Origin of the sequence: Caballeronia sp. dw_276 (assembly GCF_018449635.1) — a bacterium.
In the GTDB taxonomy this organism is placed as follows: Bacteria; Pseudomonadota; Gammaproteobacteria; order Burkholderiales; family Burkholderiaceae; genus Caballeronia.
Genome location: NZ_JAAVUV010000012.1, coordinates 1 through 57671 on the forward strand (window position 1 = coordinate 1; position 57671 = coordinate 57671).

Genomic DNA, 57671 nt, shown 5'->3' on the forward strand with positions numbered 1-57671 from the left:
GGTGCTAAAGAGAACAGCCAAGACGGAACGCGCGAAGACCTAGAAAGCAGCAACCCAGCATCACCCCCACCCCCCGACCGCCCCAGCGCCAGCACCCACTTTTGCTGCATAGCGCCTTGACTTTCATCGAATCGAATACGATCATTCGCTCACACAACGAGCAAATGATCGTGGCGATGCAAAACCGGCGGTAGCCATCCGCCCAACCCCGCCGCGGCATGAGACACAGCACAGCACCGCGCCCGCCACCACCCGCGGTGCATCCAGATCAGAGGAAGACACCATGACGTCCGGAAACCAAACAACCGCCGATGTGATCCTGCACATCGGCGCGGGTTCTTTTCATCGCGCGCATCAGGCGTGGTACCTGCACAAACTGATCGAATCCGGCGATACCCAATGGTCACTGACCGTCGGCAATATTCGCGGCGACATGAACGCGGTGCTCGAAGCGCTTGCCGCGCAAAACGGCGCCTACACACTCGAAACCGTCACGCCGCAGGGCGAACGCAAATACGAAACCATCCGTTCGATCAAAAAGGTCGTGCCGTGGGCCGCAGACCTGAACGCGCTGGTCGCTGCGGGCGCGGCGCCGGAGTGTAAGATCGTATCGTTCACGGTGACCGAAGGCGGTTATTACCTCGATGAACACCACAAACTCGATACCGCCAATCCCGATCTCGCCGCCGACCTGAAAGGCGCGCGCACGACCATCTACGGCGCGCTCGCCGCGATCCTCGATGCCCGCATGAAGCAGAACGCGGGCAAAGTGACGCTGCAAAACTGCGACAACCTGCGCAGCAACGGCGACCGGTTCAAGGCCGGCATGCTCGAATTCCTGCAGCTGCGCGGCGAAACCGCGCTGCGCGACTGGATGATCGCGAATACGTCGTGCCCCAACGCAATGGTCGATCGCATCACGCCACGTCCCACGCCCGACGTCCGCGAACGCGTGCTGGCCGCCACCGGTTTCGACGACAAAGCTCCGGTCATGGGCGAAGCGTTCATCCAATGGGTGATCGAGGACGAATTCATCGCCGGACGCCCCGCTTGGGAAAAGGTCGGCGCCGAATTGGTTGAATCGGTTCATCCCTACGAGGAAGCCAAAATCCGCATCCTGAATGCCACGCATAGCTGCATCGCGTGGGCGGGGACGCTGGTCGGTTACCAATACATTCACGAAGGGACGCAAGACAAGGAAATCCGCGCTCTCGCCGATGACTACGTCACGCAAGACGTGATTCCGTGCCTCACGCCGAGCCCCATCGATTTGGCGAAATACCGCGATGTCGTGCTCGATCGCTTCGTCAATCCGTATATCCAGGACACGAACCAGCGCGTCGCCGCCGATGGCTTCTCAAAGATCCCGGGGTTTATCGCGCCGACGTTGCGTGAATGCTTCGCACGCAAGGCCGATCCCGACGCGACCGCCATGCTGCCCGCACTGTTCTTCCGTTTCCTCGAACGCTGGCACGAAGGCAAGTTGCCGTACGCGTATCAGGACGGCGTGATGGACGCAGCGACCGCGCACGCGTTCTTCGAAGCGGCCGATCCGGTGAAGGCTTTCGTCGCGGATAAATTGCTTTGGGGCAGCCTCGCGCAAAGCGCCGATCTCGAGCGAGTGCTGCGCGCCGCGCTTGGCCGTGTCGATGCATGGCTCGCGAAGCGCGCCTGAGCCGGCCGCGGCTAGCCCCTCCCATTCCACAACCGTCGTCCGGTGTTATGCCAATGGCGTAACACCGGCAGCGGCGCTACATTAGCGCCTCCGGTTTTCTCCGCTTCAAGCCTTCATCAAGGGTTCGTCCATGTATTTAGGCATCGATCTCGGCACCTCCGAAGTAAAAGTCCTGCTGCTCGCCGGCGACGGCAGCGTCATCGGCACAGCGGGTACGCCGTTCACCGTATCGCGTCCGAAACCGCGCTGGTCGGAACAAAATCCACTCGACTGGTGGGACGGCACGCGCGCCGCCCTCTTCGCCTTGCGCGATAAATTCCCGGAAGAATTCGCGCAGATTCGCGGTATCGGATTGTCGGGACAGATGCACGGCGCCGTGCTGCTCGATTCCGAAGATCGCGTGCTGCGTCCGGCGATTCTGTGGAACGACATGCGCAGCGACAAGGAATGCGACGAGCTGACGCAAACCGCGACGGAGTTGCATCGCATCGCCGGTAACCTCGCGATGCCCGGTTTCACCGCGCCCAAACTGCTTTGGGTGAAGCACAACGAGCCGGATATTTTCAACCGGACGGCATGCGTGCTGTTGCCGAAGGATTATCTGCGCCTGCATCTGACGGGCACGAAAGTGTCCGATCCATCCGATGCAGCGGGTACGTTATGGCTCGATGTCGCCCGCCGTGACTGGTCCGACGAACTGCTCGCCGCGTGCAGCATGACGCGCGCGCAAATGCCGGCGCTCGCCGAAGGCAGCGAACCGTCCGGCACGTTGTTGCCGGAACTCGCACGCGAACTCGGTTTGCGCGATGGCGTGATCGTCGCGGCCGGTGGTGGCGACAACGCGGCGAGCGCGGTGGGTATCGGTGCAACGGAACCGGGCGATGGATTCCTGTCGCTCGGGACATCGGGCGTGTTGTGCGTGGTGGGCGATCGCTTCCGGCCGAATCCGGCATCGGCGGTCCACGCGTTTTGCCACGCGATTCCCGACAGATGGCATCAGATGAGCGTGGTGTTATCGGCGGCGAGTTGTTTGCGCTGGGTCTGCAAACTGACCTCCACCGACGAACCCACCCTGCTCGCCGAAATCGAAGCACTCGATCCCGCCGCGCTTGAAATCGCGCCGCTGTTCCTGCCGTATCTCAGCGGTGAACGCACGCCGCACAACGACCCGTACGCACAAGGCGTGTTCTTCGGCATGACGCACGCCACCGATCGCGCGTTGCTCGGTTATGCGGTGCTCGAAGGCGTGACGCTGGCGCTGACCGATGGCCTCGATGCATTGCAGGCGGCCGGCACGGAAGTGCACGCGTTGTCATTGTTGGGCGGCGGTGCGCGCAGCAAATACTGGGGCCAGTTATTGGCCGATGCCCTCAACACCCGCACACGCACGCACGGCGGCGGCGAGACCGGCGCGGCATTGGGCGCTGCACGTCTCGGCTGGCTTGCAGCAGGCGGCGATCCCGCTGTCGTTCTGGCGAAACCGCCGGTGAAGGACGAATTCATTCCAAACGCGGAACGTCACGCGATCCTGCGGCAACGGCTGAAGGGTTTCCGCGAGTTGTACCAGCACGTGAAGCCCTTGTTCGATCCGGCGCGTCCGCGGCTCGCCTGAAAATTCGGCGCGGAAGGTTTTCAACAAAACCCTCCGCACCGAGCGTGCACAATATCGATAAATCCGCGCGCCCTCCCCGGCGCGCGATCTACATTTGCATTCGATATAAACGACCTGACATCGAGCTCCCGTGCCCAAGTCCAACGAAAAACTCGATCTCGCCACCCGCGCCGCGTGGCTCTATTACGTCGCGGGAAACACCCAGAACGAAATCGCAGAGAAGCTGCAGATCTCGCGTCCCGTCGCGCAACGGCTTGTCGCTTTCGCCGTGGAAAAGAACCTGATTCGCGTGCGCGTGGATCATCGCGTGGCGGATTGTCTGTCGCTGGCGGCGCAGTTATCGAAGCGATACGGCTTGTCGATGTGCGAAGTCGTGCCCATCGACGGCGACTCGCCCGAGCAAGTGGATCGCAAGCTGGCGGTCGCGGGCGCGCAAGTCATGGAGCGTTATCTCACCGATGAAAAACCGCTGGTCATCTCGATCAGCAGCGGCCGCACGCTCAAGGCCGTAGTCGCGCAAATCGGGCAACTGGAGCGCCCGCAACACAGATTGGTCTCGATGGTCGGGGCAATCGCCCAGGACGGCTCCTCGAACCGATACGACGTCGCGCAGCATCTATCAGAAAAGACCGGCGGCAAGCACTTCATGCTGCCCGCGCCGTTGATGGCCGACAGCCGTGACGAGCGCGCGCAATGGGTAAATCACCGCTTGTACAGGATCGTTGATGCGTTGTCCGAGAATGCCGATGTGGCGTTTGTGGGGATCGGCAACATGGGGATCAACTGCCCGTTGCACGAGGACGGGTTCATCACGACAGCGGAAGTCGAAGAGATGATGGAAGGCGGCGCCGTGGCCGAACTGCTCGGTTTGCCTATCGATGCAGAAGGCGTCCGGGTTAAATCGACAACCGGCGAGCGCGTAACGAGCTTGCGGCTCGACGCGCCGCCGATGCGTCCGACCATCGGCTTTGCCGGTGGAGTGAGAAAACGCGCTGCGGTGATTGCGGCGTTGAAAGGGAAATGGCTGTCGGGGTTGGTGACGGATGAGTTGTGCGCGCAGGCTGCTTTAGAAGCCTGATTTACGCGCCGTGAACGAACAAACGCCCGGGCATGCCGGGCGTTCGTTTATGCGCGCTCAGACAATCAAGCCGCCGACAACACCTCGACGATCTTCCGTTGATACGCGATCCCTTCGGCATTGAACAGGTGGCAATGCTCGGGCATTGCACCGAGCTTCAGCACCTCGCCGCGCGAATGGCGTTCGAGCGGCGGAATCCGGGCGATGATCCCCTCCGGCGCCACCGATGACTCTGCGTACAAATACGCGGCATCGCCGAGCGATTCGACGGCCATCGTCTTCGCCGATACCCCATGCTCAACGGTCGCCGCCGTCCCCGCATGGAGATGCTCCGCACGAATCCCGACCGTCACCGAATCGCCGACCTTGACGTTGCCCGGCTCAACTGCGGCGCGTTGCGTCTCGCCCGTTTCATACTTCACCAGCACGCCATCGCTGAGAACTTGCGTGACTTCGCCATTGAAGAAATTCATCTTCGGCGAGCCGATAAAACCCGCCACGAACTTGTTCTGCGGCGCGTGATAAAGCTGGTTCGGCGTGCCGACCTGCTCAACATTCCCCGCCGACAACACCACGATCTTGTCCGCGAGCGTCATGGCTTCGACCTGATCGTGCGTCACGTAGATCATCGTGGTCTTCAGCTCGTCGTGCAGGCGCGCGAACTCGAGGCGCATCTTCACGCGCAACGCGGCGTCGAGGTTGGAAAGCGGTTCATCGAAGAGGAACACTTTCGGCTTGCGCGTGATCGCCCGGCCGATAGCAACACGCTGACGCTGACCGCCGGACAATTGCTTGGGCTTTCTATCGAGCAAATGATCGATGTGCAAAATCTTCGCGGCCTGCTTCACGGCTGCATCGATTTCCGGCTTCTTCGTGCCCGCGAGCTTCAGACCAAATGCCATGTTGTCGTACAGCGTCATGTGCGGGTACAGCGCGTACGACTGGAACACCATCGCAATGCCGCGCTTGGCGGGTGGCACATCGTTCACGCGCACGCCGTCGATGGTCAGGTCGCCGCCGCTGATGTCTTCCAGGCCGGCGATCATCCGCATCAGGGTGGACTTGCCGCAACCGCTCGGCCCCACGAACACGACGAACTCACCGTCGGCGATATCGAGGTTCACGCTGCGAATCACTTCGGTTTCTTCGTAGCGCTTGTTGATGTTGCGCAGATTCAGGCTTGCCATGATGGAGTCTCCGTCTTTAACTTCGCTTTGTTTTCTGCGAGCACGAGGCTCAGGGCAGTTCAAAGCTTGCGTTTTGCAGCCACTGTTCGACAAGCGCGGGGAGCTGCCCCATTTCGTCGAACACGACACTTGCGCCAGCACGTTTCAGCGCATCGATTTGTCCTTCACTTGCATGACCGCCGCCCACAAAACCCAGCACGGTCATGCCCGCCGCCGCGGCCGCCGTCACGCCGGTCACGCTGTCTTCCACCACCACGCAACGCGCCGGCGCGACCCGCAACGTGCGCGCCGCCGAGAGATACACGTCGGGCGCGGGTTTTGGATTTGCCACGGTATCGGCGCAAAAAAGACGTTCGCCGAAATAGCGCACGAGGCCCGTGCGGCTCAGCACCGCTTCTACATACGACGTAAAACTGTTGCTCGCGCAAGCCTTCCTCAACGCGATGCGGCCAAGCGCTGCATCGATACCATCGACCGCCGGCGCTTCCACCGCCGACGCTTCGACGACCGCACGGATTGCATCGATCTGCGCGGCATCGAGCGTTTTTCCGAGCGTTTCAGCCGAGCGCCTCAACACCGTTTCAATGCGCAGCCCGAGCAGCGGCGTGACGATGGGTTCAGCGTCCACGCCGGGCCAGAGCGCCTCGATCTGCTGCACGAGCATGCGGCCCGCAATGGCTTCGCTGTCGATCAGCACGCCATCGCAATCGCAGATCAACAGGTGATCGTCATGGGCAGCGGCTGCACTGGATGCATCCGCTGCGCCGGCTTGGGACAAGTTCAAGTTCACTGGATCGGCCTCTAAAGTGCTACGAGTGCTACTTCACTGCGCCGAAGGTCAGGCCGCGCACGAGTTGTTTCTGCGACAGCCAGCCGACGATCAGGATTGGCGCCACCGCCAGCAACGACGCCGCCGAGAGCTTGGCCCAGAACAAACCTTCAGGACTCGAATACGACGCAATAAAAACAGTCAGCGGCGCTGCGTTCGAGCTCGACAAGTTGATGCTCCAGAAGGCCTCGTTCCATGACAGGATCACGAGCAGCAGGCCCGTTGAAGCCAGTCCCGGCAAGGACATGGGCATGAGCAAGTAGACGATTTCCTGCCACGTCGCCGCGCCATCTATACGCCCTGCTTCCAGAATGTCGCGCGGGATTTCGTTGAAGTACGTGTACGACATCCACACGGCGATCGGCAGATTGATGAGCGTATAAACGATGATCAAACCCCACACCGTGTCGAGCATGCCGGTGTTCTTCCACAGCAAGTAGATCGGCACGAGCACGCCCACCGACGGCATCATCTTCGTCGACAGCATCCACAGCAAAACTTTCTGCGTTTTCTTGGTCGGGAAGAACGCCATTGCATAGGCGCACGGCACGGCAAGCAACAAGCAGATCACCGTGACGCCCACCGAGATCAGGATGGAATTCCACGCGAACGCAAAGTAATTACTGCGCGCGAAGACCTCGCGGAAGCTGTCGAGCGTCGGCGTGAAAAAGAGCGACGACGAATACGCCTGCTGTTCCGTCTTGAATGCCGTGATGGTCATCCAGAAGATCGGGAAAAACAGCAGCAGGGCGAACAGCCACGCAATCACGCCCAGCACGCTGCGCTTCAACGTATCGATAAATGGCGCCGATGTTGTTGCAGTCACGGGATGGCTCATGATTCGTACTCCCCTTTCAGGTTCTTCGAGAGCATCCGCACGAGGAAGAACGCCACGATGTTCGCCAGCACGACCGCCAGAATGCCGCCCGCCGATGCCAGGCCGACGTCGAATTGTTGCAAGCCGAGCGAGTAGATCAGGTACGACAGGTTGGTCGTCGCGGTGCCGGGACCGCCGCCGGTTGTCGTATAGATTTCCGCGAAGATCGACAGCAGGAAAATGGTTTCCATCATCACGACCACGGCAATCGCGCGCTTCAAGTGCGGCAGCGTGATGTAAAAGAACATCGAGAAAGCGCCTGCACCGTCAATCCGCGCCGCTTCCTTCTGCTCTTGATCCAGCGACTGGATCGCCGTGAAGAGAATCAGGAACGCGAACGGCAGCCATTGCCACGCGACAATCATGATCACGGCAAAGAGCGGATACTCGCCGAACCAGTCGATCGGCTGCATGCCCATCGATCGCATTGCTGAAGCGACCAGTCCGTACACCGGATGCAGGATCATGTTCTTCCAGATCAGCGCGCTGACCGTGGGCATGACGAAGAACGGCGCGATCACCAGCAAGCGCGCAATGCCCTGCCCAATGAACTTCCGGTCGAACAACACCGCGAGCAGCACGCCGCCGATCACGGTGATCGCTAGCACGGAGCCGATCAGCACCAGCGTATGAACGATCGATGGCCCAAACGCTGGATCGGTCGCAAGAAACTCGTAGTTATCGATACCCGCAAAACCCTTTACGTCCGGGTTCAGCAAGTTGTATTTCGAGAACGAATACCAGATGGTCATCGCAAGCGGGATGGCCATCCACAGGAACAATACGGCGGTCGATGGCGTGATCAGCCAGCGCACCGACTTCGCGCGTTTCTTGTCGCGCTCGGCCGCGGACTCCGCGTACGTATTCGATATGGGGGGATTAAGTTGACTCATGGTCGTGTCACCTCTCGATGAAGCGCAGGCCGCGCGCGTGGCCCTTCCAACGAAGAGCGGCGCGGCCTGCTGTACTACATTAGGCGCCAGGAGTGTGGGCCTCGACTGCTAGAGCGTGCTTGATTACTTCTGATAGCCGGCTTGCTTCACCGCACGGTCCGCGGCTGCGTTACCCGCTTTCAGCGCTGCGTCCACAGTCGTTTGTCCTGCAACCACGCCGGCAATCGACTGGCCAACTACCGTGCCGAACGACTGGAATTCCGGAATGCCGACGAACTGGACGCCGGTGTACGGGATCTTCTTCATCGAAGAATCATTCGGGTTAGCCGATTCAATTGCGTTCAACACGAAGTCGCCAAACGGCGCGGCCTTCTTGTAGTCGGCATTGGCGTACGTCGACTTGCGCGTGCCCGGAGGAACCGATGCCCAGCCTTCATCCTTCGCGGCCAGCTGGATGTATTCCTTCGATGTCGCCCACGTCGCGAACTTCTTCGCAGCGTCTTGCGACTTCGACGTCTTCGGAATCGCCAGCGACCACGACCACAACCAGTGCGAGCCCTTCGGCGTCACGGCAACCGGCGCTGCGGCAAAACCAATCTTGTCCGCGACTTGCGATTGCGACTTGTTGTAGAGCATGCCGGCTGCAACCGTTGCATCGATCCACATCGCGCACTTGCCCGATGACATCAGTGTCAGGTTTTCATTGAAGCCGTTCGAGCTGGCTCCCGGAGGGCCATCGTTTTTCAGCAGGTCGGAGTAGAACGTGATGGCCTTGTGCCATTCCGGCGTATCGAGTTGCGCCTTCCAGTTCTCGTCGAACCAGCGGCCGCCGTACGTGTTCACGAGCGTCGACACGAACGCCATGTTCTCGCCCCAACCCGCTTTACCGCGCAAGCAGATGCCGTACTGGCCTTTGGCTTTGTCGGTGAGCTTGTCGGCGAATTGCTTGATCTGGTCGTAAGTCGGTTGATCCGGCATCTTCAGGCCAGCGGCTTCGAACAAATCCTTGCGGTAATACGTCATCGAGCTTTCGACGTAGAACGGCAGCGCGTACAACTGGCCGTTATACGAGAGACCGTCGCGCGCGGTCTTCACCACGTCGTCGAGATCGTAGTCAGCCGGGAGATTCGTCATTGGCACGAGCCAGCCGCGCTTGCCCCATTGCGGCGCTTCATACGTGCCGATCGCCATCACGTCGAACTGACCGCTGTTCGTGGTGATGTCGGTGGTGGCGCGCTGACGAAGCACGTTCTCTTCCAGGATGACCCACTTGAGCTGGATATCCGGATTGGCTTTTTCAAACGCCGGCGACAGCTTCTTCAACTCGATCATGTCCGGGTTGTTGAGTGTCGCGATGGTCACGGTCGCGGCCTTCGAAGCAACCGGCACAAGCGCGGCCGCGGCAAATGCGGCGCACGCGAACGAGCGCATCGGCAGGTTTTTAAGAGTGAATGTGGCGCGTTTCATGTTGTTTCGTCTCCTTTATCGTTAGCACGGCGCTCGTGCTGCGGGCTTGCATGACGCGTCGATCATCGGCTGATCGGATTGATACGGGCTACTACATACTTTCTGGTACTCGTGAAACTTGAATTCGTAGCGGGCGGTTTCATGACCGCACCAAGCACTCAGCTCATCCAGTTGCCGCCATCGACATTCAGCGTCTGCGCGGTGATGTAATCCGAATCCGCCGATACCAGGAACAAGGCCGCGCCCGTCAGATCGTTCGGCAGGCCCATGCGTCCAAGCGGTACGGCTTCGCCAACCAGACGCTTCTTTTCGCCGAGCGGACGGTTTTCATACTTCGCGAAAAGCGCATCGACGGTTTCCCACATGGGGGTATCGACCACGCCCGGCGCGATGCTGTTCACGTTGATGCCATGTTGCGCAAGACCCAGCGCCGCCGATTGCGTGTAGCTGATCACGGCGGCCTTGGTTGCGCAATAGTGGGAAACTAGCGCCTCGCCGCGACGGCCGGCTTGCGACGACATATTGACGATCTTGCCGCCACGCCCTTGCTTGACCATTTGCTGCGCGACGAGCTGCATCAGGAAGAACATGCCCTTCACGTTCACCGCAAAGAGGCGATCGAAGATATCCCAGGATTCATCGAGGATCGGGCGCATGTCGAACAGCGCCGCGTTGTTGTACAGGATGTCGATGCCGCCGAATTTATCGACGGTGGACGAGACGATGCGCTCGAGATCTTCACGCTTGGTGACATCGGCTTTGACGGCGAGCACGTTGCCCGCGTAGTCCGAAAAACGTTGCGCCAGTTCGGCTTCGTCTTTCAGATCGACGACGACAACTTTTGCGCCTTCGTCCAGAAATCGTTTGGTGACCGCTTCGCCAATCCCGCTGGCCGCACCCGTCACGATAGCTACCTTGTCCTGCAATTTCACGGTTGTCTCCGGTTCGTCTTTGGCCGCTTTATCCACTTGGACAGTGAGCGAACGCTCTTTGCGTGATCAATTGCTCTCTGCGTGGTCGAATGATCGGCGACGAGTGAGGCGGTGTCAAGGCGCGTTGCCATGTTTCGATGCTGCGACGCGCAAAGCCCCTCAAAACTGCGGGAAAACCCCAACCGGCGCGGCTTTGCACGAAGCGTGCGCACGCCTGGAAGCGTCCAGGCCATCGCTTTGGAACACGTCCGCTGATGCAAAACACAGTGATACGTTATATCATCGCCGACGATTCGACTGACCCGCCTCTCCTCCAATCTTCCAGGAAATGCCATGAGCAAACTTGTCGCCGCCTTATTGACCTGCACCGCCCTTTTGTCCGCGAGCTTTGGCGGCACGGCCATGGCGCAAACAGCGTCCAGCGGTACGGTCGCGGTGGTCGCGGCCGAGAATTTCTATGGCGACGTCGTGCGGCAACTCGGCGGCGATCACGTCGCGGTGACGAGCATCCTGAGCAACCCGGACGAAGATCCGCATCTCTTCGAAGCCAGCCCGAAGACCGCGCGCGCGTTGCAGAACGCGGCGCTTGTCGTGTATAACGGCGCCGACTACGATCCGTGGATGGACAAGCTGCTGGCGGCATCGAAGGGAAAAGGGCGCACGACGATCGTCGCGGCCCAACTGATGGGCAAGAAATCCGGCGATAATCCTCACCTTTGGTACGACCCGGCCACCATGCCCACGGTCGCGAAAGCGGTCAGCGCGTATCTGGTCCAGGCGGACCCGGCGCACAAAGCCGACTACGATGCACGCCTGAGCACCTTTTTGGCATCGGTGAAACCCATCGATACGCGGGTCGCCGCGCTCAAAAGCCAGTTCAAGGGCGTGCCCGTGACGGCGACGGAACCGGTGTTCGGTTATATGTCGGACGCGATTGGCCTCGATATGCGCAATGCCCGCTTCCAGCTTGCCGCCATGAACGATACGGAACCGAGCGCGTCGGATATCGCCGCATTCGAAAAGGATTTGCGCGAGCGTCAGGTGCACGTGCTGATCTATAACAGTCAGGCAACGGAAGCACTGACCAAGCGCATGCTGAAAGTAGCGCACGATTCACACGTGCCGAGCATCAGCGTCACCGAGACGCTGCCCGCCGGCAAGACCTTCCAGACATGGATGACCTCGCAGCTCGACGCGTTGTCGGCTGCGTTGCAGGGAAAGACGAGATGAGTGTTTGGATGTTCGGGGATGCGTCTCGATGAACGCATCGATCAAAGCGGGCGCGCTGGACGTCGAGCACGTCACGCTTGAACTCGGCGGCCGGCCGATCCTGAAGGATGCGAGCTTCAATGTCGCGGCGGGTGAGTTTATCGGCGTGCTGGGGCCCAATGGCGCCGGCAAGACCACGCTCATGCGCGCAATGCTTGGGCTTCTGCCCTTGTCCAAAGGCACGATCCGCGTGAACGGCGTGGCGGTTGTACGCGGCAATGCGTCGATTGGTTATATGCCGCAGATTCGCAGCGGTCTTGCCGGCCGGCGCGTGCGTGGCCGCGATTTTGTCGCGATGGCCGCCGATGGTCATCGCTGGGGTTTGCCGCGCACGAGTGCTGCGGCAAAGGCGGATGTGGATCGGGTGCTCGATCTCGTCGATGGCCGCGCGCTCGCCGCACGGCCTTTGTCGGAGTTGTCGGGCGGCGAACGACAGCGTCTGCTGCTCGCGCAATGCCTGCTGGGCGACCCAAAACTCCTTCTCCTCGATGAACCCCTGATCAGCCTCGACCCGCGTCATCAAACCGGCGTTGTCGATCTCGTGCGGCGCGTGCAACGCGAGCTCGGCATTACCGTCTTGTTTTCGGCGCACGAGCTTAATCCGCTGCTCAACTCCATCGATCGGGTGCTGTACCTCGGCAATGGCCGGGCGGCGCTTGGCACTATCGATGAAGTCATTACAAAGCCGGTGCTCTCGCAGCTTTATGGTTCGCCCATCGACGTGATGCGCGTGAACGGCCGCATCTTTGTCATGGCCGGCGATGTGGAAGTCGACAAGCTCGATCACGCGCACGAAGACGGTCCGGACGGCCATTCGCATTCTCACGACCACGATCATGGACACGATCACGGTCATCACCATTCCGGAACGCATTCCCACGATGTTTGAATACGAATTCATGCGCAACGCCTTCGCGGCGTCGGGGATTGTCGCGGTGCTGGCGGGCATTGTCGGGTACTTTCTGGTGCTGCGCGGGCAGACGTTCGCAGGTCATGCGTTGTCCCACGTTGGCTTTACCGGCGCGACCGGCGCGGTGCTCGTCGGCGTATCGCCGCTCTGGGGCATGATCGGTTTTACGCTCGTTGCGGGCGTCGGCATGGGCGCGCTGGGCGAAAAGCTGACCGGACGAGATGTCGCCATCGGCGTGATCCTGTCTTTATCGCTGGGATTTGGGTTGTTGTTCCTGCACTTCTTTACCGCCTATGCAAGCCAGGCGACCGCGCTGCTTTTCGGCAACGTGCTGGGCGTGAGTCATGAGACTTTAGTTGTGCTGGTTGGGCTCGCCGTGGTCAGTCTCGGCGCGCTGGCCGTGATCATGCGGCCGTTGTTGTTTGCATCGCTACAGCCTGAGCTGGCCGAGGCCAAGGGGGTATCGCTGCGGCTCGTGTCCGTGCTCTTTCTCGCGATCACGGCGCTGGCGGTGGCGGCATCGACGCAAATTGTCGGCGTATTGCTCGTGTTCGCGCTGATGGTCGGACCGGCCGCGGCGGCGCAAAACGTGGCGACGCGCTTGTCGACCGGCGTATTGCTCGCGGCGGTTTTCGCGCTGGGGCAAGCGTGGGTGGGTTTGACGCTGGCGTATTACACCGATTGGCCAACAAGCTTCTGGATCACGATGCTGTCGGCAGGGGTTTATGGGGTGAGTTTGTTCGGGCGGAGATAGGCAGCAGTTTTTGGGAAGCGAGTTGCGCGCTTCCGCCTGAGGCCACCTCACCCGCACAACGTCCGCGCATGAAACGCCACGTGCTCGCCGATAAACGTCGAGATGAAGTAATACCCGTGGTCATATCCTTCATGCCGGCGCAGCGTCACTGCCTGCCCCGCCGCCTTCGCGGCCGCCTCGAAGATCTCCGGATGCAATTGCGTGGCGAGGAAGTTATCGGCGAGACCCTGGTCGATCAAAATCCCTGCATCGAACTTCGCCTTCGCGTGTTTCACCAGTTCGCTCGCGTCGTACTGCTTCCACGCTTCCCGGTCGTCACCCAGATAACCTGAAAACGCCTTCTCGCCCCAAGGGCATTGCGAAGGCGCGGCAATCGGCGCGAACGCCGACACCGACTTGTAAATATCCGGATTTTTCAGCGCCAGAACCAGCGCGCCGTGACCGCCCATCGAATGGCCGAAGATGCCCAGCCGGTCTTCACGCACTGGCAATTCTGCCAGCACCGTCGTGCGCAATTCCTGCGTCACGTACGAATACATCCGGTAGTTTTGCGCCCACGGGTCCTGCGTGGCATCGACGTAAAAACCCGCGCCCACGCCGAAGTCCCATGCCGCACTTTCATTCGGCACGCCGGCGCCGCGCGGACTCGTATCCGGCGCGATCAGCGCAATGCCGTGCTCCGTTGCATAACGCTGCGCGCCGGCCTTGATCGCGAACGTCTCCTCGGTACATGTAAGGCCCGCGAGATAAAACAACGCGGGCACCTTGCCGTGTGCGGATTGCGGCGGCAGGAACACCGAGAAGCGCATCGGCAGGCCGATGGTTTGCGAGTCGTGCTTGTAAGTGCGCTGCACGCCGCCAAAGCAGCGATGTTCTTCCACGAGTTCCAGCATCGTCGTCATCCTCAGTAAAGAACCACCGAGCGGATCGACTCGCCCTTTTTCATCAGATCGAAGCCTTCGTTGATGCGCTCGAGCGGCAACGTGTGCGTGATCAGGTCGTCGATATTGATCTTGCCTTCCATATACCAGTCGACAATCTTCGGCACATCCGTGCGTCCACGCGCGCCGCCGAACGCCGAGCCTTTCCACTCGCGGCCGGTCACGAGCTGGAACGGCCGCGTCGAGATTTCCTCGCCCGCCGCCGCCACGCCGATGATGAACGATTGTCCCCAACCCTTGTGCGTGCATTCGAGCGCCTGGCGCATCACCTTCGTGTTGCCGATACATTCGAACGAATAATCCGCGCCGCCATCGGTCAACTGCACGATGTGATCGACGACGTTGGGCACTTCGTTCGGGTTGATGAAGTGCGTCATGCCGAACTTCTTCGCGAGTTCCACGCGCCCCGGATTCAGATCGACGCCGATGATCTTGTCCGCGCCCACCATCTTCGCGCCCTGGATCACGTTCAAGCCGATACCGCCCAGCCCGAACACGACCACGTTCGCGCCCGCCTCGACTTTTGCCGAATACACGACAGCGCCCACGCCCGTCGTCACGCCGCAACCGATGTAGCAGATCTTGTCGAACGGCGCGTCTTCACGCACCTTCGCCACCGCGATTTCCGGCACGACGATGTAGTTCGAAAACGTCGATGTCCCCATGTAATGGAACAGCGGCTTTCCGTCGATGGAAAAACGCGACGTTGCGTCCGGCATCAGACCACGGCCTTGCGTGGAACGGATGGCCTGGCACAGGTTGGTCTTGCGCGAGAGGCAAAATTTGCACTGGCGGCATTCGGGCGTGTAGAGCGGAATGACGTGATCGCCTTTCCTCAATGTGCCGACGCCCGGACCGACATCGACGACGATTCCCGCGCCTTCATGCCCGAGAATCGCCGGAAAAATGCCTTCCGGGTCCGCGCCCGAGAGCGTGTAGTAATCGGTGTGGCAGATGCCCGTGGCTTTTACTTCAATCAACACTTCGCCGGCGCGCGGCCCTTCAAGATCCACTTCCTCGATGGTCAGCGGCTTTCCGGCTTCCCATGCAATGGCGGCTTTCGTCTTCATGTGTCCAACTCCTTTCGTTGATCGTAGATTCAGGGGTTTTTGAGGTCGCGCTCGATTACGTTCAGTACTTCGTAGCATGCGCCCATTGTGTGATAGTCGACCTTGCCGGCCGGGCTTTTCTCGTCGCTGTATTTGCTGTTGTCGCGCGCGAGAATTCTGTACCACGCGCCCCACTTATGGTCGACAAAGTGTTCCCAGCTATAGGCCCACAAGCGGTCGTAATCGTTCCAGTAGCGGGTCGCGGCGGCGGCGCCGTCACGCGCGGCGCGATCGGCGAGCAACGCGGCTGTTGCCAGCGATTCGGCCTGGACCCAGAAATACTTGTCTTCGTCGTAGAACTTGCCTTCGACGTCGAAGCCATAAACCATGCCGCCGTGCTCGTGGTCCCACGAGAGTTCCATGGCTTTATCGAAGAGTTCGCGGGCGCGCTTCACATGCCAAGCTTCCGGACGATGCCGGTCCAGGATCAGCAGCAGTTTCGCCCATTCCGTCTGATGGCCCGGCTGGAATCCCCACGGGCGGAAGATATTGGTCTTGTCGCCCTTGTTGTATTCCCAGTCCACCGACCAGTCCGGCTTGTAGTGTTCCCATACAAGCCCGCCAGCAAGCGCGGCCTGACGGTTCACCATGTTGTCGGCGAGGAGCGCGGCGCGATCGAGATAACGCACGTCCTTCGATGCCTCGAATGCGGCCAGCATCGCTTCGCAGGCGTGCATGTTGGCGTTCTGCCCGCGATAGTCCGACACCACCCAGTCCGCGCTTGCTTCGTCCTTGTATAAACCGTGCTCGGCGTCCCAGAAGCGCGTTTCCATCAGGTCCCACGTCTCTTCCAGATACGCACGCGCTTCTTCGAAACCGGCTTCGAGCGCCTTCGCGTACGCGAGTACGACAAACGCGAGGCCGTAGCAATGATTCGTGCCGTCGGTGACATCGCGGCCATCGAGCGTCCATGCATAACCGCCCGTTTCCGGATTCCGATGAAACTCGCGCAAATATTCGATGCCATGCCGCACGCCGCCACGATATTCATCGAGGCCGAAATGCTTGTACGCCATTGCATAGGTGAAAACGAAGCGCGTACTCGATACAAGGTGCCGCGTCCTGCGATCGTAGACCGTGCCGTTGTCCTTGTAGAAATGATAGAAACCGCCGGCCGGATCCATGCAATGCGGGTGATAGAACGTCATCGTGCGTAGCGCGTGATCCAGCAGAAACTCGCGCGAGCGGAAATCGGGAAAGGGAGTGTGGGGCTTCGAGGTATCGGGCATTTGTATGAGGTCTTCGTGCTGCTTGTAAGGTCGCGTGCGGCGTTAGTTTAAGCGCAGGTGCAAAGCGCGTTTCAAAAGCGCCAAAAAACATTCGAAAACCCGGTTGCGACGGGTTAACCCCGTGCCCTCTCCCAGTCTTCACAAAACGCACTATGCGTCGCGGCCGATAACCATCATAACCACGCCTCGCATATGAGAACCCGCGTTCGCACGACGTAAATCGTTCAACGCCCGCCAGTCAACGCTTCGCCGCGCCACACGCAATGTTAAGCCACTCGGGCCATATCAGCCCGGCTAAGGGGGCCATACGCCAACGTCGACTTGTTCTTGCTTTTTAAGCCACTTACCTTGGATCGCTCAAACAAGACGCCCGGATTGCACGGCGATCAAATTGATGGAGAGAGACAAGATATGGCATCAAACCAGGTTCACCCGTGCGACGAACGCTTGCCCGCCGCCCAGTTGCTCACATTGGGCATCCAGCATGTACTCGTTATGTACGCAGGCGCCGTCGCCGTGCCGCTGATTCTCGGCGCGGCGCTCAAGCTGCCGAAAGACCAGATCGCGTTCCTGATCAGCGCCGATCTGTTTTCGTGCGGTGTTGCGACGCTGATTCAAACGCTCGGCCTGTGGATCTTCGGCATCCGCTTGCCTGTCATCATGGGCTGCACGTTCGCCGCCGTCGGTCCGATGGTCGCCATCGGCACGAATCCCGGGCTCGGCATTCTGGATATATTCGGCGCGACGATCGCGGCGGGCGTCATCGGGATATTTCTCGCGCCGATGATCGGCAAGTTGCTGCGGTTTTTTCCGCCTGTCGTGGTCGGAACGGTGATCGCGGTCATCGGCTTGTCGCTGATGGGCGTGGGGATCAACTGGGCGGCCGGCGGTGTCGGCAATCCCGAGTATGGGAACCCGGTTTATCTGCTGCTTGCGCTCGTTGTGCTCGTGCTGATCCTGTTGATCAACAAGTTCGGGCGCGGGTTCATCGCGAATATTTCCGTGCTGCTGGGAATCGTGGCGGGCTTTGCGATCGCGATGTCACTCGGACGCGTCGACCTGAACGGCGTGACGAGCGCGCCGTGGGTCGGTATCGTGCTGCCGTTTCACTTCGGCTTGCCGCACTTCGACCCGCTTTCCATTGCAACGATGGTCATCGTCATGTTCGTCACCTTCATTGAATCGACGGGCATGTTCCTCGCTGTCGGCGACATGGTCGAGCGTCCCGTCGATCAGGACGCGCTGGTGCGCGGTCTGAGAGTCGATGGCCTCGGCACGTTGATTGGTGGCCTGTTCAACTCGTTTCCGCATACATCGTTTTCGCAGAACGTCGGGCTGATCGGCGTGACGGGCGTGAAAAGCCGCTTTGTGTGCGCAACCGGCGGCGTGATTCTGGTGGCGCTTGGGCTCTTCCCGAAAATGGCGCAAGTGGTGGCGTCGGTGCCGCCGTTCGTGCTGGGCGGCGCAGGCATCGTGATGTTCGGGATGGTCGCGGCGAACGGGATCAAGGTGCTGTCGAAGGTCGACTTCGTGAAGAACCACCACAACTTGTTTATCGTGGCGGTGAGTATTGGACTTGGACTCGTTCCGGTGGTCGCGCCGAAGTTCTTCTCTCAATTGCCGCACGCGCTCGAACCGATTTTGCACAGCGGGATCTTGCTGGCGTCGGTGTCGGCGGTGCTGCTCAATATTGTGTTCAACGGCGTGAAGAAGGAACGGGATGCTACGTGCGCGATTCGGCGCGCCGGTCATGATTTCGATGGGACGGTGAAGGCGGATCGGTGAAAAGCGTTCAGCTCAGCTCAAAGATCCGCAATGTCAACGTCAACGGCTTGCTCGCCGATTCGCGTTCTGACGATACACGCCAGATCAATGTCATCGAGTCGTTCGCACACCGCATCCCATACATGCGCGGGGACCAGGTAGGCAATCGATTTAACGCCGATTTTCAACGCGATTGGCCCAGCTGCGCGTTCGATCAGGCCCTCAGGATCTAACTGCAATTCATCCAGGGTCACCAGTCGATCAGCATAGAATTTATTCATATAGCTCCGTATCAACGAGTGCGCAGACAAAAAAACCGCAGCCATGGCTGCGGTTTTTTTCCAAACGATCCCACTATCCAAACTATCCCGCCGACCCAACCGCTTTCCCTTCAGCGTCGACCTGTGGTTTCGCCACCGGCATCAAATGCTGCACCGGCACCAGCTTCGCGAAACCCGTCGAAGGCCCGGTCGATACCGAACCCACCGTCGCGCCTGAAGCCGCAGCAGCCGGAGCCGCCGTCGCCGGCGTACCGATATCCCGATAATCCGGGATCAGATCCGACGGACGCGGCTGATCGCCCGCATGCTCGATCCAGCCGCCACCCAGCTGACGATACAAATCCACGAGGTTGGTCGCCCGGTTCAGCCGCGCCGTGATCAGCAGTTGCTGCGCGGTGTACAAATCGTCCTGCGCCGTCAGCACCGAGAGATAGCTGTCCACGCCGTTGCGATAACGCAGGTCCGACAATTCCAGCCTGCGCGACTGCGACTTCGTGAACAATTCGAGCGCGGTGATCTGCTGATCGTAGGTCCCGCGTGCGGCCAGGCCATCTGCCACTTCGCGGAACGCGGTCTGAATCGCCTTCTCGTAATTCGCGATTTCGATGCGCTTCTGGATCTGCGCCACGTCGAGATTGGCGATGTTCGCGCCGCCCTCGAAGATTGGAATCGAAATTTGCGGTGCAAACGACCATGCAGCCGAACCCGGCTTGAACAATCCGCCAAGCGACGGCGACAACGTCCCGAAACTTCCCGTGAGAGAAATCTTCGGGAAAAACGCCGCGCGCGCCGCGCCGATGTTCGCATTCGCCGCCAGCAACGACTGCTCTGCCGATGCAATGTCCGGACGCCGCGTCAGCAGGTCGGACGGCAGGTCAGCAGGGATATCGGCGAGCAGGTTCTGGCTGTCGAGCGGCAAGCCAGGCGGCAGATCGGCGGGCAACGGCTCGCCGACCAGCAGCACCAGCGCGTTCTCGGCCTGCGCCCGCAGACGCATTTGCGACTGCAGGTTGGCCGCGGCCTGTTGCTGAACGCCCTGAGCCTGACGCACGTCAAGCTCGGTACCCACGCCGTTATCGAACTGCAGCTTCGTGATCCGATACGACTCGTCCGCCGTCTTCAGCGTGTTGCGCGTGACGGTGAGCTGGTCGTCGTCGGAAAGCATGGTGAGGTACTGATCGGCGACTTGCGAGACGAGCGAAATTTCCGCCGCCTTGCGCGTCTCGGCCAGCGCGAAATACTGCGCCAAAGCCTGATCCTTCAGGCTTTGAATCCGCCCGAAGAAGTCGATTTCCCACGATGCATTCGCACCAACCGAATACTGATTCGAGATGGTCTGGCCGAAGAACGACAGATCCTTTGGCGTGCGCTGCTTCGTTTGCGAGCCGACTGCATCGAGCGTCGGGAACAAGCTCGCGCGCGTGATCTGGTACTGCGCACGTGCCGAAGCGACGTTGAGCATGGACACACGCAAATCGCGGTTGTTCTTCAACGCGATTTCGACGATCCGCTGCAAGCGGGCATCGGCGAAGAAATCACGCCAGCCGATATCCACCGCCGGTTTCGTTTCGGCGCTGCGGCCGTTCGCGTCGCCCGATGTCGCGCTCGGCTGCTTGTCGTAGACGCCGCCTTGCGGGAACGTCTGATCGACCGGCGCCGCCGGGCGCACGTACTTCGGCGCCATGGTGCAGCCAGCCGCGAAAAACGCGACCGCTGCTGCTATCAAGGAGTGTTTTAGCATCTCAATTTCCTTCCTTGGCCGGAGCAGGCGTACCACCGTGGTCGTGATGCGGCGTGCCCTTGTCATGACTGATCTTGCTGATCACCACAAAGAACATCGGGATCATGAAAATCGCCAGGAAGGTCGCCGTCAACATCCCGCCGATCACGCCCGTACCAATGGCGTGCTGGCTCGCCGAACCCGCGCCGTTACTGATCGCGAGCGGCAACACGCCGAGAATGAACGCCAGCGACGTCATCAGAATCGGGCGCAACCGCAGACGCGCCGCCTCCATGGCCGCTTCAACCGTCGTGCGTCCCTGCGAGCGCAAGTCACGGGCGAATTCCACAATCAGAATTGCGTTCTTCGCTGACAAGCCCACCGTAGTCAACAAGCCGACCTGGAAGAACACGTCGTTTTCCAGTCCGCGCAAGGTAGCCGCGAGCAGTGCGCCCAAAATACCGAGCGGCACGACCATGATCACCGAGAACGGAATCGACCAGCTTTCATACAGCGCCGCGAGACACAAGAACACAACGAGAATCGAGATGCCGTACAGAATCGGCGCCTGCGAACCCGACTGGCGTTCCTGCAGCGACAAGCCCGTCCATTCGTAACCAATACCCGCCGGCAACTTCGCCGCGATTGCTTCGATGGCGGCCATGGCCTGACCCGTCGACTTGCCCGGACCCGCCGCACCCTGGATTTCCACGGCCGAAATACCGTTGTAGCGTTCGAGCTTCGGCGAACCGTAGATCCACTTGCCCGAGCCGAACGCGCCGAACGGCACCATGCCACCCGAACTGTTGCGCACGTACCAGTCGTTCAGGTCTTCGGGGTTCATGCGGAATGGCGCATCGCCCTGGATGTAGACCTTCTTGATCCGGTTATCAACGTCGAGGAAGTTGTTCACATACGACGAACCCCACGCAATCGAGAACATGTTGTCGATGTCCGCCGGCGACACACCCAGCGCGCTCGCCTTCTCACGATCGATGTTCACCTTGAACTGCGGCGTATCGTTCAAGCCGTTCGGACGAACCTGCGCGAGCGTCGGGTCCTTCGCGGCCATGCCGAGCAACATGTTGCGCGCCTGGATCAGCGCGTCGTGCCCGAGACCCGAGCGGTCCTGCAACTCGAAGTCGAAGCCCGAAGCCGTGCCGAGTTCCGGAATCGACGGCGGATTGACCGGAATCACCATCGCGTCCTTGTACGTGGAGAAGTGCCCGAACATCCGGCCAACGAGCGCGCCCACCTTCTGGTCCGCGTGCTGGCGTTGCGCGTAGTCCTTCATTCGCACGAACACGAGACCCGAGTTCTGGCCGCGGCCGGCAAAGCTGAAGCCGTTCACGGTAAAGACGGCGTCGACGATATCCTTCTGGTCCTTCAGCAGCCAGTCGGTGATATCGGCGAGAACCTTGGCCGTGCGTTCCTGCGTCGAGCCTGCCGGCGCTTGAACGATCACGAACATGGTGCCTTGGTCTTCGTCGGGCAGGAACGACTTCGGCAGCCGCACGAACAGGAAACCCACCGCAACGATCACCACCAGATAGATGATGAGCCAACGGCCCGAACGCTTGATCACGTGCTCAACGCCACTGTGATACTTGTCCTGGCTCTTCGTGAACGTACGGTTGAACCAGCCGAAGAAACCCTTCTTCTCGACGTGATGGTCCTTGTCGATAGGCTTCAGGATCGTCGCGCACAACGCCGGCGTCAAAATCAACGCGGTGAGCACGGACAAGATCATGGCCGCAACAATGGTCAGCGAAAACTGACGATAAATCGCGCCCACCGAGCCGCCCGAGAATGCCACCGGCACGAACACCGCCGACAGCACGAGTGCCACGCCGACCAGCGCGCCGGTGATCTGGTCCATGGCCTTCCGAGTCGCCTCCTTCGGCGATAACCCCTCCTCGGCCATGACCCGCTCGACGTTTTCCACCACCACGATTGCATCGTCCACCAGCAAGCCGATGGCGAGCACCAACCCGAACATGGACAGCGTGTTGATCGAGAATCCGACCAGTCCCATGACCGCGAACGTGCCCAGCAACACCACCGGCACGGCGATCGTCGGGATCAGCGTGGCGCGCAGGTTCTGCAGGAACAGGTACATGACCAGGAACACGAGCACGATACCTTCGATCAGCGTCTTGACCACTTCTTCAATGGACAGCTTCACGAACGGCGTGGTGTCGTACGGATACTTCACGACCAGGCCCGGCGGGAAATACTTCGACAGATCGTCGATCTTCGCGCGCACCAGCTTTGCCGTGTTCAGCGCGTTGGCGCCCGTGGCAAGCTGAATACCGAAGCCGGCGGTCGGCTGACCGTTGTACTTCGTATCGAAGTTGTAGTTTTCACCGCCCAGCTCGATGCGCGCCACATCCTTGATACGCACTTGCGAGCCATCAGGATTGACCTTCAGCAGGATGTTGCCGAACTGCTCGGGCGTTTGCAGCAGCGTGGCTTCCGTGATGGTTGCCTGCAGCATCTGCCCCGGAACCGCCGGCGTCCCGCCGAGCCCGCCGCCCGCGACCTGCACGTTCTGGTTCGACACGGCGTTCTTGACGTCGATTGCCGTCAGCGAGAAGTTATTGAGCTTGGTCGCGTCCAGCCATATTCGCATTGCGAACTGCGAGCCGAACAGCGTGACCGTACCCACCCCGTCGATACGGCTGACCGGATCCTGGATCTTCGAGGCAACATAGTTCGCGAGGTCGTAACGGCCCATGCTGCCGTCGGTGGAGACGAACGCCATCACCACCAAGAAGCTGCTGCTCGACTTCGTCACCTTCGTGCCGAGCTGCTGCACGGCTTGAGGCAACAGCGGCGTAGCCAGCTGCAACTTGTTTTGCACCTGAACCTGAGCAATGTCAGGGTTGGTGCCGGCGGCGAACGTCAGCGTGATGGTGGCCGTGCCGGAGTCATCGCTGGTCGACGACAGGTACAGCAAGTGATCGAGGCCGCTCATCTGCTGCTCGATCACCTGCGTCACCGTATTTTCGACCGTCGTGGCCGAAGCACCCGGGTACGTGGCACTGATCTGAATGGCTGGCGGCGCGATCGTCGGGTACTGCGCGATCGGCAAGGTGAAGATCGAAGCGATCCCCGCCAGCATCAGAATAATCGCGATCACCCAGGCAAAAATCGGGCGATCGATAAAGAACTTTGCCATGAAACAGGCTCCCTGTTATTCCGTCAAATGCGCCTGATTACGCGCCTGATGCTGCGGAGGCGGCTGCCGCGGAAGCGGGCGCCGGAGCGCTCGAAGCCGTTGCGCCGCTGGCGCCGGCAGCCGGAGCCGAAGCTGCGGCGGCGCCGGAAGCACCTTGAGCACCCGGCGGCGGCAATTGCGCATCGACTGGCTTGACGGTCGAACCCGGCCGCGCCTTGTCCGTGCCCTGCACGACCACCCGGTCGCCCGCGTTCAGCCCGCTGTCGACCACCCAGCCCGAGCCATACGTGCCGGAAGTCACCAATTGGCGCAGCACCACCTTGTTGTCCGCGTCGACCACGAGCGCCGTCGGCTGGCCCTTCTGGTCATGCGTCACGCCGACTTGCGGCACGACGAGCGCCTTGTTGTTCACGCCTTCGTCAATACGAGCGCGCACGAACATGCCCGGCAACAGCACACGATCCTTGTTGGGGAAAATCGCGCGCACGGTCACGGAACCGGTGCCCTGGTCGACGCTCACGTCCGAGAACTGCAACTTGCCCTGTTCCGAGTACGTGCGGCCGTCTTCAAGGATCAGCGAGACCTTGGCGGCGTTCGGGCCACCCGTCTGCAGACGCCCTTCCTGAATGTCGCGGCGCAGCTTGAGGCCGTCCACGCTCGATTGCGTCAGGTCCACATAAACCGGATCCAGTTGCTGGACAGTCGAGAGCAGCGTGGCCGCGCTTGCCTGCACATACGCGCCCGGCGTGACCTGCGACAGGCCGATACGGCCCGTAATAGGCGATACGACGTCCGTGTAGCCCAGGTTGATCTGGGCCGTGTCGACGGCAGCCTTACCCGACGCCACGTCCGCAACCGCCTGCCCTTGCGTTGCCACCGCGTTGTCGTAGTCCTGCTTGCTGACTGCGTTCGCGGCCACGAGCACCTTGTAGCGCGCGGCGAGCGCATTTTGCGTCGCGACGTTGGCCTGGGCCTTCGCAAGCGTGGCCTTGGCCGTATTCAGTGCTGCGATGTACGGCGCCGGATCGATCTTGTAAAGGCGCTGACCTGCCTTCACATCTGCACCTTCGGTGAACTCGCGGCGCTGCACGATGCCGTCGACCCGCGCGCGCACCTGGGCGACGAGATACGCGCTCGTGCGGCCCGGCAGTTCGCTGACGACGGAAACGATGGTCGGCTGGATGGTGACGACGCCGACTTCAGGCGTCTGGGGCGGCGGTGGTGATTGTTTTTGTCCGCAGGCTGCAAGGATTAGGGCAGCCGTCGCGGCACTGATTAAGCGGAATGGAACCCGTTCGACGCGCATGGAGCGACCTCTGTCAAAGACTGAGATTGAAATAAGTGCGCGGCCGCCTCTCCTGCCGGCGGGCCGCAACAAGCGTCTTTAGACGCAAACCAGTAGCCTGTGGGCGTAAAAACCAGTGCCCCGACCATCATTCGTGTTCCGCGCCGGGCGTCGTCTCTGTCGTGCGACTGCCGCTTGTGTGGGCCTGGGGTGGGCCTCGCGGACGGGCGGCGGCTGAAAGCTGTGTCGGATATTAACCGGTCAATGCGGCTTGGGCTATCGTTGGACGGATGGTATTGTATATACATTCACGGACGAACGTAAAAGAGACGATCGTACGTGAACACGAGCAGCGCGAGAGGAATCGTCTCGGAGCATCGAAGGACGATAAACAAATGTGTGACGTCGCTGCAGGATAATGTAAGAAAGCGCCGTATTGTTGCGCTGAGCAGGCAAGCTGGAATTGACGAAATAATGGTCCGACGAACGAAGGAAGAGGCGGCGGAGACGCGCAACGGCATTCTGGATGCAGCCGAGCGCGTGTTCTTCGAGAAGGGCGTGTCGCGCACGACGCTGGCCGATATTGCACTCGAAGCCGGCGTGACACGCGGCGCCATTTATTGGCATTTTGCGAACAAAGGCGATCTTTTCACCGCCATGTTCGACCGCAGCCTGTTACCGCTCGACGAACTGGTGGAAGCCACGCTCGACACAAAAGAACCCGATCCCCTCGGACGGATGCGCGATATCTTCATCTGGTGCATGCGCAATATCGCGCTGGACGAACAGCGGCGCCGCGTATTCGATATCTTGTTCTTGAAATGCGAGTTCGTCGAAGACATGGGTCCGGTGCGCGAACGCCACCAGACGAATATGCGCGAAGGCAAGGAGAAGATTGAACGGGGATTGTTGAATGCCGTCGACAAAGGCCAGTTACCGGCGCAACTCGACACCCACCATGCCACGACCATCCTGCATGCGCTGTTTACCGGGATTCTGTACGACTCGCTGATGTGGCCGGAGAGCATCGACCTGAAGAATGAATCGGAACGGCTGATCGACTCGTGTTTCGATGTAATGCGCTACAGCCCGTCAATGTTGCGTCCCGCCGCGTGAATCGCGTGCCTCATTGCAAGCCGTAGTGCTGCGCGAGAAACAGGAAGATTGCGACGCAGCCGAGCATTGCGGCCCAGGCCCACGCGGGCAAGCTGTGCGGATGATGCCGTGGCGTGTGCCCATGCAGCCGATGCCGCAATACGCCGCCAATGGCATCGGCCGCAGCCGCGCGCGACTTCTGCGCCGCGGCGCTCGCCGGCCGCGCAAATGCCGCTGACATGGTAATGGGTCTCAGGAACACATGCCGCCGCGAGACTGCGGCATTCGGCGCCTGCGACGCCGGATGACCATGCTTTGCGCGCACCACTTCGCAGAATTCGGCGAAGAAATCATCGGCGACTTCGCGCAGAGCGTTTTCGATCTGACGCGGCGGCAAGCTTGCTAGCGGCCCGGTGAGCGTGGCCCAGACCGTATATTCGATCCACGTCGATTCGCAGTTCGCGTCCGGAATCATTGCCACCGCGATTTGTCCGCGCAACGATCCCACGCCTTCGCCGCGCGCCTTGAAGCTCAATGTCTGGGCGTCGACTTCGCCCTCGGGACCATCATGTCGCGGCACACGGCGCGCTTCGGCCACGTGCGCGCGGATCACGTAACGTGACCGCAACGCGCCGAGCGGCACGGTCATCGCGAGCATGTATTCACCGCCGGCCAGCCGCAGAAGCGATTCGCAATTGTCGATGCTCGCTCGCACCAGCGCCAGATCGCCCAGCGCCTCGCGTACCAGAGCGGGGTCGAGCGGAATGCGTAAAGCATCGGCAACTTCCATCACGACCTCCCCTGATCCTATCCGGCGGTTCAGTAATCAGGCGCCCGACGTTTCATCGATACGATCGACGCGCGTCGGGTGAAACGCGAGATAGCCCTTGATCTGCGTGGCGCTTTCCAGCGGTTCTTCGTAGCTCCAGACAGCGTTTTCGATCGGACCTTCTTCGGTGAGCAGATGGTAGTAAGTGGCGTCGCCCTTGTACGGGCAATGCGAGGTGTGCGTGGACCTGGCGAGGCGCGCCATGTTGACGTCGCCGCGCGGGAAATAATGCACCGGATCGAGACCGGTTTCGGCGAGCGTCAGCGCCGCCTGCGTGTCGGCAAACGTCACGCCCTGATGAATCACGCGATGCCGCCGCGTGTTCAGCGAAATTTCAATGTGATGGGTGTCGGTGTTCATCGTGCGCTCCCGGTTTCATGCTGGATCAATAGCGGTTTCGATGTAAGACACTAAACTGCGCCGTCTTGCGCACGACGCACAAAAAAACCACGGGCTTTCCGGGACCCGTGGCTTTCATTATGAGACAACTCCGAGGGAGTTGTGCAAGCGTTGTGCGCGGGTTTATGTCCGGCGCCACACATCGTGCGCGCGTTCGTGTCGGTCCCGGCAGTTTGTTCCGATTACTGCATCCGCTTACTGGGTCGACCAGTGGAATGCCGCCTTTGCCTTGCCGTTTCCGGCCACAGTCACCGCCTGTTTCTTCTCCGAATCCTTGTACTTGGCGTAGACCGTATAGCGGCCCGGCGGCAATTTCACGAGCATGTACGGGCCCATTGCATCGGTTTTGAGGACTTCGCCGTTCTTTTCATCCGCAATTCGAACGTGGACGTCTGAAAGATAGTCGGCCGTCGGTCCCGTAAAACGCAACGAAAGCGGCCAGTGCGCCTGTTCGCGAATCAGCGCGTGCGACTCGTCGAGCCCCACGCCACCCGATGTGTACGACACATTGCCTTGCGTCTGAACCTGCGGCAGTCCGCCGCCGTTCGTGTTGCCGGCGCTGCTCATGTCGCTGGTTTCGGCGCTCGACGCCTGTGCAAACGCGCCGCCCGCCACGCCAAAAGTCAAGGCGGCCGCGAGGAGCGCGATCGATACCTTTTTAAATCCATTCTGCTTCGGTGTTCGGTGGATCGTCGCTGCGTTCGTCGTCCTGGTCATTTGTATAGCTCCTTGTGGACTTCAGACGCCTTCATCGGCGTGCGGTTCTGATTGCTGCCGGCAGCGCAGCATCTGAACAGACGAATCAGCACAGTTCATGCCCGCATCCCGCCCTATTTCCGGGTCACGAAGACGCCGTGACCCGGAAATCCCGCTTCAGCCGAGATCCACCGGCACAAAGATTTGGGCATCGTCGCGCTGGATCAGCAACGCGATGCTGTCACCCGCGGCCTTGACCATCGTCTTCAATTGCTGGACGGTCGTGACCGGCTGGCCGTTGACCGCGAGAATCACGTCGCCGGCCTGGATGCCTGCGCTTTCCGCCGCGCCGCCCGCTTGTTGAACCAGCAGACCACGCGATAAAGACGCGCTCTGCTTCTCTTCAGGCGTCAGCGGCCGCACGGCCACGCCCAGACGCGCATCCTGCGATGCCGATTCGCTCTTGTCCGCGCCGCCCGTGCTTGCGGTCTTTGCATCGCTCAAGGCGCCGACGGTCACCGTCAGGTCCTTCGTACCCTTGTCGCGCCAGACCTGCAGCTTCGCGGTGGTTCCCGGCGGCAGACCGGCGACTTGCGCCGGCAGCGCGTTTGAATCGGCGACAGCAAGTCCGTTCACCGACAAAATCACGTCGCCCGGTTCAAGACCTGCCTTCGCCGCGGGGCCGCCAGGTTCCACCGAACTCACCAACGCACCGTTCGCGCTTTGCATGCCGAACGATTTCGCCAGCGTCTGGTTCATGCCCTGCACCGTCACGCCAAGACGCCCGCGATCCACGTGTCCCGTCTTGATCAGTGCGTCCTTCACCTTGATCGCTTCGTTGATCGGGATTGCGAACGAAAGCCCCTGGAAACCGCCGGTCTGGGAATAGATCATCGAATTGATGCCGATCACTTCGCCTTGCAGGTTAAAGAGCGGGCCGCCCGAATTGCCGGGGTTCACCGGCACGTCGGTCTGGATAAACGGCGTGTAATTCTCGTTGGGCAACGAGCGCGATTTTGCGCTGATGATGCCGGAGGTCACGGTGTTATCGAAACCATAAGGCGAGCCGATCGCGACCACCCACTGGCCGACCTTGCTGCCGTTCGGGTCGCCGATCTTCACAACCGGCAGGCTCTTCGCATCGATCTTCAGCACCGCCACGTCCGACTGCTTGTCGGCACCGACGACCTTCGCGCGGTACTCGCGTTTATCGGTGGTTTTGACGGTGACGACGTTCGCGCCATCGACCACGTGCGCGTTCGTCAAAATGTACCCGTCGCTACTCACGATAAAACCCGAGCCCAGGCTTTCGCTGGGGGTATCGGCGGCATTGGGGCCGTTGCCGTTGCCGTCGCCGCCCATGCCGGGCACGCCGTTACCGTAGAAATGCTTGAAGAACTGATAGAACGGATCGCTCGGATCGATCGGCAATTGCGGATTGCCGCCGTTCGCGCCGCCATTCATGCCACGCCGCGCGGCTGTCTTCACGACATGCTTTGCGCTGATGTTGACGACGGCCGGGCCGTAGGTCTCGACCAGACCGGAGAAATCGGGAATGCCGGTTTTGGCGGCGGCTTCGGCGGGCATCATTGCGGCTTGCGCCGGCGTGATGACCTGCGGCGTGGCAACGTTGTGGTTACCGGCCACATAACCCGCCGACAAGGCGACTGCAACGGCTACCGCAACGGCGCTGCGGGTAATGATCTTCGCTTTCATCGTGTGCTCCTCGGGGATGCGCTTCATGATGAAACGAAGAGTACGGGGCGCCGCTTAAAGGTTACTTAAAGCAATGAAATCAGGCTGCGTTGAAGCAAATCGATACCAGCAAACCACCACCTTTCGATTCCGCAAGCGAGACCGTCGCGCCATGCTGCTCGGCGATCCGGCGCACGATGGCAAGCCCTAGACCACTGCCCGCCACGTCCGTGCGCGCACGGTCGGCGCTCGCCCCCACGCGATAAAACCGGTCGAACACACGCACGCGTTCCTCGGCGGGAATACCCGGGCCGTTATCGGAGATTTCGACGATCGGAGCGCCTTCTTTCACGCGCAGGCAGACATCCACGCGGCCGCCATCGGGCGTGTATTTGGTGGCGTTATCGATGAGATTGTTGAACATCACGCGCAACGCGTTCGGGTCGCCCGTGACGGTTGCCGCCTCGCTCGCCTCGATGCCAAGATCCACGCCGCGCTGCTGCGCGACCAGCACCGATCCGCCGACGCACTCATCAAGCAGCGCATGCAGATCGACGGGCGTGGTCGCGCTCTTGCCATCGGGTTCCGAACGTGCGAGCGCAAGCAATTGTTCAGCTAAACGCGTGGCGCGCGTAATGCCGGCCTGCAGGTCGTCGAGCGCTTCCTTGCGCGAATCGTCGTCTTTCGCGCGCGCAACGAGTTGCGACTGGATCTGCACGGCGGCGAGCGGCGTGCGAAGTTCATGGGCGGCATCGGCGACGAAGGCCTTTTGTGTGTCGAGCGCGGTCGCCAGACGGTCGAGCAGCGCGTTCAGCGCGCGCACAACGGGCACGACTTCTTCGGGCAAGCGGTTATCGGGCAGATGTTCGAGCGCTTCGGGATGACGCGTATCGAGTGCGCGCGTCACGCGTTGCAACGGCATCAAACCGCGCCCCACGATGATCCATATCGCCATGCCGAGCAGCGGCAGCAGCAACACGAGCGGCCACAAGGTACGCCACGCGACGCCGGCGGCGAGCCGGTTGCGGATGGATAGCGGCTGCGCAAGCTGCACGACGTTGTCGCCAACGATGGCGCTATACACGCGCCATTCGCCACGCGCGGTGGCTTCGGTTGAAAAGCCGAGTTCGGCATGTGGCGCAAGCGGCACGCGCGGATGCGAGTAGTACATCAGCACGCCGTTACGGTTCCAGATCTGGATCACAACGCCTTCGTCGCTGTCGCTGCGCGATTGCAGCACCGACGAAAACGGTTCCGATGGCAACGCCGCCGCAATCTGTTCAAGCTGGTAGTCGAACAGCTCGTTGGCTTCGGCGAGCGCCTGCCGGTAGATCAGCCAGCCCGCGAACCCCACGCCGACGATAACCAACGCCAGCAGCCACACCAGCAGTTGGCGTCGAATTGAATGCATCAGGCTTCCTTCGACACCATATAGCCGAGGCCGCGCACGTTGCGGATGAGATCGGGACCGAGCTTTTTACGCAGCGAATGGATGTAGACCTCGACCGTGTTGCTGCCGATTTCCTCGCCCCAGCCGTAGATTTTTTCTTCGAGCTGACTTTTGGACAGGACGGCGCCGGGGCGCGCCATCAGGGCTTCGAGGAGCGCGAATTCACGCGCCGATAACGCGACGGCATTGCCTTCCAGCGTGACCTGATGGCCTACGGGATCGAGCGTCAGCGCGCCGTGGCGGATCAGCGAATCGCCGCGGCCCGCGTGGCGGCGGATCAGCGCGCGCATGCGGGCGCCGAGTTCATCGAGATCGAAGGGTTTGACGAGGTAATCGTCGGCGCCGGCGTCCAGCCCCTTCACCCGGTCGGCGATGGAATCGCGCGCGGTAACAATCAATACGGGGAGTGTGTTGCCCTTGGCGCGCAGGCTTTTGAGGACATCCAGGCCGTCGCGTTTTGGCAGGCCCAGATCAAGCAGCATCAGGTCGTAAGGTTCGCCGCCAACGGCCGTCAGCGCCGCTTCGCCGTCCTGCACCCAGTCGACCGCGAAGCCATCGCTGCGCAGCGCCTTGCGGACGCCTTCCGCAATCATTCTGTCGTCTTCAACTAGCAGGATTCGCATGATTCGCTCTGCGGCTCTAAGCTTGGCGACCTCGCGGCCCGGACGTTTATTCTAGCCGGGACGCGCTGGGCGGGGCTTAAACGGAGCTTAAGCGCGTTGAAAGACTCGAAGATGCGCGATCCTCGCCTCGATACCCGGCGTCAACTGACGCCGGGTATCCAGCAAAGCCAGCTTCAGTCGGCCTTTTCTATACCAGGCTGCGCGACGGCCTGCGCTGGCTCTCTGTAACCGATGCCCGCGCGTTTCAGCTTCGGCAGTTCGCGCTGTTCCACCACGCTTGCAAAGCCTTGCCAATCGCGAGCGAGAGCGAGTTTATCGACGAGATCGGTTTCACCGAGCTTGTAGCGCTCGCCTTCCTTATACGGCCGCTCCCAGTCCGCCCGGTGCCAGGCGCGCTCGGCCAGCGCGAGCAGACGCGGGTACACCATGTATTCGAACTGCTGATCGTTGCGAATCACCTCGGCCCATGCCTGCCCCTGCATGCCATAGACATGCGCCGCCGGCCCCTTGCTCGTCACCTCGAAGGGTTTGCCCTCGCGATCGGGCATGACTTCCGCGTTCTGCGGCAGGTTGTCCGGCGCGAGCGAGAACGTCTTGAAACTGTCCGTTGCACGCGATCCCCAGTAGTAGCCGCGCTCATGTGGATCGAGGGTGTACGGGAAATCGAAGTACAAATAGTCAGGCAAGGCCAGAATCCCGCGATACCCCTTCGCGGTCCAACTCTGCACCGTGTCCGCTCCACCCCAGTAAAGCGTGTCCCACAACGTGACCATCGTGTTCTTCGTCGCGAAGTCGTGCGGGCCGCTGGCGTGTTTCACACCGTCCTGCCACGCTTCCATTGTCTCGATGCCGTTGTCGTTCACGAGCGCGCTGACCTGACGCGCAAACCGCGACGGCAATTCGTCGACCGACGCAATGTTTTCCTGCTTCAGCAACGCCGCGCACATTGGCGAGCGCGCCCAAGGCTTGTCTTGCGCAGCCATATCGATACGGCCCTTGTCCGCGTCCTTCCCGTCGCGCGGCTGGAAACCGGCGCCAAGCAGGATGTTCTTCGCTTCGTCGCCGCCGAAATGCCACACGTTCAACGGCGCCTCTGCCTCACGATGCATCGCGGCAATCTCGCCGATCACCTTGCCCGCGAAATTCAACGCGCCGCTCAAACATGGATTCAGATTGCTGCGGCGATCGTAGAACTGCACCGACAGCGTGTTCGACGTGTCATCGGGATCGATCAGCCGGAACGCGTTCGCTTCCTGCTCCTGGCCGAGCGCGTGCAGCCGGCGGTATCGGGCTTCCATGGAGACCACGGCCGCGCGGGAATGGCCGGGCATGTCGATTTCGGGAATGACCTCGACGAATCGATCATTCGCGTATCGCAGCAACGCGATGTATTCGTCGCGCGTCAGATACCCGCCGCCCGACCGGTTGTCCGGACCGGAGGCGAGCTGGGGCATGAGGCAACGCGTTTCGCTGAGGTCATGGCAACGCTGGCCGCCAATTTCGGTCAACTCGGGCAGTCCCGGAATTTCGATGCGCCAGCCTTCGTCATCGGACAGATGAAGGTGCAGGCGGTTGAGCTTGTACGCGCTCATCTGGTCGATCAGGCGGCGCAGCGTGGCGGGCTGGCGGAAATTGCGCGCCACGTCGACCATCATTCCACGATGCGCGAAGCGCGGCGCGTCCTCGATAGTCATGACGGGAATCGCGCCGCCGCCAGCCGGCGTCAGCGACAACACCGTCTGCACGCCATAGTAAAGACCGGCTGCGTCGTAGCCATCGATGGACACGCCCGTGCGCGCGATCCGCACACGATAACCGCCAGGCACCGCGATATCAGCGGGCAACGCGTGCGGTGCGACCGCGCCGGTGACCGGCAATCCCTGTGTTGCGAGTCCCAGCGAACCGGCGTGTTCACGCAGCGCCTCGACTTGCCCCGCGGGGAGATCCGGAAGGGACAACTCGAGGCCACGCACGTCGACATCGCCTTCGCCGGGGTTTTGCCTTATCGGCGACGGCAATGCGCGCGCCGCGACCTGGTGCGCGGGAAGCGGTGCGCCCTGCTCGACCTGCTGGCGGAATTTCTGCGCGGGCGTGAGGGGCGCGTTGGTATTGGCGGCCGGCAGCGCATCGACGTAACGGGTTTCGTCGTCGGTATCGTCTTGCTTGAGAACGGCGGGCGGCGCGTTTGCAACGACAACATAGGGCCGGGGCAATATGTCGCTATAACGAAGCAGCCAGTATTCGGCGACGAACGGCACTTCAATGCGCTCGCCTGGGCCAAGCGTCACCGCTCCCGCTCGCGGCGTGAGTTCGTACAGGTCGCCCGTCAGGTGATACAACGAGAAATTCGGATGATCGATGCTCAGGATGCGGCGAATGCTGTGCAGATAGAGCTTCCAGCCATCGCCCGTGATGCGCGCCTGTCCGGTATTGACGAGGATGAAACGGCCGGTCGCACAAGCGGCCGAGTCGGCGCCATAGTCGGCGCATGGCACGCCGGCTTTCGCGGCGTCGTTGTTATCGACCGATACCCGCAGCATCAGGTCGTTTGCGATCAGTGCGGCCCGCGCTGTGTCGGCGGATTCTGCGGCAGCGACGGGCTGGGTCGCGTCTGGAGGCAACGCAGGCGTGAGCGCGAACACAGGCATTGTGACCGCCATAGCCAGCAATCCGGTCGCAAGATTTATTCGTTTCATGATGTCTCCCTTCAAAAAGTCTTGCTGTACGACGCAATGATCTTCACGTCGTTTCGATCCGATTTCCCGTAGAAATCATTGGTGCGCAGCCGCGCTGGATAGACGCCGATTCCCGCACCTTTGAGCGGGCCTTCCTTGACGTCGTAGGTCAGGCTCAAGTCGATCTCGTTCGCCGATGTATCGCCGCGCCCCGGATTCTTGATCGCCCATCCGCGAATGCCGCTGACACCGACCGCCAGACCCGGCACCCCGATATACGGCCCGATCTGATACGTCGCCGACGCCTTGATCACGCGCGTGCCGTCCCACACGAAGTCGTCTAGTTGGCCCCAGGTCTGGATCTGATTGCGGTTGTCGCTGTTGGCCCACGGCGTCAGGCGGAAATTCATCTCGCCGGAATCGGGCGCATGCGTGACGCCAAAGCCCACGCTGACGGTGAACGGGCCGCTCGCATAACCGACGCTCGTGCTCGCGTGCCATTCGTTGGCGGGCGTCGCGGTCGGCCCGAGCGCCGTCTGATAGCGACCCCACAACGCGTAGCCGGTCGTAGTCACCGTGCCATGGTCGGCAATGCGCCAGGCGCGCGTGGCGGCAACTTGCGCGTTGCGCCTGAAGCGTTTGCCCTCGCCCACGCCGGCGTCGATGTAGGCATCGGGACTCGCCTCGTAGCGAATACCCGCGCTATGCACATAGTCGATACGGCTCGCCGTGCCGTCGTATTGATCGCGATCCTGATGCCAGGCGTTGGTCATAGGCCGGAAGCGGTTGTCCCATTCGTTCCGAAACTGGTCAGCGAGTGCATAGCCGAATTCCCAGCCCGCCACGCGATACTTCACCTCGGCGCCGCGATACGCGTGCGAATGCAAACCGCCCGATGAACCGAGCGTCCCGACGCTCAGCGGCGTATAACCCGCGCGAACCTGCCATCCATCGCCCGTCGCGGTGCTGCGCCATTTCAGCGCAGCCTGGGCGAGCGTTGCGTAGGTCTTGTCGGCGTCATCGCGATAGTCGTGGTAAAGCACTTCCGAATGACCCGTACCGGGCGTGACCCGAAGGTTGGTAAAGCCGGACAGATCCGCGCCGACGAAACCCCACGGTCCCGCCGCATAGCCCGAACGCCAGTCGATACCCAGGGAGAGCGCATTGACGTGGATGTCGCCGGCGTGGTCTGTAGCGTGCCGGTTTCGCGAATAAAACGTCGTGCTGATAGTCGTCTCGGATTTCGAAAACAGACTCGGTATGTCCTCGGAACGCCACGGTTGCGTGGTCCCGCGCGTCAGTTCATCGTCTTCGAACGCCGCGGGTTCAACCGCTGCCGAAGTACCACACGTTGTTGTTAGGATTGCAAAATATATTGAACGAAGCCTTGCCACGTCTCCTCCGTCACGGCGGTTTGGATCACCGCATGGATTTATCTGAAACGCAGAAGCCTAGCCGGTCGCAAATTGGTATTCAAGTGGTATTAATTTTGGGATAGGGCGTCGAGGAGAAAATGCCGCAAGCGAAGACGCTTTGATACAAAAAAAGCGGTGCCCGATTGCCGGGCACCGCTTCTGAAAATCAACCGCATGCTTCAGCGACCGCTGCTGAAACCCTCGAAGAAGGCTCGCGCATTCGCCTTGAGCGTATCAATGTGATATCCGCCTTCCTGCACGATCAACGTCGGCAGTTTCAGTGCGCCTATTGACGCACCCAGCGTGCCGAAGCCTTCGGTCGTGACCGCGACCATCGCTTGCGGATCGTCCTTGTAGATATCGAATCCCAGCGCCAAAACAAGCGCGTCGGGCTTGAATTGTTCGAGCGCGTCTTTGGCCTTGCTCAGGCGATCGAAGAATACGTCTTCCGGAGAACCGTGGGGCATCGGCAGATTGAGGTTGCAGCCCTGGCCTTCCCCAGTTCCGCGTTCGTCATCGAAACCGGCGACCACCGGATAGAAGTTCGTCGGATCTCCATGAATCGATACATACAGCACGTCGCCGCGTTCGTAGAAAATTTCCTGGATGCCCTGGCCGTGGTGCATGTCGGTATCGAGGACGGCAACGCGGCCGTACTTCGCACGCAAGGCCTGCGCCGCGATCGCCGCGTTGTTCAGATAGCAGAACCCGCCCGCCGCTTCGGCGCGTGCGTGATGACCTGGCGGCCGGCAGAGCGCGTAGGCTTCACGTTCTCCATCGATGATCGCATTCGCTCCCGCCAGCGCACTTTGCGCCGACCAGTAAGCGGATTCGTAGGTATCGGCGCCGATGGGGCAACTGCCGTCTGCGAGATAACGCGCGGCTTGTCCAAGCACGCCACGCAGCGGATTGTTCTCGCGCACGTAGATGTTCGACATCACCTCGTCGCCCCATTCGGCGGGCACCTTTTTCCACTCGCGATGCGCCTCTTCAAGAAAACGCAAATACTTTTCGCCATGCACGGCGGCGAGCGGCGCAGAACCGAAATCGGCGGGTTCGCGGACATCGAAACCGAGCTTCCTCGATGCTTCGACCAGACGCAGCGCGCGCTCAGGAATTTCTTGCGGCGTGCGCATCTGGCCACGCGAAAGATATGTACGCGGATGATGTTTCAGTTGCGACGGATGGAAATAAGTCAGCATTTCGGGGTTCCTTTTACGCGTCCACAGCCACGCCGATGACCGCGCGCGCCAGGACCGCATTGATCAAGACATTCGCGCCGCACGTGACGTCTTCGGGGAGCGCATCTTCGGCTTCGTTGTGCGAGAGGCCATCCACGCATGGGATAAAAACCATCGCCGTGGGGACGTGGCGTGCGAGGTGAATGGCGTCGTGGCCCGCGCCGCTGACGATGCGCTCGTATGCGTAGCCAAGCGCTTTCGTGGCGTTTTCGACCAGGGTCACGCAGGTTTTGTCGAAGGGCGTTGCGGGGCTTTTCCAATACGTCGAGATTTTTGTTTGCACGCCGCGATGTTCGGCGATCTGCTCGAACGCTTCACGCACTTCGCGTTCCATTGCATCGATTCTGGTGTCGTCGGGATGACGCAGGTCGACGGTGAAAACGACGCGCCCCGCGATCGTGTTACGCGATGAGTTCGGCACGTCCACTTGCCCGATCGTGACCAGGCCCAGCGGTGCGAAACGCCGCGAGATGGCTTCGAGTTCCAGCGCCATTTCGGCGCTCGCGAAGAGTGCATCTTTTCTGTAAGGCATGGGTGTCGTGCCCGCGTGCGCGGCAATGCCGGTCACTTCGACGTCGAGCCATCGGATCGCCTGGCCGCCGGTGACGACGCCTATGGGGTTGCCGTGGCTTTCGAGGATCGGGCCTTGTTCGATGTGCGCTTCGAAATAAGCATCGACGTTTGTCAGGCCGCTGCCGCGCGTGCCGGCGTAACCGCTTTGTTCCAGCGCTTCGTGCAGCGTGATGCCTTGTGCATCCTTCGTTTCCAACGCGGCGTTCAGGGGCGTTGCGCCTACGAAGACAGCCGAGCCGAGCATTGCGGGCGTGAAGCGTGCGCCTTCTTCGTTGGTCCAGGAGACGATTTCGATGGGCTTTTCGGTTGTGATGTTGTGGTCGTTCAGCGTTCGCACGACTTCCAGCGCGGCGAGCACGCCGTAGACCCCGTCGAAGCGGCCGCCTTCGGGTTGGGTATCGAGGTGACTGCCGATCAGCACGGCTTTTGCGTTTTTCTGGATGCCTTCGCGGCGGGCGAAGAGGTTGCCGATTTCATCGATACGGATCGTTAGGGCCGCTTCTTTGCACCATTTGGTGAAGAGGTCGCGGGCGCGGATGTCTTCGGTTGTGAGCGCCAGGCGGCGTACCCCGCCTTTGGGTGTGGCGCCGATTTTTGCCATTTCCGTCAGGGTTGCCCATAGGCGGGGGCCGTTGGTTGTTGTTGTCATGCTTGCGCTCCGGGTTTTTTGGCTTGCGCCAGGTTTGCAATTGTTTTTTGGTCAGGGGTCGGGGTTGATGCCGGGTTGCTGCTGTTTAGGCCTTCGCGCGTTCCGTCTTATCTGATCTTTTTCGCACTATTAGCCACTGTCCGTGGCGGGACTTCATTTCTTTTTCCAACGGCGAAAAAGAAACGAAGCAAAGAAAACGCCTTTCAAACGAGGGCACATAAGTGTCCAAAGCGTGCAGTTTTGAACTATTTGGTACCCCAAAAGCACGCTCAGCGTATAACCCAGAACAGTTGAAACCCTCCCCCTCCGGCAACGGCAACCCACACGCTTCGCCACCAGTGTGGGAATCCGTTAACTAGGCTTCCGCGCTGCGCGCGCTGGCGCCCAACCCGAGAGGGCGACCGTGCCAATGACGAGGCTTTGGGTTCGAGATGCTTTGGACTGTTGGGCTATTTCGTTGTTATGCGTGGGCCAGGTTTCCGTATTAACGGATTCCCACACTGGTGGCGAAGCGTGTGGGTATCTGTTGACGGAGGGGGAGGGTTTCAGCAGGACGTGGTTATTCGCTGAGCGTGCTTTTGGGGTACCAAATAGTTATCAGTGCACGCTGGGGACACTTATGTGCCCTCGTTTGGAAGGCGTTTTCTTTGCTTCGTTTCTTTGTCGCCGTTGGACAAAGAAATGAAGTCCCGCCACGGACAGTGGCTAATAGTGCTAAAGAAAACGACTAACACAAACCGCGCGAAAGCCTAAACAGCAGCAACCCAGCATCAACCCCGACCCCCGCCCCCAATCCCTCCACTACCTCACAGGAACTCCCCCCGGTGCATCGGCCCGCCGATCCTTCATCACGTCCAACGCCACGATGCACATCAAAGAAACCCCTGCCAGGCACGTATAAAACACCGCCAATGGCCACCACTGCCCGGTAAATTTATGCGCCAGCCAAGTCCCAACCAAAGGAGTCAGCCCCCCGGCAATTGCCCCACAAACTTGATACGAAAGCGAAATCGCCGAATACCGCACCCGCACCGGAAACACCCCACTGACAAATCCCGCAATCACCGAATAAAAACTCGCCATGCAAACCACCGCAATCGCAATCCCGATAATCATCGAAACCATATTGCCGCTCTGCACGAGAATAAACATCGGATACGGCGAAACCATCGCGCACAGCGCCGACAACTTGAGGAAACGCGCCCCGCCAATCTTTTCAGCCAGCCACGCGGCCAATGGCTGGATCAAAAACTGAATGATCGCAACGGCAAACAGGCAATCGAGTATCAGCGACTTGGTCACGCCCACATACTGCGTCGTGTACGAAATCATGAACGTGTTAGTGAAATAGACGCCCGCAATCCCAATCGTATTCGCGCCGATACAAAACGCCACCAGCGCCCCCGACGAACGAAACACCTCGGCAATCGGCAACTCCACGGTGCGCTTCTGCAACTTCTCGCGCTCGAATTCCGGCGACTCGTTCACGCCCATCCGGATCAAAATGCCCACCACGAGCAGCACCGCGCTGATCAGGAACGGCAGACGCCAGCCCCACGCAATAAACTCTTCATGCGGCATCGAAGTCACCGTGCGAAACGCAATCAGCGACAGGATCAAACCTGCCGGACTGCCCAGTTGTGCGAACGATGCAAAGAATGTCCGTCGTCCGCTAGGCGCATGTTCGGCCGCCATCAATACCGCGCCGCCCCATTCGCCGCCCACCGCAATACCCTGCACCACGCGAAGCAGCACGAGCAGCACCGGCGCCAGCACGCCAACCTTCGCGTAAGACGGCAACAAACCAACGCACACGGTCGCCACGCCCATCATCATCAGCGTGGTCATCAGCGCTTTCTTGCGGCCGATCTTGTCGCCCAGATGCCCGAAGATCACGCCGCCCAGAGGCCGCGCGAAGAAGCCGACGGCGAACGTTGCGAACGACGCCATCGTGCTGATAAACGGATCGTGCGACGGAAAATACAGCTCGCCAAACACGAGCGCTGCGGCCGTGGCGTAGATATAGAAGTCATACCACTCGATCATCGTGCCGATAAAAGCGGCGGTCGCCGCGCGCACGGGCTGACGGCTGGAACTGGATGCTGGTGTCACGGTGGCTCCTGGATACGCGTTTTGCGCTTTGTATGAGCGTTTTATCGCCAGCCATAAAACATTAGTCCAATTTCGATTTATTATTCGCGATATAAATCTGGCTAATACTTAGGGGTTTCCATGACTCAGCGTCGAGCCGATATCGCGCGCTTTCTCAATGACCGGCTCGACTGGAATCTGCTGCGCACGTTCCTCGTGATCATGCAGGAGCGCAGCGTGAGCCGGGCTGCGGCGCGGCTGCATCTGACGCAACCGGCGGTCAGTCAGGCTTTGAAGCGCCTGGAAGACACGCTTGAGCGCACACTGATCCAGCGTCGCGGACCACACTTCGAACCCACGCACGCGGGCGAGGAGGTGTACCGGATTGCGAGCGATATCTACGGGCAAATGTCGCGGCTGGAAACCGAACTCGACGACCGCACCGACGACATCACCGGTTCCATTCGCCTTCTGACGGTGAGCCGTATCGATTCAGGCGTCTACGACGAGTTTCTCGGCGAGTTCCACCGGACGTATCCGCGTATCGACTTGCATATCGAGGTGATGCGCTCGTCCGACATCATTTCGTCGCTGCTGCAAAAGACCGCGACGGCAGGACTCGGGCTTTGCCGCACGCCCGTCGATAAACTCGAACAACGCTGTTTCCTGCGTCAGCGATACGCCATTTTTTGCGGGCGGCATCATCGGTTATTTGGGCGGCATGGATTGTCGATGAACGATCTGCTCGCCGAAAACTTCGTGTCCTTCACCAGCGACCAGATTGGCGACAGCTTGTCGCCGCTGACCGTGTTTCGCGATCAGCGCGGCTTCACGGGGCGCATCGTGGCGGCGTCGCCGAGCCTGGATGAAGTGCGGCGGCTGATCTTCGCGGGATATGGCATCGGCTGCCTGCCCGAACATATCGTGCGCGACGACCTCGCGCAGCAACGTCTCTGGCGCCTGCCGCCGGATGAAGGTCTGGCCGATGTCGATATCGATTTGCTCTGGCACAGCGGCCGCAAGATGAACGCGGCGGAACAGGCGTTTCTGGATGGCATGGAGCGCACGATGCAGCGTTACGCGTTGCCCGAGCGGCTCGCGCCGCGATAAACCGAAAGCCGCGGAATTAACAATCGTAAACACGAGCGCCACTACAATACCGGCACCTCGTTACACGCGTCCGTTACACGCGTCCGTTACACGCGTGCACAACCGCACCAACACACGATCCGAACACATGTATAGAGCACTATCGAAGAACTCAAGAACTTTTTTCAGCAAACGTTGGCGCACTGTCACGGCGTTGGCCGTGGTTGTATCGGCGCTTGGCGCGAGCCTGAGCTTGCCAGCCGAGGCCCGCAGCGGCGGCGGCACGAAAGCGGAATCGCAAAAGCAAGCTGTCAAAACCACGAAGGCCGTTAAAACCACCAAGGCCGAGAAGGCCGCCAGGAAGAACAACTTCCAGCGCGTCGCGGTTCCGGCCGGTCCACTGCCGCCCACCGTCATGGCCGCGCTCGCGCGTGCGCACGTGCCGCTTTCATCGATGAGCGTGGTGGTCGAGCGCATTGGCAGCGCCGGCGTGCCGCTCGTCGCGATCAACGCCAACGTGCCGATGATGCCCGCGTCCACCATGAAGCTGGTCACGACTTACTCGGGTTTGTCGCTGCTCGGACCCGACTATCGCTGGAAAACGACGGCCTACGCCGACGGCGAAGTCGATGCCAACGGCATCCTCCACGGCAATCTCTACATCCAGGGAACGGGCGACCCGAAGCTCGTGCCGGAAGAACTGATCGACCTCGTGGACCAGATCCGCCGCAACGGTATTTCGGGCATCGACGGCGCGCTGGTTCTGGACAAGCGTTATTTCGATCCTTCCACGCGCGACCTCCCCGCCTTCGATGCCGACGAAACCGCGCCCTACAACGTCGGCCCCGACCCGTTGCTCTACGCGTTCAAGTCGCTGTCGTTCACGCTGACGCCGAATCCGGAAGGTGGCGTTTCCATCGATGTATTGCCGCAACTCGCGCAACTTCAAATCGATAACGAACTGCGCGTGACGCGCGGCGCGTGCACCGGGACGCTCCCGGCGGCGTCGCCCAGTGTGGCGCAAACCTCGGGCGGGTTCGTGCAGGCATCGTTCATTGGCGACTATCCGCTGCGGTGCGGTTCGCGCACGATCAACGTCGCCGCGCTCGACCACTCCACGTTCTTCGCGGGCGGTTTCCTCGCGTTGTGGAAACAGGCGGGCGGCACGTTTGCCGGCGTCACGCGCGAAGGTCCGACGCCTTCGAGCGCGCGGCTTGTGGGGACGCATCGCAGCCCGGTGCTCTCGGACATCGTTCGCGATATCAACAAGTTCAGCAACAACGTGATGGCGCGTAATTTGTTCCTGACCATCGGCGCTGCAACCGGCAAACCGCCGGCGACGACGCAGAAATCGGCGGCTGCAATTACCGCGTTCCTGCATCGAAGCGCGCTGCCCATGTCGGGGCTTTACCTTGATAACGGCTCGGGCCTGTCGCGCGAAGAACACATTACCGCGCAGTCGCTCGCCGATATGCTGACCGCCGCCAACTCGAGCCCGGTCGCGCAAGTCTTCACGGAATCGCTGCCGATTGCCGGCGTGGACGGCACCATGCGCAACCGCCTGACGAACGCGGGCGCGCTCGGCAACGCGCACATCAAGACGGGCACGTTGCGCGACGTCCGCGCCATTGCGGGTTACGTGGGCGCGGCGAACGGCGAGAGCTACGTGGTGGTGAGCTTTATCAACGACCCACGGGCGGAAGCTGCGCGCGCCGCGCACGATGCGCTGCTCGAGTGGGTCTATGAAGGCGCACGCCGCACGGGATCGATGGATTAAGGGCAAACGCAAAACTCACTCCGGCGACGCCCGCAAGCACAGGGAAACCCTCGTAGGAAACATCTCAAATTATCTTAAAAGATTCGGTAAGCTATCGCCACGCAAGCCGACAGCCCCCTCGAAGCGGCATGCAGACCACATGACCAGATAAACGAGGAACGAGGAGATGACGCCGATGAAACCCGCCCAGACCATTCCCGCCGCGCGCCAGGCTTACTGGCTGCGCGCCGTCCAGACCGCGATGGCGTGCGCGGCAATCGCCGCATTGGCCGCATGCGGCGGCGGCGACGACAACAATAACAACACGCCTGCGGGCGGCGTGAAGCTGCAGGTTGTGTCGTTCGGCGACAGCCTGTCCGATGTCGGCACGTACGCGCCCGTTGCCACGGCCAATTTCGGCGGCGGCCGCTTCACGACAAACCCGGGTCAGGTCTGGACGCAAAACGTCGCCCAGTACTACGGCGACACGCTCGCCGCCGCGAACACCGGCGGCTTCGGCGTGCCGCTTCAGGCGGCAAGCGGATTGGGCTACGCGCAAGGCGGGTCACGCGTGACGTTGCAGCCGGGCGTCGGCCACGCGACGCCGGGCACGGCGAACGCGGACTTCTCGCAAGCCACGACGATTCCCGTCAACGATCAGGTCTCGCAGTACATTGCGTCGCACGGGACGTTCAACGCGAATCAACTCGTGGTGGTGAACGGCGGGGCCAACGACATCTTCTATAACCTGACCGTCGCACAGGCCACGGCTGCCGGAATCCAGGCACAGGTCGCAGCGGGAACGATCACGCCGGCACAGGCCGCAACAGCGGGCGCCGCAGCAACGACTGCCGCGACGACCGCGATCAGCCAGGCGGCTATCGATCTGGCAACCGTTGTAGGCCGTGTGGTTCAGGCGGGCGCGACGCACGTGCTGGTATCGAATGTGCCGGACATTGGCGGATCGCCGCAGGGGCTCGCCAGCGCGGATAAAGGCGCGACCTTGTCGCAAGTCACGCAGCTTTTCAACGGCACGCTGCAAGGCGCGCTGCAGAAGGCCGGGATTTTGTCGAAGGTGATTTACGTCGATGCCTACTCGTGGATCGATGGCGTTCAAGCCAACTATCAGTCGAACGGCTTTTCGGTATCGAATACGGGCACGGCCTGTAATCTCCAGGCGATGATCGCCGCCGCGACCAAGGCCGGCCAGCCGAACCCGACGGCATTCGGCACGTCGCTGTTCTGCTCGCCGCAGACGTATACGGTGGCTAACGCCGACCAGACCTACATGTACGCGGATACCGTGCACCCGACCACGCATCTGCACGCGTTGTTCTCGACGTTCGTGGAACAGCAGATCGCAAAGGCAGGCTTGGGGAAATAAGTTTGAAGCGGTAGAAATTCGAAACGCCCGGTTCTTTCGAGACCGGGCGTTTTTGATTTTGGCGCTATTCCTGCTCCTCAAACGCCGCCGCCGCCCTTCCCAGCCGATCGTTCACGGCGCTCCATTCCGCCGATACCGGCAGCGTCTCGATCAAAATCCGCTCCACATCCTCGCGATCCAGCTTGCGCAACAAACCGTACAACTCGCGCGCGTAGCTTTGCGGATCGTCTGGCGCGGCGATGAAACGCACATTCGGCGCATCGGCCCATTTACCCGCGCTCGATGCACGCGCGACCAGCGCCAGCTTTTTATCGGCGGTGAGAGGATGCGCTTCGAGCATCGGTTCCAGCGCATCGAACGGCAGCAAACGCAGCGGCGTGCGCGGCGCGTAATGCGCCTTCAGCGTGCCCGACGCGCGTGGCGCGCTGGCATCGGTGCCGTCTGGCAGACGCGGCATGACGCCGAGAATGTCCGCAATTTCAGCCGGACTCACATGCCCCGGCCGCAGCAAAGCCGGGAAGCCACGCGATAAATCCAGGATCGTCGATTCGATACCCACCTTCGCCGCGCCGCCATCGAGCACATGGACGCTCGTGCCGAATTCATCGCGGACATGCTGCGCCGTGGTCGGGCTGACGTGCCCGAACCGGTTCGCCGATGGCCCCGCCACGCCGCCATGACCGTCGCGTAAGGTACTGAATGCGGTGAGCAAAGCCTGCGCGACCGGATGCGAGGGGCAGCGGATCGCCACCGAATCCTGCCCGCCGCTGACCGCCGCGGGCACGTGCGACGCGCGCTTCAGGATCAACGTGAGCGGCCCGGGCCAGAAGGCATCGATGAGTTTTCGCGCATCCGGGGTGAGCGTCTCCACCCAGTACGCGGGATCGCTGCCGGGCGCGAGATGCACGATCACCGGATGATTCGATGGCCGTCCCTTCGCCGCGTAAATCCGCGCGATCGCCTCGGGGTTCTCCGCGTCGCCGCCCAGTCCGTAGACCGTTTCGGTCGGAAACGCGACCAGATGGCCGGCGTCGAGCAACGCGGCGGCTTCCGTGATTTGCGCGACGCTGGGCGCTTCGAAGGTCATCGTGTCAATCCAGCGCGATATGCAGCAGACGGGCGCAATCGCGCGCCGCCGTGCGCACCTCTTCCAGCGTGGCCGCCGTGAAATTCACGTGGCCCATCTTGCGGCCCGGGCGCGCTTCCTCCTTGCCGTACAGATGCAAGCGCGCGGTCGACATGGCAATGACTTCGTGCCACGGCGGAATATGCGCTTTGGCGCCATCGAACCAGACGTCGCCGAGAATGTTGAGCATGGCGGCGGGCGAATGCTGGCGTGTATCGCCAAGCGGCATGCCGGTCATCGCGCGCACTTGTTGCTCGAACTGACTGGTGGCGCAGGCGTCCACCGTGTAATGGCCGGAATTGTGCGGGCGCGGCGCCATTTCGTTGGCGATCAGCGAACCGTCTTCGAGGATGAAAAATTCCACGCACAGCACGCCGACGTAATCCAGCTTGGCGGCAATCGTGAGCGCCGCGTCCTGTGCCTGGGCAACGAGCGCATCGGTTGCATCGGGCGCGGGCACGACGGTTTTCGCGAGAATCCCGCCGACGTGCTGGTTCTGCGCGAGCGGGAACACGGCCGATTTGCCATCGCCGGAACGCGCGATCAGCACCGACACTTCAAATTTCAGCGGCATGCGTTTTTCGAGCACGCACGGCACGCCCGCAAGCGAACCGTAGGCGGTGCGGACTTCATCGACGTTGCGCACGCTCGTCTGGCCCTTGCCGTCATAACCAAGGCGCGCTGTTTTCAGGATCCCGGGCAGCACGGCGGCGATCTCATCGTCGCTCAAGGCGGCGAGCGCTTCCGGCGACTCGATCACCACATGCGGCGCCACGGGCACGCCCGCGCTCGCGATAAACCGCTTCTCCGCCACGCGATCCTGCGCGATCGCCACGCACCGCCCGGCCGGGCTGACGAACGTGGTCTTCGCCAGAAAATCGAGGCTGGCGGACGGCACGTTCTCGAATTCCGTCGATACCGCCGCGCACAAGCGCGCGAGTTCGGTCAGCGCGGTTTCGTCGTCGTAGGCGGCGCGGATGTGTTTATCGGCGACGGAACCGGCGGGGCTCGTCTCGTCCGGATCGAGCACCGCCACGCGATAGCCCATGGATTGCGCGGCGAAACAGAACATGCGGCCGAGCTGGCCGCCGCCGACCATGCCGAGCCATGCGCCCGGCTGGATGGGAGAACTGGGTTGGGTGTGTGCGTTCATCGTGTGGGGTCGGTCAGCCGGGAGTGAAGCCTTTTGAGCTGCTGGATTTAAAGCGGCGGGAGGACCATTGCGTGCGCCGCGTCGTTCTGCCGGACGCGGAAAGCGGCGAGTTTTTCGGCATAGGCGCTTTGCGTCACGGCAAGAATCGATACCGCGAACAGCGCCGCATTCGCCGCACCCGCCTCGCCGATGGCGAACGTCGCGACCGGCACGCCCTTGGGCATCTGCACGATCGAATGCAACGAATCGACGCCCTTCAGATATTTGCTCGATACTGGCACGCCCAGCACCGGCACCGTGGTCTTGGCGGCGAGCATGCCCGGCAAATGCGCCGCGCCGCCCGCCCCCGCGATGATCGCCGCCAGTCCGCGCGAGCGCGCGCTTTCGGCGTAGGCGAACATCTCGTCGGGCATGCGATGCGCGGACACGACCTTCGCCTCGTACGGCACGCCGAAGTCCTGCAGGATCGCGACGGCATTTTTCATCACGTCCCAGTCGGAACTGGAACCCATCAACACGCCGATCAACGGTGCGTCATGCGTGTGGGCCTGGACTTCGCTCATCGTGCTGCATTCCTGTGGTTTGGGTCTGTGCTTGATTGCGTGCGACGTTATGCCAGCGACTGGCCGGTCAGGCGCTGCAACGCCTCTTCGTACTTCTCGGCAGTCTTGGCGATGACATCGTCCGGCAGTTTCGGCGCCGGCGGCGTCTTGCCCCACGATTGCGTTTCGAGCCAGTCGCGCACAAATTGTTTGTCGAACGATGGCGGGTTCGTGCCCACCTTGTAACCGTCCGCCGGCCAGAACCGCGACGAATCCGCCGTCAGCACTTCGTCCATCAGAAACAGTTCGCCGCGATTGTCGAGCCCGAATTCGAACTTCGTATCCGCGATAATGATGCCGCGCGTCGCCGCGTACTCCGCCGCTTCCTTGTACAGCTTGATGGAAATATCGCGGATGGTCGCCGACAATTCCGTGCCGATCCGGCGTTCCATGTCGTCGTACGTGATGTTTTCGTCGTGATGGCCCATTTCGGCCTTCGCTGCCGGCGTGAAAATCGGCTCGGGCAGCTTTTCGGCGTTCTGCAGGCCGGGCGGCAATTCCACGCCGCACACCGAACCCGTCGCCTGATAGTCCTTCCAGCCGCTGCCGGCCAGATAACCGCGCACCACCGCTTCGACCAGGATTGGCTCGAGGCGCTTCACCACGACGGCGCGGCCTGCGACCTGGCCGGCTTCATCGGCGGAAACGACGGTCGCCGGATCGATGCCCGTATTGTGGTTCGGCACGATGTGCTTCAACTTCTCGAACCAGAAATCGGCCATTTGATTCAGCACGCGGCCCTTGTTCGGGATCGGCTCGCCCATGATCACGTCGAACGCCGAAAGACGGTCGGTCGTCACGATCAGGAGTTTGTCCGTGCCGACGGCGTAATTGTCGCGGACCTTGCCGCGGCCGAGCAGCGGCACCGATTTCAGCGTGGATTCGTACAGCGGGGAATGTTGGGTGGACATCGTCATCTACCGGAAAAGTGCTGCAACGTCGGGCTAGGAAAAAATGATCAGGATACAAACGATAAAACCAACGCGCCGTTCCCCGGGAATGCGGGAACGGCGGGTTGTATTGATTGTGTTCGTGGCCGATTCAGCGCCATTGTAAACGCGTCCGGCGGTTGTCTCGAATTTAGTCGGGACGAACAGCCAGAAACTTGCTTACTTCGCGCTTACTTGACGATCTGCGCCAGCTCGCCGGACTTGTACTTTTCGGCGATTTTATCGAGCGGAATGGGCTTGATCTTGCCTGCCTGACCTTCGCAGCCGAACTGCACGTAGCGTTCGAGACACACCTTCTTCGCCGCTTCGCGCGCCGGCTTGAGGTAGTCGCGCGGATCGAACTTCGACGGATTTTCGCCGAAATAACGGCGGATGGCGCCGGTGATGGCGAGACGCAGGTCAGTATCAATATTTACTTTCCGCACGCCATGACGAATCCCTTCCTGGATTTCCTCGACCGGCACGCCGTAGGTTTCCTTCATGTCGCCGCCGAATTCGCGGATTTCGGCCAGCAGATCCTGCGGCACCGACGACGAACCGTGCATGACCAGATGCGTATTCGGGATGCGCTGATGGATATCCTTGATGCGTTCGATGGCCAGAATATCGCCCGTTGGTTTCTTGGTGAATTTGTACGCGCCATGCGACGTGCCGATGGCGATTGCCAGCGCATCGCACTGCGTTTTCTTGACGAAGTCGGCGGCTTGTTCGACGTCGGTGAGCAGTTGCTCACGCGTCATGGTGCCTTCGGCGCCGTGGCCGTCTTCCTTGTCGCCCATCATGGTTTCGAGCGAGCCGAGCACGCCCAGTTCGGCTTCCACCGTCACGCCGATGGAGTGCGCCGCTTCCACCACTTTGCGCGATACATCGACGTTGTATTCATACGATGCGACGCTTTTGCCGTCGGCTTCGAGCGAGCCGTCCATCATCACGCTGGTGAAACCGCTGCGGATGGCGGCCATGCAGACGGCCGGCGACTGGCCGTGGTCCTGGTGCATGACGACCGGGATGTGCGGATACGATTCGACCGCCGCTTCGATCAAGTGGCGCAGGAACGCTTCGCCGGCGTATTTCCGCGCACCCGCCGATGCTTGCATGATGACCGGCGCGTTCACTTCGTCGGCGGCGGCCATGATGGCTTGGACTTGCTCCAGGTTGTTGACGTTGAATGCGGGAAGCGCGTAGCTGTTTTCAGCTGCATGATCCAGCAGTTGTCGCATTGATACGAGAGGCATAGGTCTTACTCCTTGAGATGAAACGAATTTTTCTGTCTTGATTTTTTGCCTGCGGCAGGCTTTTCTTCTGCGAGCGTTTTTTTGCCTGCGGCGGGTTTTGATTGGGTTTTACGGGGAGATTGATGAGGCGGGGGGGTTGGATTTGGTGGGACGGGGTTAGTGCTGGGTTGCTGCTTTTTGGGTCTTCGCGCGTTCTGTCTTAGCTGTTCTCTTTCGCACTATTAGCCACTGTGCGTGGCGGCACTTCATTTCTTTGTCCAACGGCGACAAAGAAACGAAGCAAAGAAAACGCCTCTCAACCGCTAATTCTTAAGTGTCCACAGCGTGCAGTGACAACGGTTTGGTACCCCAAAAGCACGCTCAGCGTATAACCTCGTCCGGTTGAAACCCTCCCCCTCCGTCAACCGCAACCCACACGCTTCGCCACCAGTGTGGGAATCCGTTAACCAGGCCTCCGCGCTGCGCGCGCTGATGCACAAACCGAGGAGTCGGCCGTACCGGTCAAGAAGTCTCGGATTCAAAATGCTTTGAATCCGTTATGGGCTATTCCGTTGTTATGCGTAGGCCAGGTTTCCGTATTAACGGATTCCCACACTGGTGGCGAAGCGTGTGGGTATCTGTTGACGGAGCGGGAGGGTTTCAGCAGGACGTGGTTATTCGCTGAGCGTGCTTTTGGGGTACCAAAACGTTGTCACTGCACGCTGGGGACACTTATGTGCCCTCGTTTGGAAGGCGTTTTCTTTGCTTCGTTTCTTTGTCGCCGTTGGACAAAGAAATGAAGTCCCGCCACGGACAGTGGCTAATAGTGCTAAAGAGAACAGCCAACACAAACCGCGCGAAAGCCTAAACAGCAGCAACCCGGCATCAACCCCTCCCCAAGCGCCAGCGCCTTTAGAACGGATCTCCAACCCGCACAATCTTCATCGCGTTGGTCCCACCGGCCTGCCCCATCGGCTCCCCGACAGTCAAAACCACCATATCGCCGCGCGCCGCATAACCCTTCGAAACCACCACCTCCAGCGCCTGCTGAAGCGCAACATCGCGATCGGTGTTCGTATCCAGGTGCAACGAAGTAACATTCCGATAAAGCGCCATAGTGCGCTCACTACCAATCCTCGGCGTCAACGCAAAAATCGGCACATGCGACCAATGCCGCGACATCCACAGCGCCGTCGCGCCCGACTCGGTCAGCGCAACAATCGCCTTCGCACCCAAGTGATACGCCGTGAACAACGCGCCCATCGCAATCGACTGATCGATGCGCGTAAACGTCCGGTCCAGGAAATCCTTGTCCAGCTCGCTCTGCTCCGACTTCTCGGCTTCCAGGCAAATCGCCGCCATCGTCTCGATGGTCGTCACCGGATATTTTCCCGCCGCAGTTTCCGCCGACAACATCACGGCATCCGTTCCGTCCAGCACGGCATTCGCCACGTCCGATACCTCCGCGCGCGTCGGAACCGGCGCGTGGATCATCGATTCCATCATCTGCGTGGCGGTGATCACGAACTTGTTCGATTCACGCGCCATCCGGATCATGCGTTTTTGCAATGCCGGCACCGCCGCGTTGCCCACTTCCACAGCCAGATCGCCACGAGCGACCATGATGCCGTCGGAGGCGTCGAGAATGCCCTGCAGCGCCGGAATGGCTTCCGCACGCTCGATCTTCGCGATCATCTTCGGCTTGATGCCGTAAGGCGCGCCGGCAATATTCGCCAGCTGCCGCGCCATTTCCATGTCCGTAGCGTTCTTCGGAAACGATACCGCCACAAAGTCCGCACCCAGCGACATGGCCGTCTTGATGTCCTCCATGTCTTTCTCGGTCAGCGCCGGCGCCGTCAGCCCGCCGCCCTGCCGGTTGATGCCCTTGTTGTTCGAGAGATCGCCGCCCACTTTCACGGTCGTATGAATCTCTTCGCCAATCACGCGCACCACGTCGAGCACGATCAGGCCGTCGTTGAGCAACAGCACGTCGCCGCTGCGCAGGTCGCGGGGCAGGTCCGGATAGTCGAGACCGACGCGCTCGTCATTGCCGAGCTCGCAGCGTGCATCGAGGATGAACGGGTTGCCCGCAATCAACGTGACCTTGCCGTTCTCGAATTTGCCTACGCGAATCTTCGGGCCTTGCAGGTCGGCCATCAGCGCGACTTCGCGGCCACATTGCTTGGCGGCGTCGCGAACATACTGCGCGCGCTGGCGATGGTCGTCGGCGGTGCCGTGGGAGAAGTTGAAACGGACCACGTCGAGACCGGCCTGGATCATTTGCAACAGGATCTCAGGGGAGCTGGAAGCCGGGCCGATGGTGGCGACAATCTTTGTAGCGCGATGCATGGAATTCCTCGTCTGGGTGGTATCGCCTGAAACAGCGCTGCGAGTACGGTGCGCCGACGGGGATTCAGATGTCTCCGCCTGCGAACGCGCGCCGGATCGTGCCGACGTCGCTTTTTGATGGCTATTCGATAACTGCCCGGGGCCAGGAATCAACGACGCTGCATTCGTGCCGCCGATCATGACCGCCGTTTCCTTCTTCAATTTTCCGCCACGCCGGGCGGGTGCCCGGGCTGAGCGCTTGGGCTTTTCATCGCTTTCTGCTGCGGGTGAAAGCGCGTCCGCGGCAGAAGCCGTGCTGGACTCGTCGTCCGCTGGCGTGGATGTGGCGAGCGCTTCAACCGCCCGGGCGTGGCGGGCCTCTTCGCCCACGCTGCCTTCCACGTCCTCCACCATCTTCTCCGCCAGCTCCTCCACGGCCAATACAGACCGTTCGCTTTCCGACTCCGACGTGGCTTTTGTCATCGGATCAGGCCCGCGATTCGAGCACTTCTACCGCCGGCAACGTCTTGCCTTCCAGGAACTCAAGGAACGCGCCGCCGCCCGTGGAGATATAAGAAATCTTGTCGTGGATGCCGTATTTCTGGATGGCCGCGAGCGTGTCGCCGCCGCCGGCAATCGAGAACGCCGACGAATTCGCGATGGCGTCCGCCAGCGTCTTCGTGCCGTTGCCGAACTGGTCGAACTCGAACACGCCGACCGGGCCGTTCCATACGATCGTGCCGGCCTTTTCCAGTTGCGCGGCGAGCGCCTTGGCGGTGTCCGGACCGATATCGAGGATCAGGTCGTCGTCCTGAACCTGATCGACGGCCTTCGTTTCAGCCTTCGCGGTGGCAGCGAATTCCTTTGCGGTCACGACGTCGCTCGGAATTGGCACCGATGCCCCACGCGCGCGCGCTTCGCTGATGATGGTCTTGGCTTCATCGACGAGATCCTTTTCCGCCAGCGACTTGCCGATCTTCAAACCGGAAGCCAACATGAACGTGTTCGCAATCCCGCCGCCCACGATCAACTGGTCGACTTTCTCGGCCAGCGACTTGAGGATGGTGAGCTTCGTGGATACCTTCGATCCCGCCACGATCGCGACCAGCGGGCGCTTCGGCTCGCCGAGCGCCTTGCCCAGTGCATCGAGTTCAGCCGCGAGCAGCGGACCGGCGCACGCAACGGGCGCGTATTTGGCGATGCCGTGCGTGGTCGCTTCCGCCCGATGCGCCGTGCCGAACGCGTCGTTCACGTAGATATCGCAGAGTTTGGCAAGCTTCTGTGACAGCGCGTCGTCGTTCTTCTTCTCACCTTTGTTGCAGCGGCAGTTTTCGAGCAGCACGACTTGTCCGGGCTGAACCTCTACGCCATCGACCCAATCGGCCACGAGCGGCACGTCGCGGCCGAGCAGTTCGCCAAGCCGCTTGGCCACCGGCGCCAACGAGTCTTCGGGCTTGAACTGGCCTTCCGTCGGACGGCCGAGGTGCGACGTGACCATCACGGCCGCGCCCGCTGAGAGCGCCTGCTGGATGGCCGGCACCGACGCACGCACGCGCGTGTCTTCAGTGATGTTGCCCTGATCGTCTTGCGGCACGTTGAGGTCGGCACGGATGAAAACACGTTTGCCGGACACGTTGCCTTCGGCGATCAGATCGGTGAAACGCAGTACTTTCGTCATGGGAGTCAGCGTGTGAGCGGGTGATTGGAAAGCGGTTCGGGCGAATTGATTTTGCGGACCAGAGACAAACAAGTCCTGTTGCTCGCGGGAACTGCTACGGGGAAATTGATGTGGAAGCTGACGTTGCGTGCTGGCGGCCGGTTGAATGAAACGAGCCAGGCAGGGAGGATAAAGCGAATCGCGCGGCCGCTTGCGCCGCTGACTGATGCGTCAAGACGGCTGAGCGTGACAGCGGAGAACGAAGCGAGTGAAGCTGTTGAGCGGTGACTGCCGGATACACGTTCGACCTCATTCGATACGACAGCAAGAACGCCATTTTAACCGATACCCACCGCCCGCCAAGGCTGGAAACGCAAATCCCCAGGATTCGGGAAAGCTCACAATGCCCGACGCTTCATGTTGCGTCGCAACACGATTTCAGGCGATCAACCGCAATAGGGTGAACACGATCATGCCGACGACAATCGTCCCAAGCATGCTCCGCCGCCACAAGAACCACGCGAGACCGCATATCGACGCATAGAGCGCGTGGTTCGAGAACGCGATGGAAAGTCCATCCGGCGTCGACAACAAGTCAGGCACGACAACCGCAACGAGCGCCGCCGCCGGCGCGTATCGCAATGCGCGCTGCACGCGGTCGGGCAGGATCATGCGTTCGCCGCCAATCAGGAAGAGCGCGCGCGTGATGCCTGTAATCAGCGCCATGCCCGCAATGGCGAGCCATACCTGAGCGGTGGTCATCGGACGCTCCGGGGATTTTTCGAACTGGCGGCGGACGCGGCTTTCGACTTGGCGCGTGCGCCCATCTTCTCTGCCATCAGATCCACGAAGGTTCCGGCCAGCAATGCTGAAACAACCGCCAGCGGCAACGACAACCGATAAGGCAAATCCAGCGTGATCAACGCAATCACGCTGGCCACGCCAACGGCCGCGAGCGTCGAGCGCGTGGCGATCGCGGACACGATCAACGGAATCAGCGCGAGCGTCCCGGCGAGTTCGAGGCCCCAGTTATCGGGGAAAAGGCTCGCGAGCAGAATCCCGGCAATCGATGAAACCTGCCACGACGACCAGCTCGTCGCCGCCATTCCCCAGAAAAACGCCTCCTTGCCCGGCTGATAGCCGACGGGGAAATTGCGCTTCGAGAACATCAAATAGATGATGTCGCCGTTGAAATAGCCGAGCACCAGGCGGCGCCGCAGCGGCAGATACGCGAAATGCGGCGCGAGGCCCGCGCTGAAAATGACGAAGCGCAGGTTGACCATGGCCGCGGTCAGCAGAATGGTCCAGAGCGGCAGCTTGGCGGCGAAGAGCGGCAGCACGGCAAGCTGCGACGAACCTGCGTACGCCGCGAGCGACATGCCAAGCGCTTGCGGCACGGTAAGCACCGATTTCGCCATCGCGATACCGGTGACGAGACCCCACGAGAACGTGGCCGGAACGGCCGGAGAGAGCGTTTTGACGCCATCTATGAATGCGCGTCGATTGGTATCGGACAGCCGATCGAACATGGAAATGAGTGCGGGTCGGTGCGGCCGGACAGCGCCCTGGAGGAAAGGCCGAGTGCGATTTGCGCGCGCGTTGGGCGCATCGCGTAGCGGCGAAAGGCGAATTATAGCGTCGTGAAAGGCGTCAAATGGCCGACGCCGCCCATTTTTTAATCGAAAAGACGCTAAAATGACGGTCTTTGGCCGCCCGGCCGCGTGCCGGTTTTGCATCGAAAACCGGGTTCCGTGCATTCGTGGAACTGCGCCGGCGGCCCATTCAAACACGAGCACAACCTTCGCCAGGAGAAACGTATGTCAATGGCCGACCGCGACGGCAAGATCTGGATGGATGGCAAGCTGATCGACTGGCGCGACGCCAACATCCATGTGCTGACCCACACGCTGCACTATGGCATGGGCGTTTTTGAAGGCGTGCGCGCCTACAAGACCGGTAACGGCACGTCGATCTTTCGCCTCAAGGATCACACCAAGCGCCTGCTCAATTCCGCCAAGATCTTCCAGATGGAAGTCCCGTTCGACCACGCCACGCTTGAAGCGGCGCAGCTCGAAGTGGTCGGCGTGAACAAGCTCGAATCCTGCTATATCCGCCCGATCATCTGGGTGGGATCGGAGAAGCTGGGGGTATCGGCGAAGGGCAACACCATTCATGTGGCGATCGCCGCATGGCCGTGGGGCGCCTATCTCGGCGACGACGGCATTGCGAAGGGCATCCGCGTGAAGACGTCATCGTTTACGCGTCACCACGTGAATGTATCGATGGTCCGCGCCAAGGCGTCCGGCTGGTATGTGAACTCTATCCTGGCAAACCAGGAAGCCATCACCGACGGTTACGACGAAGCGCTGCTGCTCGACGTGGACGGCTACGTGTCGGAAGGCTCCGGCGAAAACTTCTTCCTGGTGAACAACGGCAAGCTGTACACGCCGGACCTGGCGTCGTGCCTCGACGGCATCACGCGCGATACGGTCATCACGCTCGCGCGCGACTTCGGCATTCCGGTGATCGAAAAGCGCATTACCCGCGACGAGGTCTACACCTGCGACGAAGCGTTCTTCACCGGCACCGCCGCCGAAGTCACGCCGATCCGCGAGCTGGACAACCGGACTATTGGCGAAGGCCGTCGCGGCCCGATCACGGAAAAGCTGCAAAGCGCTTTCTTCGATATCGTGAGCGGCAAGAACAAGAAATACGCGGACTGGCTGTCGGCGGTCAAGTAAATGCCACGTCGGACCGGCGTAAAAGCCGGTTCGCCGCGTCCCCAGAATAGAACGTAGAAACGAACCCGAACGAGATTCCTCATGAGCGAACTGAAGGAAATGCCGCTGGTGCAGTTGTCGGCCAAAGACGTGCCGGCGTTCTGCCCGAATCCGAACATGCCGCGCTGGAGCACGCACCCGCGCGTGTTTCTCGACATCACGCACGGCGAAGCGCGCTGCCCCTACTGCGGCACGCGCTACAAGCTGAAAGACGGCGAAACGGTCAAGGGTCACTGAGCGCGTAGCTCGCCCGGGCCGGATACACGGGCGCCCGGGCAGACCCGATCCGTGGTCATGCGCTGCATGGCGCACACGCGCGCGTGCTTTCCTCTCCGACGTCCGGCGCGTTGCGCGCCGGGCGCCCATTACCCCATTTACATCGACGAGTTCCGCCCAGACGGCGTGTGCTGCGTCATTTTCGAGATTGGAATTTAAATAGATGCGTCGCGCGTTGGTTATCGCCCCGAACTGGATTGGTGACGCATTGATGGCGCAGCCGTTGTTTTCGCTGCTCAGGAAATTGCATCCGCGCATTGTCATCGATGCCGTCGCGCCCGCATGGGTCGCGCCGGTGCTGGAGCGCATGCCCGAGATCCACGATGTCTACGCCACCGATCTCGCGCACGGCAAGCTGCAAATGCTGCGCCGATGGCAACTCGCCAGCGACCTGCGCGACGTGGGCTACGACGCCGCGTACGTGCTGCCGAATTCGTTCAAATCGGCGCTGATCCCGTTCATGGCGGGGATCAACCTGCGCATCGGCTATAAAGGCGAAAGCCGCTACGGCCTGCTCAACGTGCGGCACGCGAATCCGCCGAAAGACCAGCGCCCGCCGATGGTCAACCAGTACTCCGCCCTTGCCTACGCGCCAGGCGCCAGGCTGCCGTGGCTGCAGGAAAACGCCACGGTTCCCATGCCCGTGCCGCGCCTCGATCTCGACCTGAACGAAGCCGCGCGCGTGTCCACGCGCTTCAACCTTGATACGCGTGCGCCGCTCGTCGTGTTTTGCCCCGGCGCCGAGTTCGGTCCGGCCAAACGCTGGCCGCCGGAGCATTTTGCGTCGCTGGCGCAGTTCATCGCGCAGTCGTTCCCGTATGCCCGGATCGTCGCGCTCGGCTCGCCGAAAGACGCGCCGCTCGCGCAGGCAATCGCCGACCGCGCGCCGAACGTGCGCAATTTGTGCGGCCAGACCTCGCTTGGCGAAGCGT

General features: G+C 61.1%; 47 protein-coding genes (1 of these 47 running past the window's edge). 14 read left to right on the top strand and 33 right to left on the bottom strand.

The features are described 5' to 3' along the window. The first annotated feature begins 283 nt into the window (after positions 1–283). The 3 genes from dalD to HB633_RS23315 all read left to right on the top strand — a co-directional run bounded on the left by dalD (position 284) and on the right by HB633_RS23315 (position 4365). Entirely contained in the window at positions 284–1675 is a 1392-nt protein-coding gene (gene dalD, locus HB633_RS23305; RefSeq protein ID WP_213780496.1) for a D-arabinitol 4-dehydrogenase, read from the top strand. Between the two features lie 130 nt (positions 1676–1805). Further along, positions 1806–3287 carry a xylulokinase gene (gene xylB / locus HB633_RS23310; RefSeq protein ID WP_213780497.1) on the top strand — a complete coding sequence of 494 codons (1482 nt, stop codon included), beginning with the start codon at positions 1806–1808 and terminating at the stop codon, positions 3285–3287. 130 nt (positions 3288–3417) lie between these two features. Beyond that, entirely contained in the window at positions 3418–4365 is a 948-nt protein-coding gene (locus tag HB633_RS23315) for a sugar-binding transcriptional regulator (protein WP_213780498.1), read from the top strand. A 65-nt stretch (positions 4366–4430) separates the two neighbouring features. Here the strand turns inward: HB633_RS23315 and ugpC are convergent, their stop codons facing one another. From ugpC to HB633_RS23345, 6 genes are all read right to left on the bottom strand, one after another. Continuing rightward, complete coding sequence (gene ugpC, locus HB633_RS23320) at positions 4431–5552, bottom strand: sn-glycerol-3-phosphate ABC transporter ATP-binding protein UgpC (protein WP_213780499.1); 1122 nt, start codon at positions 5550–5552, stop codon at positions 4431–4433. Positions 5553–5601: 49 nt separating this feature from the next. Further along, complete coding sequence (locus HB633_RS23325) at positions 5602–6330, bottom strand: HAD family phosphatase (protein WP_213780664.1); 729 nt, start codon at positions 6328–6330, stop codon at positions 5602–5604. A gap of 40 nt (positions 6331–6370) precedes the next feature. Beyond that, positions 6371–7219: a carbohydrate ABC transporter permease gene (locus tag HB633_RS23330; RefSeq protein ID WP_056351534.1), complete on the bottom strand. Its 849-nt coding sequence runs from the start codon at positions 7217–7219 to the stop codon at positions 6371–6373. Beyond that, positions 7216–8151, bottom strand: a complete 936-nt coding sequence (locus HB633_RS23335; RefSeq protein ID WP_213780500.1) for a sugar ABC transporter permease — start codon at positions 8149–8151, stop codon at positions 7216–7218. Before HB633_RS23335 ends, HB633_RS23330 begins: the two co-directional genes overlap by 4 nt. Before the next feature lie 123 nt (positions 8152–8274). After that, entirely contained in the window at positions 8275–9582 is a 1308-nt protein-coding gene (locus tag HB633_RS23340; RefSeq protein WP_213780665.1) for a sugar ABC transporter substrate-binding protein, read from the bottom strand. Between the two features lie 194 nt (positions 9583–9776). Continuing rightward, positions 9777–10550, bottom strand: a complete 774-nt coding sequence (locus HB633_RS23345) for an L-iditol 2-dehydrogenase (RefSeq protein ID WP_213780501.1) — start codon at positions 10548–10550, stop codon at positions 9777–9779. A gap of 333 nt (positions 10551–10883) precedes the next feature. On the opposite strand from HB633_RS23345, the gene HB633_RS23350 reads away from it, so the two are divergent. From HB633_RS23350 to HB633_RS23360, 3 genes are read left to right on the top strand one after another with little or no spacing between them, the layout of a single operon-like run. After that, positions 10884–11780 carry a metal ABC transporter solute-binding protein gene (locus HB633_RS23350; protein ID WP_213780502.1) on the top strand — a complete coding sequence of 299 codons (897 nt, stop codon included), beginning with the start codon at positions 10884–10886 and terminating at the stop codon, positions 11778–11780. A 28-nt stretch (positions 11781–11808) separates the two neighbouring features. After that, complete coding sequence (locus HB633_RS23355) at positions 11809–12708, top strand: ABC transporter ATP-binding protein (RefSeq protein WP_213780503.1); 900 nt, start codon at positions 11809–11811, stop codon at positions 12706–12708. Further along, the gene (locus HB633_RS23360) at positions 12701–13483 is read left to right on the top strand and encodes a metal ABC transporter permease (RefSeq protein ID WP_213780666.1); all 783 of its coding nucleotides are present in this window, start codon (positions 12701–12703) and stop codon (positions 13481–13483) included. Before HB633_RS23355 ends, HB633_RS23360 begins: the two co-directional genes overlap by 8 nt. A gap of 47 nt (positions 13484–13530) precedes the next feature. Here HB633_RS23360 and fghA read toward each other — a convergent pair whose 3' ends face one another. From fghA to HB633_RS23375, 3 genes are read right to left on the bottom strand one after another with little or no spacing between them, the layout of a single operon-like run. Then, positions 13531–14376 (bottom strand): S-formylglutathione hydrolase, encoded by an 846-nt coding sequence (fghA, locus tag HB633_RS23365; RefSeq protein WP_213780504.1) that lies wholly within the window; start codon positions 14374–14376, stop codon positions 13531–13533. Positions 14377–14387: 11 nt separating this feature from the next. Then, positions 14388–15494 carry an S-(hydroxymethyl)glutathione dehydrogenase/class III alcohol dehydrogenase gene (locus HB633_RS23370; protein ID WP_056351514.1) on the bottom strand — a complete coding sequence of 369 codons (1107 nt, stop codon included), beginning with the start codon at positions 15492–15494 and terminating at the stop codon, positions 14388–14390. A gap of 29 nt (positions 15495–15523) precedes the next feature. Then, on the bottom strand, positions 15524–16762 hold the full coding sequence (locus tag HB633_RS23375; RefSeq protein ID WP_213780505.1) for an AGE family epimerase/isomerase: 1239 nt from the start codon (positions 16760–16762) through the stop codon (positions 15524–15526). A 411-nt stretch (positions 16763–17173) separates the two neighbouring features. Here HB633_RS23375 and HB633_RS23380 point away from each other — a divergent pair, with 411 nt between their 5' ends. After that, positions 17174–18547 (top strand): nucleobase:cation symporter-2 family protein, encoded by a 1374-nt coding sequence (locus HB633_RS23380; RefSeq protein ID WP_213780506.1) that lies wholly within the window; start codon positions 17174–17176, stop codon positions 18545–18547. 17 nt (positions 18548–18564) lie between these two features. On the opposite strand, the gene HB633_RS23385 is transcribed toward HB633_RS23380, so the two are convergent. The 4 genes from HB633_RS23385 to HB633_RS23400 form a co-directional block, all read right to left on the bottom strand. Next, the gene (locus HB633_RS23385; protein ID WP_213780507.1) at positions 18565–18807 is read right to left on the bottom strand and encodes a prevent-host-death protein; all 243 of its coding nucleotides are present in this window, start codon (positions 18805–18807) and stop codon (positions 18565–18567) included. A gap of 82 nt (positions 18808–18889) precedes the next feature. Continuing rightward, positions 18890–20548: an efflux transporter outer membrane subunit gene (locus HB633_RS23390; protein WP_213780508.1), complete on the bottom strand. Its 1659-nt coding sequence runs from the start codon at positions 20546–20548 to the stop codon at positions 18890–18892. Position 20549: 1 nt separating this feature from the next. Further along, the gene (locus HB633_RS23395; RefSeq protein WP_213780509.1) at positions 20550–23708 is read right to left on the bottom strand and encodes an efflux RND transporter permease subunit; all 3159 of its coding nucleotides are present in this window, start codon (positions 23706–23708) and stop codon (positions 20550–20552) included. A 37-nt stretch (positions 23709–23745) separates the two neighbouring features. Next, positions 23746–25014, bottom strand: coding sequence for an efflux RND transporter periplasmic adaptor subunit (locus HB633_RS23400; RefSeq protein ID WP_213780510.1), 1269 nt, complete (start codon positions 25012–25014; stop codon positions 23746–23748). A gap of 453 nt (positions 25015–25467) precedes the next feature. Here HB633_RS23400 and HB633_RS23405 point away from each other — a divergent pair, with 453 nt between their 5' ends. Next, entirely contained in the window at positions 25468–26109 is a 642-nt protein-coding gene (locus tag HB633_RS23405; protein WP_056351494.1) for a TetR family transcriptional regulator, read from the top strand. 10 nt (positions 26110–26119) lie between these two features. Here HB633_RS23405 and HB633_RS23410 read toward each other — a convergent pair whose 3' ends face one another. The 11 genes from HB633_RS23410 to HB633_RS23460 all read right to left on the bottom strand — a co-directional run bounded on the left by HB633_RS23410 (position 26120) and on the right by HB633_RS23460 (position 40445). Further along, positions 26120–26878 (bottom strand): SRPBCC domain-containing protein, encoded by a 759-nt coding sequence (locus tag HB633_RS23410; RefSeq protein WP_213780511.1) that lies wholly within the window; start codon positions 26876–26878, stop codon positions 26120–26122. A 36-nt stretch (positions 26879–26914) separates the two neighbouring features. Beyond that, positions 26915–27277 (bottom strand): DUF427 domain-containing protein, encoded by a 363-nt coding sequence (locus HB633_RS23415; protein ID WP_213780512.1) that lies wholly within the window; start codon positions 27275–27277, stop codon positions 26915–26917. 234 nt (positions 27278–27511) lie between these two features. Further along, positions 27512–28033 (bottom strand): carboxypeptidase regulatory-like domain-containing protein, encoded by a 522-nt coding sequence (locus HB633_RS23420; RefSeq protein WP_213780513.1) that lies wholly within the window; start codon positions 28031–28033, stop codon positions 27512–27514. Between the two features lie 156 nt (positions 28034–28189). Further along, positions 28190–29728, bottom strand: coding sequence for a DegQ family serine endoprotease (locus HB633_RS23425; RefSeq protein WP_213780514.1), 1539 nt, complete (start codon positions 29726–29728; stop codon positions 28190–28192). A gap of 79 nt (positions 29729–29807) precedes the next feature. Continuing rightward, a complete protein-coding gene (locus tag HB633_RS23430) occupies positions 29808–31118 on the bottom strand; it encodes an ATP-binding protein (RefSeq protein ID WP_213780515.1) in 1311 nt (436 codons plus the stop codon). Beyond that, a complete protein-coding gene (locus HB633_RS23435) occupies positions 31118–31780 on the bottom strand; it encodes a response regulator (RefSeq protein WP_213780516.1) in 663 nt (220 codons plus the stop codon). Before HB633_RS23435 ends, HB633_RS23430 begins: the two co-directional genes overlap by 1 nt. Positions 31781–31953: 173 nt before the next feature. Beyond that, entirely contained in the window at positions 31954–34476 is a 2523-nt protein-coding gene (locus HB633_RS23440) for a family 20 glycosylhydrolase (protein ID WP_213780517.1), read from the bottom strand. An 11-nt stretch (positions 34477–34487) separates the two neighbouring features. Continuing rightward, complete coding sequence (locus tag HB633_RS23445; protein ID WP_213780518.1) at positions 34488–35849, bottom strand: OprD family outer membrane porin; 1362 nt, start codon at positions 35847–35849, stop codon at positions 34488–34490. 200 nt (positions 35850–36049) lie between these two features. After that, entirely contained in the window at positions 36050–37072 is a 1023-nt protein-coding gene (locus HB633_RS23450; protein ID WP_213780519.1) for a histone deacetylase family protein, read from the bottom strand. 13 nt (positions 37073–37085) lie between these two features. After that, entirely contained in the window at positions 37086–38333 is a 1248-nt protein-coding gene (locus tag HB633_RS23455; RefSeq protein WP_213780520.1) for a Zn-dependent hydrolase, read from the bottom strand. Between the two features lie 801 nt (positions 38334–39134). Next, positions 39135–40445, bottom strand: a complete 1311-nt coding sequence (locus HB633_RS23460; protein WP_213780521.1) for an MFS transporter — start codon at positions 40443–40445, stop codon at positions 39135–39137. 120 nt (positions 40446–40565) lie between these two features. On the opposite strand from HB633_RS23460, the gene HB633_RS23465 reads away from it, so the two are divergent. The 3 genes from HB633_RS23465 to HB633_RS23475 all read left to right on the top strand — a co-directional run bounded on the left by HB633_RS23465 (position 40566) and on the right by HB633_RS23475 (position 44653). Next, positions 40566–41534, top strand: a complete 969-nt coding sequence (locus HB633_RS23465; protein ID WP_213780522.1) for a LysR family transcriptional regulator — start codon at positions 40566–40568, stop codon at positions 41532–41534. 127 nt (positions 41535–41661) lie between these two features. After that, positions 41662–43290, top strand: a complete 1629-nt coding sequence (dacB, locus tag HB633_RS23470) for a D-alanyl-D-alanine carboxypeptidase/D-alanyl-D-alanine-endopeptidase (RefSeq protein ID WP_255581089.1) — start codon at positions 41662–41664, stop codon at positions 43288–43290. Positions 43291–43456: 166 nt separating this feature from the next. Beyond that, the gene (locus tag HB633_RS23475; protein WP_213780523.1) at positions 43457–44653 is read left to right on the top strand and encodes an SGNH/GDSL hydrolase family protein; all 1197 of its coding nucleotides are present in this window, start codon (positions 43457–43459) and stop codon (positions 44651–44653) included. 64 nt (positions 44654–44717) lie between these two features. On the opposite strand, the gene HB633_RS23480 is transcribed toward HB633_RS23475, so the two are convergent. The 9 genes from HB633_RS23480 to HB633_RS23520 form a co-directional block, all read right to left on the bottom strand. Further along, positions 44718–45740 carry an L-threonylcarbamoyladenylate synthase gene (locus tag HB633_RS23480; protein ID WP_213780524.1) on the bottom strand — a complete coding sequence of 341 codons (1023 nt, stop codon included), beginning with the start codon at positions 45738–45740 and terminating at the stop codon, positions 44718–44720. Positions 45741–45744: 4 nt separating this feature from the next. After that, positions 45745–46932 (bottom strand): 5-(carboxyamino)imidazole ribonucleotide synthase, encoded by a 1188-nt coding sequence (locus HB633_RS23485; protein ID WP_213780525.1) that lies wholly within the window; start codon positions 46930–46932, stop codon positions 45745–45747. 47 nt (positions 46933–46979) lie between these two features. Further along, on the bottom strand, positions 46980–47495 hold the full coding sequence (purE, locus tag HB633_RS23490) for a 5-(carboxyamino)imidazole ribonucleotide mutase (RefSeq protein ID WP_213780526.1): 516 nt from the start codon (positions 47493–47495) through the stop codon (positions 46980–46982). Positions 47496–47542: 47 nt separating this feature from the next. After that, positions 47543–48445, bottom strand: a complete 903-nt coding sequence (locus HB633_RS23495) for a phosphoribosylaminoimidazolesuccinocarboxamide synthase (protein ID WP_213780527.1) — start codon at positions 48443–48445, stop codon at positions 47543–47545. Positions 48446–48654: 209 nt separating this feature from the next. After that, positions 48655–49719 carry a class II fructose-bisphosphate aldolase gene (fba, locus tag HB633_RS23500; RefSeq protein WP_213780528.1) on the bottom strand — a complete coding sequence of 355 codons (1065 nt, stop codon included), beginning with the start codon at positions 49717–49719 and terminating at the stop codon, positions 48655–48657. Between the two features lie 891 nt (positions 49720–50610). Next, a complete protein-coding gene (pyk, locus tag HB633_RS23505; RefSeq protein WP_062000714.1) occupies positions 50611–52047 on the bottom strand; it encodes a pyruvate kinase in 1437 nt (478 codons plus the stop codon). A 466-nt stretch (positions 52048–52513) separates the two neighbouring features. Further along, on the bottom strand, positions 52514–53704 hold the full coding sequence (locus HB633_RS23510; protein ID WP_213780529.1) for a phosphoglycerate kinase: 1191 nt from the start codon (positions 53702–53704) through the stop codon (positions 52514–52516). Positions 53705–54121: 417 nt separating this feature from the next. Continuing rightward, a complete protein-coding gene (locus HB633_RS23515; RefSeq protein WP_213780530.1) occupies positions 54122–54445 on the bottom strand; it encodes an AzlD domain-containing protein in 324 nt (107 codons plus the stop codon). Continuing rightward, positions 54442–55212 (bottom strand): AzlC family ABC transporter permease, encoded by a 771-nt coding sequence (locus HB633_RS23520; protein ID WP_213780531.1) that lies wholly within the window; start codon positions 55210–55212, stop codon positions 54442–54444. The genes HB633_RS23515 and HB633_RS23520 overlap by 4 nt, the downstream gene beginning before the upstream one ends. A gap of 288 nt (positions 55213–55500) precedes the next feature. Here HB633_RS23520 and HB633_RS23525 point away from each other — a divergent pair, with 288 nt between their 5' ends. The 3 genes from HB633_RS23525 to waaF all read left to right on the top strand — a co-directional run. Then, positions 55501–56424 (top strand): branched-chain amino acid transaminase, encoded by a 924-nt coding sequence (locus HB633_RS23525; RefSeq protein ID WP_213780532.1) that lies wholly within the window; start codon positions 55501–55503, stop codon positions 56422–56424. Positions 56425–56505: 81 nt separating this feature from the next. Then, positions 56506–56700 (top strand): zinc-finger domain-containing protein, encoded by a 195-nt coding sequence (locus HB633_RS23530; RefSeq protein WP_213780533.1) that lies wholly within the window; start codon positions 56506–56508, stop codon positions 56698–56700. A gap of 202 nt (positions 56701–56902) precedes the next feature. Next, positions 56903–57671, top strand: partial view of a lipopolysaccharide heptosyltransferase II gene (gene waaF, locus HB633_RS23535; protein ID WP_213780534.1) — the 5' portion only. 281 nt of this gene lie beyond the right edge of the window; the window shows 769 of its 1050 coding nt (coding positions 1–769); the start codon lies at positions 56903–56905; the stop codon falls past the right edge of the window.

Excerpts from the sequence above, each read along its gene's own strand:
- HB633_RS23350 (WP_213780502.1), top strand. The coding sequence starts at position 10,884 with ATGAGCAAACTTGTCGCCGCCTTATTGACCTGCACCGCCCTTTTGTCC.
- HB633_RS23335 (WP_213780500.1), bottom strand. The coding sequence starts at position 8,151 with ATGAGTCAACTTAATCCCCCCATATCGAATACGTACGCGGAGTCCGCG.
- HB633_RS23440 (WP_213780517.1), bottom strand. The coding sequence starts at position 34,476 with ATGAAACGAATAAATCTTGCGACCGGATTGCTGGCTATGGCGGTCACA.
- HB633_RS23475 (WP_213780523.1), top strand. The coding sequence starts at position 43,457 with ATGACGCCGATGAAACCCGCCCAGACCATTCCCGCCGCGCGCCAGGCT.
- dalD (WP_213780496.1), top strand. The coding sequence starts at position 284 with ATGACGTCCGGAAACCAAACAACCGCCGATGTGATCCTGCACATCGGC.
- pyk (WP_062000714.1), bottom strand. The coding sequence starts at position 52,047 with ATGCATCGCGCTACAAAGATTGTCGCCACCATCGGCCCGGCTTCCAGC.
- fghA (WP_213780504.1), bottom strand. The coding sequence starts at position 14,376 with ATGCTGGAACTCGTGGAAGAACATCGCTGCTTTGGCGGCGTGCAGCGC.
- HB633_RS23370 (WP_056351514.1), bottom strand. The coding sequence starts at position 15,494 with ATGAAGACGAAAGCCGCCATTGCATGGGAAGCCGGAAAGCCGCTGACC.
- HB633_RS23400 (WP_213780510.1), bottom strand. The coding sequence starts at position 25,014 with ATGCGCGTCGAACGGGTTCCATTCCGCTTAATCAGTGCCGCGACGGCT.
- HB633_RS23530 (WP_213780533.1), top strand. The coding sequence starts at position 56,506 with ATGAGCGAACTGAAGGAAATGCCGCTGGTGCAGTTGTCGGCCAAAGAC.
- HB633_RS23525 (WP_213780532.1), top strand. The coding sequence starts at position 55,501 with ATGTCAATGGCCGACCGCGACGGCAAGATCTGGATGGATGGCAAGCTG.
- HB633_RS23455 (WP_213780520.1), bottom strand. The coding sequence starts at position 38,333 with ATGACAACAACAACCAACGGCCCCCGCCTATGGGCAACCCTGACGGAA.
- HB633_RS23520 (WP_213780531.1), bottom strand. The coding sequence starts at position 55,212 with ATGTTCGATCGGCTGTCCGATACCAATCGACGCGCATTCATAGATGGC.
- HB633_RS23330 (WP_056351534.1), bottom strand. The coding sequence starts at position 7,219 with ATGAGCCATCCCGTGACTGCAACAACATCGGCGCCATTTATCGATACG.
- purE (WP_213780526.1), bottom strand. The coding sequence starts at position 47,495 with ATGAGCGAAGTCCAGGCCCACACGCATGACGCACCGTTGATCGGCGTG.
- xylB (WP_213780497.1), top strand. The coding sequence starts at position 1,806 with ATGTATTTAGGCATCGATCTCGGCACCTCCGAAGTAAAAGTCCTGCTG.
- HB633_RS23515 (WP_213780530.1), bottom strand. The coding sequence starts at position 54,445 with ATGACCACCGCTCAGGTATGGCTCGCCATTGCGGGCATGGCGCTGATT.
- HB633_RS23395 (WP_213780509.1), bottom strand. The coding sequence starts at position 23,708 with ATGGCAAAGTTCTTTATCGATCGCCCGATTTTTGCCTGGGTGATCGCG.
- HB633_RS23510 (WP_213780529.1), bottom strand. The coding sequence starts at position 53,704 with ATGACGAAAGTACTGCGTTTCACCGATCTGATCGCCGAAGGCAACGTG.
- ugpC (WP_213780499.1), bottom strand. The coding sequence starts at position 5,552 with ATGGCAAGCCTGAATCTGCGCAACATCAACAAGCGCTACGAAGAAACC.
- fba (WP_213780528.1), bottom strand. The coding sequence starts at position 49,719 with ATGCCTCTCGTATCAATGCGACAACTGCTGGATCATGCAGCTGAAAAC.
- dacB (WP_255581089.1), top strand. The coding sequence starts at position 41,662 with ATGTATAGAGCACTATCGAAGAACTCAAGAACTTTTTTCAGCAAACGT.
- HB633_RS23435 (WP_213780516.1), bottom strand. The coding sequence starts at position 31,780 with ATGCGAATCCTGCTAGTTGAAGACGACAGAATGATTGCGGAAGGCGTC.
- HB633_RS23360 (WP_213780666.1), top strand. The coding sequence starts at position 12,701 with ATGTTTGAATACGAATTCATGCGCAACGCCTTCGCGGCGTCGGGGATT.
- HB633_RS23405 (WP_056351494.1), top strand. The coding sequence starts at position 25,468 with ATGGTCCGACGAACGAAGGAAGAGGCGGCGGAGACGCGCAACGGCATT.
- HB633_RS23375 (WP_213780505.1), bottom strand. The coding sequence starts at position 16,762 with ATGCCCGATACCTCGAAGCCCCACACTCCCTTTCCCGATTTCCGCTCG.
- HB633_RS23480 (WP_213780524.1), bottom strand. The coding sequence starts at position 45,740 with ATGACCTTCGAAGCGCCCAGCGTCGCGCAAATCACGGAAGCCGCCGCG.
- HB633_RS23410 (WP_213780511.1), bottom strand. The coding sequence starts at position 26,878 with ATGGAAGTTGCCGATGCTTTACGCATTCCGCTCGACCCCGCTCTGGTA.
- HB633_RS23415 (WP_213780512.1), bottom strand. The coding sequence starts at position 27,277 with ATGAACACCGACACCCATCACATTGAAATTTCGCTGAACACGCGGCGG.
- HB633_RS23420 (WP_213780513.1), bottom strand. The coding sequence starts at position 28,033 with ATGACCAGGACGACGAACGCAGCGACGATCCACCGAACACCGAAGCAG.
- HB633_RS23380 (WP_213780506.1), top strand. The coding sequence starts at position 17,174 with ATGGCATCAAACCAGGTTCACCCGTGCGACGAACGCTTGCCCGCCGCC.
- HB633_RS23465 (WP_213780522.1), top strand. The coding sequence starts at position 40,566 with ATGACTCAGCGTCGAGCCGATATCGCGCGCTTTCTCAATGACCGGCTC.
- HB633_RS23450 (WP_213780519.1), bottom strand. The coding sequence starts at position 37,072 with ATGCTGACTTATTTCCATCCGTCGCAACTGAAACATCATCCGCGTACA.
- HB633_RS23485 (WP_213780525.1), bottom strand. The coding sequence starts at position 46,932 with ATGAACGCACACACCCAACCCAGTTCTCCCATCCAGCCGGGCGCATGG.
- HB633_RS23340 (WP_213780665.1), bottom strand. The coding sequence starts at position 9,582 with ATGCGCTCGTTCGCGTGCGCCGCATTTGCCGCGGCCGCGCTTGTGCCG.
- HB633_RS23355 (WP_213780503.1), top strand. The coding sequence starts at position 11,809 with ATGAACGCATCGATCAAAGCGGGCGCGCTGGACGTCGAGCACGTCACG.
- HB633_RS23495 (WP_213780527.1), bottom strand. The coding sequence starts at position 48,445 with ATGTCCACCCAACATTCCCCGCTGTACGAATCCACGCTGAAATCGGTG.
- HB633_RS23430 (WP_213780515.1), bottom strand. The coding sequence starts at position 31,118 with ATGCATTCAATTCGACGCCAACTGCTGGTGTGGCTGCTGGCGTTGGTT.
- HB633_RS23425 (WP_213780514.1), bottom strand. The coding sequence starts at position 29,728 with ATGAAAGCGAAGATCATTACCCGCAGCGCCGTTGCGGTAGCCGTTGCA.
- HB633_RS23385 (WP_213780507.1), bottom strand. The coding sequence starts at position 18,807 with ATGAATAAATTCTATGCTGATCGACTGGTGACCCTGGATGAATTGCAG.
- HB633_RS23390 (WP_213780508.1), bottom strand. The coding sequence starts at position 20,548 with ATGCTAAAACACTCCTTGATAGCAGCAGCGGTCGCGTTTTTCGCGGCT.